Raw genomic sequence first — 56622 nt, forward strand, 5'->3', positions numbered from 1 at the left:
GATTCATTGGATGAGAGTCTTTCCTGCAGAAATGCGAGTTGTGCCCTCGCTTGCACTAGTTCACTATCTTTGTCGTGAAGTTGGCTAATAATCAATTCCTTTTCTGTTTCTTGTAAAGCGGCCTTTTCGGCGAGGTCACGAATTAATGCATCACGTTCATTTTCTTTCTTTTTGACCTCTTCTTCTTCAGCTTTAATGTCCTGAGTTGCGTGTTTTATGTCATTTTGTGAGAAACTCTCGACCCTATCTCTAAGCCCAGAATATCCTTCATCTAAATGTCGTAATCTTTCACCAAAACCCGCTTCAATACGACCAAGAATTTCTGATATTTTTGTTGTAAATTTATATGTATTGTCATAAAAAATATTACTGGTATCGGTAGCCTTGAAATAGAAGGCGACTGACAATGAAATAGCGAATATGGCTAATATAAGTGATAAAAGATCGGTCATTTTAAAATCTGGCAGATTGATGTTGAAGGATGCTCTTAAAATTCGCCAAGCTATCACTATTGACAGAAGAGAAATAATTCCAATTTTAAACCAACTTTCTCGGTTCCGAATCCGATCCTCAATACACTCTTGATCCATGTGTGCTCCTTAATGGTCTAAGACCAGACGCCTAACGAATGAAGGTAACCGGCCCCGCCTGCACCGAGGCGCTGAACGGAGCCGAGAAAGCGGGACGTTGAGAGAGAGCGGAAGACAATGCAGGCGGGGTCCGAGTTGAGCGGAGGGTTAGGCTCACCGAGTGTGGCCCTTTGGTGCTGACTTTGAGTGCTGATATGCCTCTAGGATACGGAGAAACCCTGCTTCGCCGACCATGTACGAAAAGATTGGTCGCATGGTAAGGACCTCAGCCCTAGAAAACCATCGAGGCATGTCCTGTAGCGCCTCGGGTGATTCGGGGATGTGTTCGTAGAAACAAGAACAAACGATTGTCCCAAGGTCATCATTCGCCGACTTACCTTCAGGCTGACAGCAGCACCAGTCGGCAAAGGCGTAGATTCGTTGAATCAAGTCTTCGTTTCGTGGGGTTTTGTAGGCTTTGCTGAAAGCCTCGGTGAGGACAAACCAAAGTGAATAAGGGCTGTCGACTTGATCAAACCGGTCAACCAGGTCAGGGAACCTGGTGAATGCCTCTATTCCCCAGTGGAATTCAAGCATTGTGGGCGAGCCTAACTTTAAATTGGACGACGGGGGGTGAGTGGTTGGGAGTTCGCCTAGTCCTGGGGGTGGGCTGGGCGGGAGGGGGCGTGCTTGGGGGAATGGGCGAACTGGGTGGAGGGGGTTGTTTGGCGAAAAAAAAGCGATAGATTTGGATGACACTTGGGGTTCTGGGGGAGAGACTGGGCAAGGGTAGCGCAATCGTTAGCGCAATAGGCGGACTGGAACGATCGGGTGGGGATCATGCTTGAGGGAAATAGGCAGACGGGTGCGGGGCGGATCGAGGGGGTGGCGGGGCAGCCGCCGCGGCTCCTGGACCAGCTGCGGGAGCGCCTGAGGATTCGGCACTACAGCCTCCGGACAGAGGATGCCTATGTGGACTGGGCGCGGCGCTTCATCCTCTTCCATGGCAAGCGACACCCGAGGGAGATGGGGGCAGGGGAGGTCCAGGCCTTCCTGAGCCATCTGGCGGTGGATCGGCGGGTGTCCCCCTCGACGCAGAACCAGGCCAAGGCGGCCCTGCTCTTCCTCTATCGGGATCTGCTGGCGGTGGATCTTCCCTGGCTGTCCGAGGTGGTGCAGGCCAAACGCCAGCCGCGGCTCCCCGTGGTGCTCACGCCCGGGGAGGTGCGTGCCCTGTTCGACCAGATGGAGGGCGGGATGGCCCTGGTGGCGCAGGTGCTGTACGGCACGGGCATGCGGCTGATGGAGGGACTGCGCCTCCGGGTGAAGGATGTGGAGTTCGAACGGCGGGAGATCGTGGTGCGGGACGGGAAGGGGGGCAAGGATCGGGTGACCGTGCTGCCGGACCGCTTGGCCGAGCCTCTCCAGGCGCACCTGGAGCGTGCGCGGGCGCTGCACGTCCGGGACCTGGAAGAGGGCTTCGGGGAGGCCCCCCTGCCGGACGCCCTGGGGGTCAAGGGCCCGCATGCGGCGCGGGCCTGGGGCTGGCAGTGGGTCTTCCCGTCGGTCCAGCGCTCGGCGGATCCTCGCTCGGGCGTCATCCGGCGCCACCACCTCCACCCTGAGAGCGTCCAGAAGGCCGTGCGGCTGGCGGCCCGGGCCGCGGAGCTGGTGAAGCCCGTCACGCCGCACGTACTGCGCCACAGCTTCGCGACCCACCTGCTGGCCGCGGGCCACGACATCCGGACGGTGCAGGAGCTGCTGGGGCACAAGGACGTGGCCACGACGATGATCTACACCCACGTGCTCAACCGCGGCGGCCGCGGCGTGGCGAGCCCGCTGGACGGGTTGTGATTTTTTGCCACAGATGAACACGGATGGGCCCAGGCCCCTCACCCGTGTTCATCTGTGTTCATCCGTGGCTGACCTCTCTTTTCCGGAAGGAGTAGCCTCGTCCCATGCACATGTCCGACCGGGCGTTCCGCAGGCTGGTGGACGAGGCGATGACCCTCGTCCCGGAGGAGTTCCGGCCCTACCTGGAGGGCGTGGCGGTGGTCCTTGAGGACTGGGCGCCGGATGCGCTGCTGGATGACCTGGGTGTGCCGGAGGACGAGACGCTCTACGGGCTCTACTCGGGCCGGGCCCTGACGGAGGGACCGGCGCAGTCCGGCGACCTGCCGCCGCGCATCACCATCTACCGGGGACCCCTCCTGGAGGACTGCCGGGACGAGGACGACCTGCGGCGGGAGATCGTCACCACCGTCATCCACGAGATCGCGCACCACTTCGGCATCGGCGAGGACCGGCTGGAGGAGCTGGGCTGGGGCTGAGGGGCATCTCTGCGCGCTCTGCGTTCCTCTTTTCTCGCTTTCAATGACCTAAATCACTGAAAACGGTGGCGAAAAAAAGCCTGGGTCCCGCCCTTGGGCTGACGCCTCGCCGGGCTTCCTGGAATCGTGGGGAGGTCCGGTAAACTGGAAGGTCGGAGTTCGGAATGCTCAAGCGTCTGTGGTCCACCTTCAAGGGCAGCGTGGCCGGCTCCATGCTGGTGGCCAATGTCCTGGCCATCTTCTCTGGCATGATCCCCGTGGCCCTGGTGAAGCTGGCCCTGCCTTTCGGGGCGGTCCGCCGGGGCACGGACCGGCTGCTGAACGGCATGGCCGAGGGCTGGATCGCCGTGAACGGGTGGTGGATGGCCCTGGTGCACCGCATTCGCTGGGATGTGAAGGGCCACGAGGGCCTGCGGCGCAAGGGCTGGTACCTGGTGAGCAGCAACCACCAGAGCTGGGTGGACATCCTGGTGCTGCAGAAGGTCTTCCACCGCAAGGTGCCCTTCCTGAAGTTCTTCCTCAAGCGCCAGCTGCTCTACGTGCCGGTCATGGGCCTGGCCTGGTGGGCCCTGGACTTCCCCTTCATGCGCCGCCGCAGCGGCAGCCGCTCGAAGGACCTGGCCACGGCACGGAAGGCCTGTGAGAAGTTCCGCCAGATCCCCACCTCGGTGATGAACTTCCTGGAGGGCACGCGGTTCAACCGGGCCAAGCACGCGGCCCAGGGCTCGCCCTACCGGCACCTGCTCAAGCCCAAGACCGGCGGCCTGGCCACGGCCCTCAGCGCCATGGGCGAGCGCTTCGACGCCCTGCTGGACGTCACCATCGTCTACCCCGAGGGCGTGCCCAGCTTCTGGGACTTCCTCTCGGGCAAGGTGAGGCAGGTGGTGGTGCGGGTGCGGGAGCTGGAGATTCCGAAGGATCTGCTGGGCGGCGACTACGAAGGCGATCCCGCTTTCCGCGCCCGCATGCAGGCCTGGCTGCACGAGATCTGGGAGGAGAAGGACCGGAAGATCGAGGAGATCGTGCTGGGCCTACGATTAGGCGCGCCGGAAAGCCCGAGGCCCTGACCACGCTTTCTCCTAGGCATGAAAAGGGGCGCCGGAAACGGCGCCCCTTTTCATGCCATGAGAACGGCTGACTACCCGTTCACCTTCACGAACTGCTCCATGAAGTCCACGAGGGTCTTCACGTTGTCGACGGTGACGGCGTTGTAGGTGCTGACGCGGATGCCGCCGATGTCGCGGTAGCCCTTGAGGCCCACCATGCCGGCCTTCTTGGCCTCCTTCACGAACTGGTCGTCCAGCTCGGGCGTGGGCAGGAAGAAGTCCACGTTCATGACGCTGCGATGGGCCTTCTCGGTGACGAAGCCCTTGTAGAAGCCGCTGTGCTTGTCGATGCAGCCGTAGAGCAGCTCGGCCTTCTTCTTGTTGCTGGCCTCGATGGCCTTCAGGCCGCCGATGCTCTTGTTGTAGGCCAGCACGTTGCGCAGGATGTAGATGCCGAAGGTGGGCGGGGTGTTGTAGAGCGAGTTCTTCTCGGCGTGGATCTTGTAGCGCAGGTAGCTGGGCAGGTCCTGGGCCTCGCACATCTCGAGGAAATCCTCGCGGATGATGGTGAGGGTCACGCCGCTGGGGCCGAGGTTCTTCTGGGCGCCGCCGTAGATGAGGCCGAAGGGGCTCACGTCGAACGGGCGCCACATGATGTCGCTGCTCATGTCGCAGATGTAGGGCACGTTCCCGACCTTGGGGAACTCGTGCCACTGGGTGCCCTCCACGGTGTTGTTGGAGGTGAAGTGAACGAAGGCGCTGTCGGGGCCGACCTTGATCTCGTCGGCGAAGGGCAGGCGGCTGTACTTCAGCTCCTTGGTGCTGGCGGCCACGCGGACGTTGTCGCCGCCCACGAGCTTGGCCTCCTTGGTGGCCTTCTCCGCCCAATTGCCGGTGTTGATGTAGTCGGCCTTGCGGCCGCCGCGCAGCAGGTTCAGGGGGATCATGCCGAAGCTGAGGTGGGCGCCGCCCTGGAGCAGCAGCACCTTGTAGTTGCTGGGCAGGCCCATCAGCTCCTTCGTGAGGGCAATGGCCTCCTCGTGCACCGCGTCGTACTCCTTCGACCGGTGGCTGACCTCCATGACGGACATGCCGGTGCCGGCGAAGTCCAGCAGCTCTTCCTGCGCGCGTTCCAGCGCGGGCAGGGGGAGCCCCGCGGGGCCGGCGTAGAAGTTGATCACGCGATGGGTCATCGAAACCTCCGAATGAATGAAACCGCGAAAAACGCCAAATGACGCGAAATGAAAAGGTCAAAAACAGGTGAAGCGAACAGCCGGAAGATCTCTTTTTAGCGCCTTTTCGCGTGTTTCGCGGTTTCAGGCTTTGAAGTCAGTCAGGATGGCCACGACTTCGTCGCCGATGCGGCCGAGGTTCTCCTTGGAGCTGGCGCCGAGGTGGGGGGCCATGAAGACATTGGGGGCGTGGAGCAGGGGGCAGTCCGCCGGCGGCGGATCGCTGGGCCACACGTCCGTTCCGTAGGCGCGGACCTTGCCGCTGTGCAGGGCGGCGGCCAGATCGGCATCCACGATGCACTTGCCGCGGCCGGTGTTGATGAGGATGACGCCATCCTTCACCTTGGCCAGGAAGGCAGCGTTCACCATCCCCCGGGTCTCGTCGGTGAGGGGCAGGTGCAGGCTGATGACATCGGCCTTGGCGGCCAGCTCGTCCAGGCTCACCAGCTTCGCGATGGGGTGCTCCTTGAGGTAGGGATCGTAGGCGATCACCTCCATGCCGAAGGCCTGGGCGCGCTTGGCCACCTCGGTGGCGATGTTGCCGGCGCCGACGAGGCCCAGGGTCTTCCTGAAGAGCTCGGTGCGCTTCAGCTCGCTCTTGAGGAACTTGCCATCCTTCATGGAGGTGTGGGCCTCGATGAGGCGCGCGGGGATGGCCACCATGAAGGCCATGGCCATCTCCGCCACGGCCACGCTGCTGGCCCTGGGCGTGTTCATGGCCTTGACGCCCTTCTCGGCGCAGAGCTTCTTGTCCACGTTGTCCATGCCCACGCCGCCGCGGATGACGAGCTTGAGCGCGGGGGCCTTGGCCAGGAGGTCGGCGTCCACCTTGGTCTTGGAACGGACGAGCAGGACGTTGGCCTGCCCGAGGGTGGCCATGTCGGAACTGACGGTGCCGAAGGCGGCGAGGCGCTCCGGCAGCTTGGCGTCAAAGGCGTCGGCGATGAGGGTGTGCATGCGAATCTCCGTTCAGCCTTCGTACATCCGGACCAGCAGCCCGGAGCGCAGCTTGGGTTCGAACCAGGTGGACTTGGGCGGCATGACCTCGCCAGCGTCGGCCACGGACATGAGCTGGTCGAGGGAGGTGGGGTAGAGGGAGAAGGCCACGGCGTAGCCTTCCTTCACGCGGCGTTCCAGCTCGTCCATGCCGCGGATGCCGCCCACGAAGTCGATGCGGGTGTTGGTGCGGGGATCGTCGATGGCAAGGATGGGGCCCAGCAGGTTCTCCTGGAGGATGCTGACATCCAGGCCGCGGACGGGATCGCTGGCGGGGTAGGTGCCGGGCTTGGCCTTCAGCTCGTACCAGGCGCCGCCCAGATACATGCCGAAGGTGGTGGGGGCCTTGGGGCTGCGGTGAGCGGCGGGGGCCACGTCGAACGTCTCGCGCACCTTGGCCAGGAAGGCCTCCTGGCTGAGGCCGTTGAGGTCCTTCACCACGCGGTTGTAGTCCATGATCTTGAGCTGGTCGTGGGGGAAGACCACGGCCATGAAGCTCTCGAAGGGCTCGTCGCCCGTGGCGGCGGATCCGGCGGCGGCGCGGCGGGCCTGGCCGTAGCGGATGGCGGCGGCGGTGCGGTGGTGGCCATCGGCGATGTAGAGGGCGGGCACGCCGTTGAAGAGGTTCACCAGCTCGCAGATCACAGGCTCGCCGGTGACGACCCACACGGTGTGGCCGATGCCGTCGGGCGTGACCACGTCGTAGACCGGCGGCAGCTTCCGGATGTCATTGACGATGTGATCGATGTAGGGGACGGCCTTGTAGGTGAGGAAGACGGGCTCGGCGTTGGCGTTCTGCTCGGTGACGTGCCGGGTGCGGTCGTCCTCCTTGTCCTTGCGGGTGAACTCGTGGCGCTTGATGGTGCCGTTCTCGTACTCCTGCACGGAGCAGAGGCCCACCAGGCCGGCCTGCACATGGTCGCCCATGCGCTGCTGGTAGACGTAGAGGCTGGGCAGGCCCTCGTGCATGAGGGTGCCCTTCTCGATCATGGCCATGAGGTTGGCCACGCCCTTGGCGTAGACCTCGTCCGAGTGGACGTCCGTGCCCGCGGGCAGGTCGATCTCGGGGCGGCCCACGTGGAGGAAGGAGTGCGGGTTCCCCTTCGCCAGCTCAACGGCCTCCTGGGTGTTCACCACGTCGTAGGGCACGGCGGCCACCTGGGCGGCGAGCTCGGGCCGGGGGCGGTAGGCGCGGAAGGGCTTCAGCTGGGACATGGACACCTGCCTGGGAAGGGGGCCCCTCGGGGCCGCACACGCGCCATTATTCCCCGGCGGGTGCCCTTTGGAGACCCCCCATCGCGGGTTTTGACGAAAGTCCCATACCTGCGCCCCGGGAGGCGCGAACTGTCAAATTCCGGGGCGGCCCGCAGACGGGTCCGGATCGCCCTCGGGTCCCAGGGAATCGCTGATCAGGGCCACGTTCAGGAGAAGCTCGGTGAGGGGGGTGTCGATGGTCCGCTCCACCCGGCAGGTCTCCACGAACTCGATGTCCGGGCGGTCCCAGGTGAGGATCTCGTAGACCGCGGGGAAGCCGCTCTGGTCGCGGTAGGCGGCGTGGATCACCTCGCCGCGCTTCAGGTAGAGGAGCCCCATGCCGGCCTGGGACCTGACTGTGAGGGTGCAGGACTTCTGCTCCCAGGCCAGGAGCTGGAGGATGCTGCTGAGGGTGAGGCCCCGGATCACGCCCACGGGCTCGGCCTGGACCGCGGTGCGGATCACCTCCATGAGGTGCCCCAGGCGGAGCGGCTTGGAGAGGATGCGGACGGCCCCCAGGTCCAGGGGGGTGTTCAGGTGCTGGCCCTCGTCCAGGCCGGTCATGACGATGACGGGGATCTGGGGGTAGAGGCGGCCCACCTTGGTGATGAGGTTGAAGCCGTCCATGACGGGCATGTCGAGGTCGGTGACCAGCACGTGGACCGCCTCCTGGCGGAGCACTTCCAGGGCCTCCTGGCCGTTCGAGGCCGCGAGGATCCGGAAGCCCTGGAGGCCCTTCAGCCCCGCCCGGTAGAGGCTGAGGGTGGCCCGGTCGTCCTCCACGACGAGCAGGGTGCGCCCGGGGGCGTCGAGGTCGGGACGGTGGCGGGATTGGGCGGCTGGGTTCATGGCACCTGCCTCCAGGATACCGTCACCGGGCCTCTCCCTTGGGAATTTTACGCGCCGGCGTGGGCTCCTTGGCGAGGATGGCCAGGGCCTCGGCGGCGTCCACGGGGTGCCGGGCCTCCCAGTCCAGGACCCAGGGGGGCAGCTCGGCGTCCTCGTAGTCCCGCACCTTGCGGTGCCAGCTCACGAGGGACTGCACCATGGCCTCGTGGAGGTTCTCGGCCTTGGGCGGGATGTGGCCCTCCCAGATGGGCTCCTTGAAGTACTTCCGCAGGGTGGCCTCGACGGGCTTGCCCCACACGGCATAGGTGCGGTCCAGGGGGCCGCCGATGGGCTTCTGGGCGAGGTTCTCCCCGTAGAGGTAGTAGAACACCGCGTCGCCGTCGCTCCAGTGCCGGAGCACGCCAAAGGCGCCCTTGAGCAGCTCGTTCTGGAGGGCCAGGTCCACGGGCTTGTCCGTGCGGAAGTCCCAGGGGCCCACGTGGGCATGGGCCACGCTGGGGTAGCCCACCTCGGTGATCATCACCGGCTTGGGGCCCTTCGCGTCGGCGAAGCGGGCCGAGAGCGTGCGGGCCTTGTAGACGATCCACCACCAGGCGTCGCGGATCTGCTCCGGCGTGGGGTACTCGTCGTACTTGGCGATGGGGTCGTAGGTGTTGATGCCGATGACATCCAGGCAGTCGCCGAAGGTGAAGCTGTCATGGCTGTCGAAGTTCACGCTGTAGACCAGCTTGCCCTTGAAGACCTTGCGCACCTCGGCGGCCAGGGCCCGCCAGCGTTCGGGAAAGGCGTGGGTGGAGGCCATCTCGGTGCCGAGGCTGTACCACTCCACGCCGCCCTCCTGGGCGAGGGCCGCCAGGCGCACGTTGAAGTCCGTGTAGTTCCTCCACCACAGGTCCCAGTCGGAGGGCTCGATGTTGCCGCGCCACCAGTCGGCGTTGTCCGCCTCGTCCCGCAGGTTGATGGTGGGGAAGAACATCATGCGCAGGCCCCGGACCTTCGCCTCGTGGAAGGTGCGGCGCAGGCTCTCTTCCGTGGGGCTGGAGGTGGGATGGCGCCGGATCTCGTTGCTGTGGCCCGTGTCCATGCGGTAGATGGCCTGGAGGCTCACGCAGGTGGCGCCCGTGGCCGCGATGCGGTCCAGCTCCTCGTGGTAGTCGTAGTCCGGCACGCCGGCGTAGAGCCCCAGCACCATGCCCCGGGGCTGGGGCACCAGGGCCCGCCGCTGCATGCGGCGAACGAGCAGCAGGGTGACCGGCAGGCCGAGGATGGCCAGGAGGATGAGGATGCGACGGATCATGCAGACAGGCTCCAGGATTCAGCCTAACGGCTGAATCCTGGAGTAAGGAACTGCTTCGCAGTTCCTAGGCTTTTTTCCTATTCTCGCGGAGCGAAGCTCCGCGAGCCTGCCACGACGCGACCTAAGTCCGTTCCACCCGCACCTGCACGATCCGCGTCCCGTCCATCTTCAGCACCGTGAGGCGGGCGCCTTCGACATCCACGGCTTCCTGGGGGCGGGGTACGCGGCCCAGGCGGGCCAGGACGAGGCCGGCCAGGGTATCGAAGCCGTCCCGCTCCCAGGTGAGGCCCAGCCGCTGGGCTACGTCATCCACATGGGCCTGGCCCGAGACGACGTAGACGCCGGGGGCCTGCACCATCAGGCCGGCTGGGGCCTCGTGCTCGTCCTGGATCTCGCCGAAGACTTCCTCCAGCAGGTCCTCCATGGTGGCCAGGCCCGAGAGGCCGCCGAACTCGTCCACCACGATGGCCAGCTGGGTGCGGGTGCGCTGCATCTCGCGCAGGAGGTCCATCACAGGCTTGCTTTCGGGCACGAAGCGGGGGGGCTTGATGAGTGTGGCCAGGGGGGGCTGGTCGCCATCCGGAAGCTGGATGAGGTCCTTGAGCAGGAGCACGCCACGGATGTGGTCGATGCTGCCTTCATAGACGGGCAGCCGCGAGTGGCGGGTCCGCGTGAAGGTCTGCCAGGCCTCCTGGATGCTGGCCTCCAGGGGGACGGCGGCGATGCGCGTGCGCGGCGTCATCACCTCCCGCACGAGGGTGTCGCCGAAGGTCACGACGTTGCGGATGAGCTCCCGGTCGCCGGCTTCCAGGATGCCTTCGGCCTCGCCTTCCTCGAGGAGCGCGGTGACGGCCTCCTCCGTGGCGTCCTCGGGATCGGCGTCCTTCGCGCGCTCCTGGGAGCGCCGCTCGATGAACCGGGCCACGGGATCCACCAGGGGGGCCAGGAGGGGCTGGATGGGCGCGTAGAAGGGGAAGAGGCGGATCAGCCAGCGGCCCGGATCAGCGGAGGTGAGGAGGGCGGGCAGAGCCAGATCCATGCCCCAGAGGCCGGCCAGCACCAGGAGGCCCAGGGTCCAGCCGCCGCCGGGGAGGATGAACCGGAAGGGCCAGAGAAGGCCCAGCAGGATCAGGAAGAGGGCCTTGTTCCAGAACTCCAGACCCAGGCCCAGGGTCCGAGGCCGCTCCAGGAGCGCCGCCAGGTGCGGGTCGCGGATGGTGTCCTCCTCCAGGAGCCGGCGGCGCTGGAGGGAGGGCAGGGCGTGGAAGGCCGATTGCAGCGCCATGGTGGTTCCCCGGTAGAGGAGCACCGCCAGGGCGGCCAGAAGGAGCCAGGATGTGGGGGCGCTGCCGCCGGATTCAGCCATGATTGGATTGATTCTAACGGGTTTCCGTGGCCGCTATCGGCTTGCGCTGCGGGCCAGGATCTGCCGGGCCAGGTCGGCCTTGGCTTCGTCGCTGAGGTGGAGCCTCCGGCGCTCGGCCTCGCGGAAGTATTCCTCGGGATCCCGGCAAAGGCCGTCCGATGTGGGCGGCAGGCCCTTCCGGGCCCGGGCGGCGTTCAGGAAGCCGTAGGGCTCCTTGGCCAACTCGGGGCTCTGGAGGAAGTGGCGGAAGGTCCACCAGCCGCCCAGCACGAACCAGACACCCAGTACGGCCACGGCGCGGTGCTGGAGGCGGCGCATGAGGTCCGGCGCCTTCCGCACCTTCTGCCACCAGACACCCACGGCCAGGTTCAGGGCGATGATGAGGGCCGTCATGGACAGGGTGCCCGCCCAGCCCAGATCCCCCCAGCCCCAGCCCGTGAGTGCCACCACCGCGGGGGCCAGCAGGACGCTGAAGATCAGGTTGAGGTGCAGCATGTAGAGGAGCAGCGATTCGCGGCTGGCGGCGTCGATGGGGTTGGGGCCCTTCCAGCGGGGGCGGACGAGGTCCACGGCGCCCATCAGCGTCCCGCCCACCAGGATCCAGCCCAGGCGGGCGGCCACGCTGGGCAGGGTGGCGTTGGAGATGGTCCCCAGTTCCGCATAGGTGAAGGCCCCCGACTTGCTGTGGAGCATCCAGACACCGTTGTGCTGGAGCCAGGTGCCGCCCCAGAGCCAGGCGTGCTGGGCCGAGGCGCCCCAGGCCAGGAGGAGGGCGCCGAGAATGGCCAGCGCGGTGAGGAAGCGGGCCTCGCTCCAGCGGGCCTTCCCGTCCGTCTGCACCACCCGGAAGTGCCGGTAGAGTCCTCCCAGGAAGGCCCCGAAGGCCGGGAAGGCGAACCAGGGGAAGAGCGGGAACAGGGCCTGCACGCCCCGGTCGGGGTTGCCGTTGAAGAGTCCGCGGATGGGCAGCCACAGGCCGTCGGCCACGCCGGTGGCCCAGAGGGAAGGCGAGACCAGGGGCACGAAGATGGCGAGGGCCAGGGCCAGGGCCGTGAAGACCCGCGGGTTCCGCACCAGCCGCGCGAGGCCCTGGAGGATGAGCAGCGAGAACACGATGCACTGGAGCACGTCGACCTTGAAGAGTTCGCGGGCCTTCTGGGCGGTGTTGAGCACGGTCCAGTCGGCGGCCGTGATGCCCGGCGCGTGCAGGGCATAGGCGCAGAGGAGGATGAAGCCCAGGCGCCGGGCCGTGTCCGGCCAGAAGGGGCGCAGCGTTCCGTCCGTGCGGAAGGTGGAGATCACCAGGCTGTAGCCGGCGGCCAGGGTGAAGCTGGGCGCCACCAGGCCGTTCAGGTAGTTCAGCCAGTCCGGCCGCAGGCCGGCGTGCAGCCAGACGTTGACCGCATGGACCTCGATCATCACGATCACCGCCCAGCCCCGCAGCTGGTCGATCCAGTCGCAGCGCTTGGATGGGGTCAGGTCAGCCCAGATCGACATGGAATGCCTCGTGTGGAATCAAGAAAATCACACGCAGAGGTCGGGGAGGAAGCGGAGGTTCGCCGAGAAAGAAGCCAGACCTGGCCGGTTTTCCTCTGCGTTCCTCTGCCATCTCCGCGGTCTCTGCGTGTGTGGTGCTTTCCTGGTATGCGGCTCAGGCCTTCTGGTTCCGCATGACGCTGTGCTTCTTCCCGTAGAGGAAGTAGATGACGAAGCCGAGGGCCAGCCAGGTGATGAGGCGCCACCAGTTGGCCGTGGGCAGGGAGAACATCAGCAGGAGGCAGGTGAGCACGCCCATGACGGGCACGAAGGGCACCCAGGGGCAGCGGAAAGGCCGCTCGGCCTCGGGGTGCTTCTTGCGCATGATGAGCACGGCGGCGCAGACGATGACGAAGGCCAGCAGCGTGCCGATGTTCGCCAGGTGCAGCAGGGCGTCGATGGGCAGAAAGCCCGCCAGGGTGCCCACGAAGATGCCGATGAGGATGGTGGACTTCCAGGGCGTGCGGAACTTGGGATGCACGTCGCCGAAGGTGGCCTTGGGCAGCAGGCCGTCCCGGGCCATGGCGAGGAACACGCGGGGGCCGCTGAGCATCATCACCAGCAGCACGGAGGTGATGCCCGCCACGCCGGCGGTGGCGATGATGCCCTCCGCCCAACCCAGCCCCTTCTGGCTGAAGGCGATGGAGACCGGCGCGTTGATGTCGAGCTGGTTGTACTTCACCATGCCCGTGAGCACGGCCACCACGGCGATGTAGAGCACCGTGCAGAGGATCAGGGACACCACGATGCCGATGGGCACGTCCCGCTGGGGGTTCTTGGCCTCCTCCGTGTGGGTGGAGACGGAGTCGAAGCCGATGTAGGCGAAGAAGATGATGGCCGCGCCGGCCAGGGTTCCGATGGGCGCGCCCGCCGGATCCGTCTGGCCCGCCACATGGTGGCCGAAGATGTTCAGGCCGGTCCAGCCGTAGGGGGCGAAGGGGTGCCAGTTGGCGGCGTTGATGAAGAAGGCGCCCACGCCGATGACGAAGAGCACGGCAGCCACCTTGATGGCCACCATGGCCGCGTTGAAGTTGGCACTCTCGTGGATGCCCTTCACCAGCACGGCCGTCACGACGGCCACGATGATCAGGGCCGGCAGGTTCATGGCGGCGCCGGTGCTGGCGAAGTGGCCCGTGGCCGGGTCGTATTTCCAGGGGCTCTCGCTCAGGAGCTTGGGGATGTGGATGCCGATCTTGCTGATGGCGCTCTGGAAGTAGGCCGACCAGCCCGTGGCCACGGCGGCGCTGGAGACGCCGTACTCGAGGATGAGGTCCCAGCCGATGATCCAGGCGAACAGCTCGCCCAGGGTGGCGTAGGCGTAGGTGTAGGCTGATCCGGCCACCGGCACCATGGAGGCGAACTCGGCATAGCACAGGGCCGCGAAGATGCAGGTGATGCCGGCGATGACGTAGGAGAGCATCAGCGACGGACCGGCGATGTTGTGGGCCGCCGCGCCCGTGGCCACGAAGATGCCGGCGCCGATGATGGCGCCGACGCCCAGGGACGTGAGCTGCACCGGGCCGAGGATCCGGCGCAGGCGGTTCTCGCCCTTGGCTTCTTCGAGGAGCAGGGCCAGGGGCTTCCGTGCGAAGACCTGGGAGGTGGGGCGGGATTCGGTCGACATGAACAAAACTCCATGCGATCCGGGACGGGGGGCCCGGAAGGGAATTCCAGGAAAATGGGCCAGGGGGCTTCCGGCGATGCTAGCACCGAATGGATCTCGGTAAGATGCCCCCCATGCTTCCGACGACCTTCCTGGACGGCCTCGCACGGGCGCGGGGTTCCCTGCTCCTGTGTCGGGGTTGCCTGGGATCCGTGGACGCGGAGGCCGAGGCGGGCCTCTGCGCCCGCTGCTGGCAGGGCCTGCAGCCGCTCCCCGAGGGCCGCTGCCGGCAATGCGCCCTGCCGCACGCCGAAGGCCCCTGTCCGGAGGCGGTGGCCTGGGAGCTGGGCGAGGCCCTGTGGGACTATCACGGCGGGCGTCCGCCCTTCGGGGCGCTCGTGCTGCCGGGCATCAAGCGGGGCGAGACGGGGTGGCGGAAGGCCCTCCTCCGGCGCCTCGCCCTGGCGGCCCTGCCGGATTGGGTGCAGGAGGTGGACCGGGTGACCTCGGCCCCCAGCGCCCTGCCGCGCCGCCTGTGGCGGGGGTTCGACCTGGCCGCCGAGGCCGGGCGGGTGGTGGCGGATCGCGCCGGTCGCCCCTACGAACCCCTGCTGGCCAAGGGGTGGTTCCGCGGCCGCCAGGCCACGCGCACCGAGAACGCCCGCCGCCGCCTGCCCCGGAAGGCCGTCGCGTTGCGGCGGGGCGCGATGCCGGGCGGGATCGTGCTGCTGGTGGATGACGTGTGGACCACCGGCACCACGCTCCTCCGCTGCGCCCAGGCCCTGAAGGAGGGCGGTGCGGACGAGGTGCGGGTGCTGACGCTGTTCCGGGCGATGTAGGTTTCAGCTATCAGCTATCAGCTATCAGCTATCAGCTGTCAGCTGTCAGTGGCTGGCCAGCGGCTGCCGCATCGGCACAGAGCTTCCCGCGGCCCGCAGGTAGGAGGCGGGCCAGGCGACTTCGGCGCCCAGGGCCTTGGCGGCGTGCAGGGGCCACCGGGGGTCGCGCAGGAGCTCGCGGCCCAGGAGGACGAGGTCGGCGGATTCCTGGGCCAGGATCTGCTCCGCCTGCTCGGCGTCGGTGATGAGGCCCACGGCGCCGGTGGGGAGGCCGGTCTCGGCGCGGATGCGGGCGGCGAAGGGCACCTGGTAGCCGGGGCCCAGGGGGATCTCGGCCCGGGGCACCAGGCCGCCGGAGGAGCAGTCCACCAGGTCCACACCGAGGTCCTTCAGGTCCTTGGCCAGGGCCACGGACTGGTCGAGGGTCCAGCCGCCCTCCACCCAATCGGTGGCCGATATCCGCGCGAAGAGGGGGAACTCCTCGGGCAGGATGTTGCGCAGGGCGCCCACCACCTCGCGGACCAGCCGCGTGCGGTTCTCGAAGGAGCCGCCGTAGGCGTCGGTGCGATGGTTCGACAGGGGGGACAGGAACTGGTGCAGCAGGTACCCATGGGCGGCGTGGACCTCGATGACCCGGAAGCCCGCGGCCACGGCGCGGCGGGCCGCATCCATGAAGGCTTCGATGAGGGCCAGGATCCCAGGCTCATCCAGGGCTGCAGGCACGGTCCAGCCCGCATCGAAGGGCAGGGGGCTGGGGGCCACGGGGGTCCAGCCACCCGCCGAGGCGGGCAGGCTGCCGCTGCCCTTCCAGGGGGCCGGGTTCGAGGCCTTGCGCCCCGCGTGGGCCAGCTGGATGCCCGGCACCGCGCCCTGCGAGGCGATGAAGTGCGCAATGCGGGCGAGGGCCTTGGCCTGGGTGTCATTCCAGAGGCCCAGATCGTCCGGGCTGATGCGGCCCTCCGGCACCACCGCCGTGGCCTCTGTGATCACCAGCCCCGCGCCCCCCTGGGCCAGGCCGCCCAGGTGGACCAGGTGCCAGTCGTTGGCCAGCCCGTCCGTGGCCTGGTACTGGCACATGGGCGAGACCGCGATCCGGTTCGGCAGCGTGAGGCCGCGGAGGGTGAGGGGTTGGAAGAGGCGGGTCATGGGACCTCCCGGACTTTCGAGCCTACCTGAGGCGGGAGAGGTTCGATGACCCCTCCCGCCGTGCGGAACCTACATGCCGAGTGCCTTGCGCACCTCCCCCTCCAGCACCCCCTCGCGGATCTCCGCCAGGTCGTAGCGGACACGGGTCATGGGCTTGGTCACCTTGAGGACGCGGGTGAGGTCGATGGGGGTGCCGCTGAGGACCACGTCGCAGGGGGTGGCCTCGATGGTGGCTTCCAGATCCTTCACCTGCTGGTCGCCGTAGCCCATGGCGGGCAGGATGCCCTGGGCGTTGGGGTACTTTCGGTAGGTGGCGGCGATGGAGGCCACGGCGTAGGGGGTGGGGTCCACGATCTCGTGGGCGCCCACGGCCTTGGCCGCCACCACGCCGGCGCCATAGGACATGGAGCCGTGGGTCAGCGTCGGCCCATCCTCGATGACGAGGGCGCGCTTGCCCTTCACGAGCTCCGGGCGGTCGCAGGTGACGGGGCTGTGGGCGCGGATGACGCGGGCCTTGGGATTCACCCGGGCGGCGTTGTCCTCGATGGCCTTGATGTCGGCCTCCTTGGCGCTGTCGCACTTGTTGATGAGGATGATGTCGGCCATGCGGAAGTTGGCCTCGCCGGGGTGGTAGGCCATCTCGTGGCCGGAGCGCAGGGGATCGGCCACGCAGAGGTGCAGGTCGCTCTTATAGAAGGGCAAATCGTTATTGCCGCCGTCCCAGAGGATGACGTCGGCCTCCTTCTCCGCGCTGCGGATGATCTGCTCGTAGTCCACGCCGGCGTAGACGATGAAGCCATTGTCGATGTGGGGCTCGTACTCCTCGCGCTCCTCGATGGTGCACTCGTGCTTGTCCAGGTCGCCGTAGTCCGCGAAGCGCTGGCAGGCCTGCTTGGCCAGGTCGCCGTAGGGCATGGGATGGCGGATCGCCACGACCTTCTTGCCGAGCTTCTTCAGGATGTTGCTGATGTAGCGGGTGGTCTGGCTCTTGCCGGCGCCCGTGCGCACAGCCGTGATGCCGATGACAGGCTTGGTGGAGCGGATCATGGTCTTGTCCGCGCCCAGCAGCTCGAAGTCGCAGCCGTGGGCGATGCAGAGGCTGGCCAGGTGCATCACGGTGGCGTGGGTGACGTCCGAATAGGAGAAGACGGCCACATCCACCTTCTCGCGGTGGATGAGGTCCACCAGCTCGGATTCGTCGAGGATGGGGATGCCGTCCGGGTAGAGCTTCCCGGCGAGGACGGCCGGATAGCGGCGGCCCTCGATGCCCGGGATCTGGGTGGCGGTGAAGGCCACCACCTGGTACGCGGGGTTGTCCCGGTACACGGTGTTGAAGTTGTGGAAGTCGCGTCCGGCGGCTCCCAGGATCACCACGCGTCGTGTCGCCATGACACAAGCCTCTCGGTCCAGCGATGCGCCGACACGCTCGGGGGTGGCAGTCCTGGCGGCACCGCGACGGAAGGAGGATAGCCGTCCCGGCCGTATCTTGAGAACGGGGTTGTGGCATGAATCACACCGGGCGGAAAGGTCTATGCTTCTTCCATGCCCATCCCAGCCTCCCTCCAGGCCTTCTTCCGCCGGTGGCGCCGGCTGATCTTCGTGCTGGCGGGGCTCTACGCGCTGTGGGTCCTGGCGGGCTTCTTCCTGATTCCGGCCCTGGCGAAGCCCCGCATCGAGCGGGCGGCCACCCAGGCCCTCAAGCGCCCCACCACGGTGGCCAAGCTCCGCTTCAACCCCTTCACCTTTGGCGTGACGGTAGAGGGCCTGCGGGTGGCCGAGCGGGGCGGCGGGGACTGGATCACCCTCCGGCGGGCCTATGTGAACCCGTATGTCTGGCGGCTCCTGCGGCGCACCGTGGGCTTCGCGATCATCGAGGTGGACGGCCTGACGGTCCGGACGGTGCTGGATTCCGAGGGACACCTCAACTTCCAGGACCTGCTCGAGGAGGAGGCGCCGGCGCAACCCGCCCAGGAGGCTCCGCCCTCCCGGTGGATCCTGGACGTGCGCCGCTTCCAGATGCAGGAGGGGCGCCTGGAGTTCACGGACCGGTCCGCCTCGTCGCCCTTCCACACGGTGCTGGGCCCCGTCGCCTTCCGGCTGGACAACCTGCGCACCGAGGTCGGCCACCGCAGCGGCGTGGCCCTGGAGGCCTGGACCGAGGCCAAGGAACACCTGAGCTGGAAGGGTGACCTCAGCCTCCAGCCCTTCGCCTCCAAGGGCGCGGTGCTGCTGGAGAACCTGTCGCTGCCCAAGTACCGCCCCTACGAGCAGGAGCAGGTCTCCAGCGAGATCCGCAGCGGCATCGGCGCGGCGAAAGCCCAGTACCGCTTCGAGTGGTCCAAGGGTCGCCATGTGGTGGAGCTGTCCGGGATCGAACTGGACGTGAAGGACTTGAAGATCGCCGAGCGCGGCGTGGCTGATCCCGCCATCGAGCTGCCGTCGGTGGCCATCCGGGATGGCCGGGCGGACCTGCTGGCGCCCTCCGTGGAGCTGGGCTCCGTGGCGGCGGAGCAGGGCGTGCTGCGTGTCCAGGCCGCCAAGGACGGCAGCCTGAATGTGGTGCGCCTCCTGGCCCCACCCAAGCCCAAGGAGAAGAAGAAGGACGAGAAGCCGCTCCAGCTCCTGATCCGCGACCTGGCCCTGAAGGGCTTCCGGGTGGGTTGGGAGGACCTGGGGCCGGCGCGGTCCGTGAAGGTGGAGGCCACGGACGTGGTTCTGGGCTGGAAGGACCTGCGCCTGGATCCCAAGGCCGACAGCCCCATGTCCCTGGACCTGAGGCTCGGCGCAGGGACCCTCCATGTGGACGGCCGGGTGGCCCCGCTCAAGCCCTCGGGTGACCTGAAGGTGAAGGCCGAGGGCCTGGAGCTGGCGCCCTGGGACCCCTACCTGGACACGGCCCTGGACCTGCGCCTTGCCTCGGGGAAGCTCGGCGCCGATGGGCGGGTGCGCTTCGCCTTCGAGGGGCGCAAGACCGATGGCGTGTGGTACCAGGGCGCGGCCTCGGTGCAGGCCCTGGAGGCGCGGGACGCGGCCCTGAATGAGCCCTTCGTGCGCTGGAAGGCGCTGCGCCTGACGGGCGCGGATATCCGCACCGCGCCCCTGTCCGTGGCCATCCAGGCCGTGGACTGGACCGAGCCCGAGGGTCGGCTCGTGATGCAGCCCGACAGCAGCACCAACGTGGCCCGGGCCTTGCGGCTGGCCCCGGAGGGCAAGCCCCCGGCGGTCACCGCCGCCGTGGTGCCCGCCACGCCCGCCGCGGCGCCGGACCTGGCCATCGCCAAGCTGGCCATCACCGGCGGGCGCCTCAGCTTCATCGACCGCTCCGTGCAGCCCAACGCGGCGCTGGTGCTCAGCGACCTGGAGGGTAGCTACCTGGGCCTCTCCGGCCGCCCGGACGCCGTGTCCAAGGTGGACTTCAAGGGCCGCGCCGGGGGCCTAGCGCCCATCACCATCACGGGCCATGCCATGCCCCTGCGCCACGACCTGGACACGGACGTGGCCCTGAAGATCCAGGGGGCGGACCTCACGGACTTCACGCCCTACACGGGCAAATACCTGGGCTACACCGTGCAGAAGGGCAAGCTGGACGTGGACGCCCGCCTGCGCATCGACCGTCGGAACCTGAAGTCCGAGAACGCCGTGAAGCTCGACCAGTTCTACCTGGGCGAGAAGGTGCCGAGCCCCGATGCCACGGGCCTGCCCGTGAAGCTGGGCCTGGCCATCCTCCGCGACCGGCGGGGCGTCATCGCCTTCGACCTGCCCATCGAGGGCAACCTCGACGATCCCGATGTGAAGTACGGCAAGCTCGTGTGGAAGGCCATCTTCAACCTGCTGGGGAAGATCGCCACCTCGCCCTTCACCCTGATCGGCAAGCTCTTCGGCGGCGACGCCGGCGACCTCAGCAGCGTGGCCTTCGCCCCGGGATCGAGTGCCCTGGACGCCGCGGCCACGGCCAAGCTCCAGGGGCTGGCCAAGGCTCTGCAGGAGCGGCCGGAGCTTAGGCTGGAGGCTGAGGGGGCCGCGGACGACGGGGCCGACGGCGGGGCCCTCCGCAAGACCTCCCTGGAAGCCCTCCTTCGCCGCACCCGGGCCCAGGGACTCAAGGCGGAGGAGGCTCCCGTGCCGTCCACTGAGCGGGAGCGCTGGCTCAAGGCCGCCTACGACGCCGCCTTCCCCTCGCCCAAGCCCGCCAAGGGCGAGAAGCCCGCGCCGCCCCCGCCTCCGGCGGAGATGGAGCAGCGCCTGCTGGCCGCCCAGAAGGTGGATCCCGCGGAGCTGGCCCTGCTGGCGGACCTCCGCGCCAAGGCGGTGCTCGGTTGGCTGCTGGACACGGCCAAGGCCGATCCCACCCGGGTCTTCCAGGTCCGGACCGGTCAACCCAAGGGCGCGTCCGTGGCGTTCACCCTCAAATAGAAGCCTCGCTGGGCCGCTCCCGCAGGCCATGCACCTGGCTGAACCGGGCCTGGATGAGGGGAAGGTCCTCATCCAGGTTCCCGCTGGGGTGGAACACGGGCATCAGCCGGATCACGTGGTCCCGGAAGTCGAAGCCCACGGGCCAGATGGGCACGCCGGATGCCGTCGCGATCCAGTAGAAGCCGGATCGCCACTGGCTCACGCCCTTGCGGGTGCCCTCGGGCGCCAGGGCCAGCAGGCGGGCGGGGACGCCTTCGAAGGCCTTCACGCAGGCGTCCACCACGCCATGGCTCACCTGGCGGTTCACGGGGATGCCGCCCAGCCACAGGAAGAAGCGCCTGAGGGGCGTCTGGAAGAGGGAGTGCTTGCCCAGCCAGGACACGCGCAGCTCCAGGGCGAAGACCACGGCGACACCCACCACGAAATCCCAGTTCGAGGTGTGGGGGGCCACGATGGTGACGAACTTGGGCTCCTCCGGGAAGGCTCCTTCGATGCGCCAGCCGCCCAGGCGCAGATAGGCCCGCCCCAGAATCCGGCACAGCCAGCCCCGGGGCTGGTGGAGGGCCGGGGGAAGAGGCGGGTAGGTCCTGGACTGGGGCAAAGGTGTCCTCGCGAAGCGGAACGCGGCGTGGAAAGGATGGGCCCCACAGATTAACCGGGCCCGTCCATTCCGGAAGGCGCCCCCGGAACGAAGGAGGGGCGCCTCGCGGCGCCCCTCTTTTCTGACAGCTGATGGCTGACAGCTGATAGCTACTTGGCGGAAGCGTAGGCCTTGAGCCCGTCGAAGGTCGGCCTGGCTCGGGCCTCCGGCCCTCGGGGCTGCGCCCCCGCCATCGGCTGCGCCGATGCGGCCCTATCCTCCCTCCGCTGCGCTTAGGTCGGATGGTGACTCGGGGCTCCGCCCCTCGCCCTCCGGGCGGCAATCGCCTGCGGCGATTCCGTCCTATCCTCCCTCCGCTTTGCTTCGGTCGGATGGTCATGACCTTCGGCCATTCCGCCTCTGTGTACGCGCCGCGGGCGCCTTTCGGCGCCCGCTTCGTGCGTTCCCTGCCGGTCTACTTGGCGGAGGCGTAGGCCTTCAGCCCGTCGAAGGTCGGCTTCATGGCCTTCTCGCCCTTGTGCCAGTTGGCGGGGCAGACTTCGCCGTGCTCTTCGGTGAAGTCGATGGCGTCGAGGAGACGCAGGACCTCCTCCACGCTGCGGCCCAGGTCGTTGTGGTTCACGGTGATGTGCTTGAGGATGCCCTCCTTGTTCACGATGAACAGGCCGCGCAGGGCGATGCCGGCAGGCAGCAGCACGTTGTAGTCCTGGGCGATGGTCTTGTTCAGGTCGGACACCAGGGGGAAGGTCACGCCCTGGATGCCGCCCTCCTTGCGGGGGGTGTTGACCCAGGCGTGGTGGCTGAACTTGGAGTCCACGCTGACGCCGATGACCTGGGTGTTGCGGGCCTCGAACTCCTTGAGGGCGTCGGCGAAGGCCAGGATCTCGGTGGGGCAGACGAAGGTGAAGTCGAGGGGGTAGAAGAAGAGGACGACCTTCTTGCCCTTGTAGTCGGACAGCGAGATCTGCTTGAACTCGCCGTTGACCAGGGCGTCGGCCTTGAAATCGGGTGCGGGCTGGGTGACGAACGCGGCCATGAAGCCTCCAGAAGGGGTCTTGCCCCGGGTTTCGTTGGGAATAATCAGGCTAGGGCCAGCATCCCCGGGGTTCAAGAAAAAATCCGACTAAATCGGTAAAGTATATCGAACCCATGGGTCAACTGAGGCACGCAGATGCAGAAGTCACAAGGCTTCCATGCTACCCTGCGGGGTTCCGGCCCCCCCAAGGACCCCCATGCAGCCCATTCAGCCGATCCAGCTTTCCGTGTTCTCCGAGACCGCCCGCCTCCGGCAGGTGGTGGTCCACAACCCCGGCCCCGAGGTGGACCTGATGGTGCCCGGGATGATGGAGAAGCTCCTCTTCGACGACATCCTCTACGGCGATCTCGCCCGGCAGGAGCATGCCCAGTTCCGCCAGGTGCTGGCCCGGGTGGCGGACGAGGTGCTGGACATCCAGGACCTCTTCATCGAGGCCCTCCAGGACGAGGGCGTGAAGCTGGCCTTCGTCGAGGATCTGCGGCGCCTGGTGGGGCTGCCGGACGACACCTGCAACCTCCTGCGGGACATGACCCCGGCGGACGTGGCCCGCAGCGTCATCGGCGGCCTGCCCTGGGACGACATGCCCGCCCACACCCACTGGGAGGAGGAGTTCGACTACCGGGTTCGGCCCATCCCGAACCTGCTGTTCATGCGCGACCCGGCCTCGGTCATCGGCGACGGCTACAGCGTGAACTCCATGGCCACCTGGGCCCGGGAGCGGGAGCCGCTGATCCTGAGCTACGTCTTCCGGCACCACCCGCGCCTCCGGCACCACACGGAGCACGACAAGTGGTTCGACCAGGTGACGCCCCTCATCCGGGGTGAGATCAAGGCCCCTGTGAGCCTGGAGGGCGGCGACATCCTCGTGCTCAGCCGCAAGGTGCTGGTGGTGGGCTGCTCCGAACGCACCCAGGCGGATGCCATCCAGCTCCTGGCCGAGAGCCTCCGCGACCATCGCGCCGAGGACGACAGCAGCTTCGACCACCTGCTCATGGTGCTCATGCCCAAGAAGCGCAGCGCCATGCACCTGGACACCATCTTCACCCGCACCAGCGAGGGCGAGTGCCTGCTCTACCCGCCCTATTTCGTGGAGGGCAGCCGGGAGCTGCTGAACGTCACCAGCATCGACCTGCGACACCCCGAGCTGCGCATGAGCACCCACCCGAGCCTGCTGAAGGCGCTGAGGGGCGTGGGCATCGACCTGAGGCCCATCTTCTGCGGCGGGAACGACTTCATCCTCCAGCAGCGGGAGCAGTGGACCGACGGGGCCAATGCCTTCTGCCTGGCGCCGGGCGTCATCACCAGCTACGGCCGCAACCTGGCCACCGCCGAGGCCCTCGACCGGGCCGGCTACAAGGTGCTGAACGCCAAGGAGGTCCTGGCGGATCCCGCCCTGGACCTGCTGGACGGAGGGAAGTACCTGGTGCAGATCGAGGCCAGCGAGCTGAGCCGCGCCCGGGGCGGGCCGCGCTGCATGACCATGCCCCTCTCTAGGGAGGGCGCGTGAGCACCGGCCGCGGAGGCGACCTGAATGTCGGCCGCCACCCGGCCCTGGCCCACTTCGACCGGGCCCTGGCCGGAGGCGCGGCCCCGGAGGTGTGGATCCGCTTCCCGCGCCAGCTGGGCGACGTGGTGATGACGCTGCCCTTCCTGCGCACCCTCCAGCACCACTGGAACGCCGTGGCGGCGGAGCGGGGCGTGCAGCTCCGCTGGATCGCGGTGGGTCACCACATCGGAGCCGCCCTGCTCTCCGAGGCCGATCCCGCCTTCATCGCCGAGGCCCACATCGAAGGCGGCGGGGCGGCCAAGCCCGATCCCTGGGCTCTGGTGCGGGGCTGGCGCAAGCGTCCGCCCGCGGCCTTCCTGAACCTCTCCCAGAGCGCCCGCCTGCCCTTCGCCGCCTGGCTGAGCCGGGTGCCCCTCCGAGCCGGCATCGCCGACAACCACCTGCGCCTGCTGTACCACCACAGCATCCGCTACCGGAACCTGCCCCTCCACATCGCCACCCGCATCCAGCCTCTGCTCGAAGCCCTCACGGGCGACGATCGGGCCCTCTGGCTGCCCCTGACCCCGGCCCTGCTGGGCGGGCACAAGGGGCCGGACAAGCTGCGGGCCGAGGGCTGGGGCGGGGAGCCCTACGTCACCCTGGCCTTCGGCACCCGCGGCTTCGGCAAGCGCTGGTTCCCCGAGGATCACACCTGGCCCGAGCTGATGCGCCTGCTCCAGGGGCAGGGCTTCCGTCCGGTGCTGCTGGGCGGGCCCGACGAGGTGCCTCTGGGCGAGGCCCTGGCGGGTGCCGTCCCCGGGGCCCTGAACCTGGCCGGGAAGACCACCCTGCCCGAAGCCTGCGCCATCCAGGCCGCGGCCCAGGGCAACGTGGCCATCGACACGGGCCTGGCCCACACGGCCGCCGCCACGGGAAGGCCCACGGTCACCCTCTTCGGGCCCAGCCCCGAGGTCTGGGTGAACCCCATCGGGCCCAGGGCCCTGCCCCTGCGGGGGCCGGATGTGGACTGCGACCCGGCGGCTCCGGGCGGCTTCCCCACCCACGGCTCCAGCGCCCACCGGATCTCTCCGGCGAGGGTGATGGAAGTGTTGGAAATGTTGATGAAGGAATCCTGAGCGAGGTTCCTGCTAGACTGAATTTCCGCGCCTCGTCACCCGAGGCGCCCCTTTTTTTAGGCCCGACTTGACCGCCACCCCCCCGCAGACCTCCCGACCCAAGCTCCGGCATCGTCTGGAGTACGGGCTGTTCCGCCTGCTGGACGGGATCCTCGGTCGCCTGCCCATGACCACCGTCCAGACCCTGGGCGAGGGGGCGGGCGCGCTGTTCTACCTGGTGGACCCCCGGCACCGCCGCATCGTCCGGGAGAACCTGCGCTTCGCGGACCTGGATCTCTCCGAGGCCGAGACCCGGGCCCTCTCCCTGGCCTGCTTCCGCCACTTCGGGGGCCTCTTCGTGAGCCTCCTCCGCCTGCGCCACGCCACGCCCGAGGAATTGGACCGCTGGATCAAGGTCGAGGGATTGGAACATTTCGATGCCGTCCAGGCCGCGGGCAGGGGCTTCATCCAGCTCACGGGCCACTACGGCAACTGGGAGGCCGTCGCCCTGGCCCAGAGCCGCCTGGGCCGTACCATTGACGCCATCGGGCGGGAGCTGGACAACCCCCTGCTGGAACCCATCTCCCTGGCCTTCCGCACCCGGTTTGGCAACCGGGTGATCCTCAAGGACGGCGCCATGCGCGACACGCTGAAGGCCCTCAGGTCGGGGCGGGGCGTGGGCTTCCTCCTGGACCAGGACGCCCTCACCAGCGGCGTGTTCGTCCGCTTCCTGGGCCAGTGGGCCTCCACCTTCTCCACCGCCGGCAGCCTGGCCGCCCGCTACGACCTGCCGGTCCTGCCGGTCTTCAGCTGGCCCAACCCCGACGGCACCACCACGGTGCGCTTCGAGCCCGCCTTCCACGTACCCGTCACCGGGGACGCGGCCCGGGATGCCTGGGTGGCCACCCAGCTCATGACCGCCCGCATCGAGACCCAGATCCGCAAGGATCCCCGCTGGTGGTTCTGGATGCATCGCCGCTTCAAGACCCGGCCGGGGGAGGGCCACCCCCTCCCGGCTCCGCTTCCGCCCCGGGAGTGGGTAGAATCGATCCAACCACCCCCTGCGTGACCGGGCCCCTTCGGCCCGCCATTTTTTTGACCCCCTTTACCAGGACACCCCCCATGCCCAAGCACGTGCTTGCGAAGCTCGAACAGGAACTCAAGACCGTCAAGCAGGCCCTCCTGGTGGACATCCCCCAGGAGATCGCCCGGGCCGCCGGCCAGGGCGACCTGTCCGAGAACGCCGAATACGAACAGGCCCTCGCCAAGCGGGACATGTTCCAGAACAAGCTGGTGACGCTGGAGAAGCGCATCTCCGAGGTGGCCAGCCTGGACATCAGCCGTCTGCCCAAGACCCGGGCCGCCTACGGGTCCAAAGTCACGATCCTGGACCTGGATTCCGAGGAGGAGTTCACCTTCAAGCTGGTGCTTCCTGAGGAACTCGACGGCCATCCCCAGCATCTCAGCATCAGCTCCCCCATCGGCATGGCGCTGGTGGGCCAGGAGGAGGGCAACGAGGTGCGGGTCCAGATCCCGGCGGGCGTCCGGCGCTTCGAGATCCTGGAACTGAAGACCATTCACGATGTAGCCTAGGTCCGGCGAGGTCCCGCCATGAACAAGTACAAGCGCGAGCAGAAATGCTCCTTCTGCGGCAAGGAGCCCCACGAGGTGGAGCAGCTCCTCGCGGGACCGGAGGCGTTCATCTGCAACGAGTGCCTGGAGGCGGGCCAGCTCCAGCTGCGCATGAGCCGCCAGGGCAAACCCCTGGGCAAGCCCGACGCCCGGCTCAGCCGCCCCAAGGAGATCAAGGCCTTCCTGGACGACTACGTCATCGGGCAGGAGTCCGCCAAGAAGCGCCTGAGCGTGGCGGTCTACAACCACTACAAGCGCATCGTCACCCCCCGGAAGGCCCTGGGTGGCCCCGAGGTGGAGCTGTCCAAGAGCAACATCCTGCTGCTGGGGCCCACGGGCACGGGCAAGACCCTGCTGGCGCAGACCCTGGCCCGCTTCCTGGACGTGCCCCTGGCCATGGCCGACGCCACCACGCTGACGGAAGCCGGCTACGTGGGCGAGGACGTGGAGAACATCCTCACCAAGCTGCTGCAGGCCGCCAACTATGACGTGGAGCGGGCGCAGCGCGGCATCGTCTTCATCGACGAGATCGACAAGGTGGGCCGCAAGAGCGAGAACCCGAGCATCACCCGCGACGTCAGCGGCGAGGGCGTGCAGCAGGCCCTGCTGAAGCTGGTGGAGGGCACGGTCGCCAACGTCCCCCCGCAGGGCGGACGCAAGCACCCGCACCAGGAGTTCATCCAGCTGGACACCAGCAACATCCTGTTCATCTGCGGCGGCGCCTTCGTGGGCATCGAGGACATCATCAAGCAGCGCATCCGGGCCAAGGCCGTGGGCTTCGGCTCCACGCCCTCGTCGAAGGAGGACAAGGAGAACCTGCTGCGCCTGGTGGAGCCCGAGGACATCATCAAGTTCGGCCTCATCCCCGAGCTGGTGGGCCGCCTGCCCGTGGTGGCGGGCCTCTCGCCCCTGGACCGCGAGGCCCTGGTGGCCATCCTCACCCAGCCCAAGAACGCCATCACCAAGCAGTTCGTGAAGCTCTTCGACATGGATGACGTGGACCTGAGCTTCGAGGACGGCGCCATCGACGCCATCGCCGAGCAGGCCCTCACCCGCAAGCTGGGCGCCCGGGGCCTCCGCAGCCTCGTGGAGCAGATCCTGCTGGAGCCCATGTACGAGCTGCCTTCGGACAAGCGCACCTCGCGCGAGTCCCTGCGCATCACCCGGCAGAAGGTGGAAGAGGTGCTGGGCCTGCCTTCCCAGCCCATTTCCGCGGCGGGCTGAACGCTTTAATACTCACGCGGAGGGGCGCGGAGATGGCCGAGAATGCAGAGAAAGGCAGCCGAGTCTGGAAGCCTCTCTCCGCGCCCTCCGCCTCCTCCGCGACCCTCCGCGTGTGTTGTTGTCCTTCACCCCTTGTTGATGCCCGAACGAAATCCCGGATGAATTGAGGCGCTCTCTTGGCTGTTCCGAAGACCCTGACCCTGCCGGCCATCCCCATCCGGGACATGGTCCTGTTCCCCGGCGCCCGGGTGCCCTTCGTGGTGGGCCGGTCGGCTTCGGTGCGCACGCTGGAGCTGGCCATCAAGGCCGGCGACCACCTGCTCATGCTCACGCAGAAGGACGCCAAGGTGGAGGCGCCGGGCCAGGACGACCTCTACCCCATCGGCACCCTGGCCCTGGTGGAATCCGTCCTCGCCCTGCCCAAGGACTACTACAAGGTCGGCGTGAAGGGCATCGCCCGGGTGAGCCTGCGCCGCTACGACGACAGCGGCGAGATCATCCAGGCCGAGGCCTACCTGCTGGCCGAGCCCACCCAGCCCCCCACCGAATCCCTCCAGCCCTTCCACCAGGCGGTGGAGGCCTTCCTGGGCCGCAATTCCGACGCCTCGCGGCTGCTCAGCATGGACCAGATCCGCGAGCTGCCCCTGGGCAAGGCCATCGACACCGTGGCCGGCCTCCTGCCCGCCGAGGTGAAGCAGAAGCAGGAGATCCTCGATCAGCTCGAGATCGGGCCCCGGCTCGAGGCCATGATGCGCCTGCTGGAGCTGGACGCCGCCCGCTCCGAGGTGGACCGCACCCTGGACGAGAAGACCCGGCAGCGCCTGGACCAGGACCACAAGCAGTACGTCCTGAACGAGAAGATGCGCGTCATCCAGCAGGAGCTGGGCAAGAAGGAGGAGAAGGACGAGTTCGCCCGGCTGAAGGACCAGATCGAGGCCGCCGGCATGAGCGCCGAGGCCAGGGCCAAGGCCCTGGAGGAGCTGGAGCGCCTGGAGGCCATGCCGCCCCAGAGCGCCGAGGCCACCGTGAGCCGCACCTACCTGGACTGGCTGCTGGCCCTGCCCTGGACGACCATGGCCGACGAGCGCCTGGACCTCATGGAGGCCGAGCGCGTGCTGGACGAGGACCACTCCGGCCTCGACAAGATCAAGGCCCGCATCCTGGAGCACCTGGCCGTCATGGCGCGGCTGCGGAAGAATCCCTCCGCGCCCGGGGAAGACGAGAACCGCGCGCCGCTGCGAGGGCCCATCTTGTGTCTTGTCGGGCCTCCGGGCGTGGGCAAGACCTCCCTGGCCCGCAGCATCGCCCGGGCCCTGAACCGGCCCTTCGTGCGGCTGTCGCTCGGCGGCGTGCGTGACGAGGCCGAGATCCGCGGCCACCGTCGCACGTACATCGGCTCCATGCCGGGCCGCATCATCTCGCTGATGAAGAAGGCGAAGGTCCGGAACCCGCTCATGCTGCTGGACGAGATCGACAAGATGGCCTCGGACTTCCGAGGCGATCCCAGCTCCGCCCTGCTGGAGGTGCTGGACCCCGAGCAGAACGCCAACTTCCAGGACCACTACCTGGACGTGGGTTTCGACCTCAGCCAGGTGCTCTTCCTGGCCACGGCCAACATCCGCCACCAGATCCCCGAGCCCCTGGAGGACCGCCTGGAGGTGCTGGAGCTCTCGGGCTACACCACCAAGGAGAAGCTGGCCATCGCCGAGCAGCACCTGCTGCCGCGCGCCCTGGAAGGCCACGGCATGAAGGACCTGGGCGTGCATTTCGAGCCCGCCGCCCTGGAGAAGCTGGTGCAGGACTACACCCGCGAGGCGGGCGTGCGCCAGCTCGAGCGCGAGATCGCCAACATCCTCCGCAAGCTGGCCCGACATACGCTGCAACCCGAAAAGGGTGAGGCCTTCGATCCCGTCATCACCGCCGAGCGCGTGCCCAAGCTGCTGGGCCCCGAGAAGTTCCTGGAGACCCGCGCCGAGGATACGGCCCCGCCGGGGCTGGTGAACGGCCTGGCCTGGACGCCCACGGGCGGCGACCTGCTGACCATCGAGGCCGCCGTGTTGCCGGGCAAGGGCGTTCTCAAGCTCACCGGCAAGCTGGGCGAGGTCATGCAGGAGAGCGCCAACCTGGCCCTGAGCTACGTCCGCGCCCGGGCCGAACGCCTGGGCCTGAAGCGCGACTTCCTCGACACGGTAGATCTCCACGTCCACGTGCCCGAGGGCGCCATCCCCAAGGACGGCCCCAGCGCCGGCATCACCCTGGCCACGGCCCTGATCTCGGTGCTGACGGGCATCCCCGCGCGAGCGGACCTGGCCATGACCGGCGAGCTGACCCTGCGGGGCCGCGTGCTGCCCATCGGCGGCCTCAAGGAGAAGCTCCTGGCCGCCCACCGCCAGGGCCGCAAGGCCGTGCTCATCCCCAGCGAGAACGCCCGCCACCTGGAGGAGATCCCCGCCGAGGTGCGCGAGCAGCTCAGCATCCACCTCGTCAGCCACATGGACGAGGTCATCCAGCTGGCCCTCACCCGCATGCCCCAGCCCCTGGGGGCCGAATCCGCCGGTCCCGGCCGCGAGAACCCGGCGACGGCGCAATAAGTGTCTGACACTTTGGGTGGCGCTGCGGACATAAGTGCCCCACACTTATTCCGGGAGGCGACCTGGGGATGGATCCAGTTCCAACGTTGGTTTGGCCTGACTTCGTGGTGGCCAAGCTTCGCCATAAGCACGGGCTGGGCAAGGAACCCTTCGAGGCCCTGATGCGAAGCGGCGAGTTCACGGTGTTCCGAAGCCCAAGCCACCCATGGCGGCTGGTGTTCGAAGGCATTGTCGAAGGCAAGGGGTACCAACTGGTGTGTGAGGTTCTCGACCGACGGAAAGGCCTATTGGAGCCCGTCACTGGGCACAGGTACCGGAAGTTGGACAAGAAGAAAGGAGGGGCGTGATGGTTTCGAAGAAGGCGAAGACTGTCCATTGGGACGAGTTGATGGAACAGGTCCAGGACATGCCCGCAGGGGAGCGGAAGAAGCCATTGGCCGACCGGGTGGCCGAGGCGGAAGAACTGCTGACGCACCCTGAACGGTGGGGAGCGCCCATCAAGGTCCAGATGGGGCGGCCCAGGAAAGATGAGACCCGAGATGAGGTCGAGAACATGAGCTTCAGGGCCCCCCGGGCCCTCAAGCAGGCTTTCGCCGCGGCGGCGGAGACCCAGGGCATCGCCCCCTCTGAAGCCCTCCGTAGGCTGGCGGCGGCCTACGTGGAAACCATGTCCCCCAAGACGCGGCGTGCCGCTGCGGCCAAACCACCGCGGAAGCCCACCAAAGCTCGTCCAAAGCCTGCAATCCGGCGCGCTGCGAAGGCCTGATCCTCGACGGAATGGACCTCGCCGCCACAACAGGACCTCCATGGTTTTTCGAGCTGAGGGCGGTGGGCCGCCCTCAGCCAAGCCATGCCATCGTTCCTGCTACCCTTTTCCCATGCGCTTTCTCTCCAGCCACGTCATCCACTTCGTCGTCATGGGGCTCGGCATCTCCCTGGTGCTGGGGCTCCTCCATCCGACGACGCGGCCGGAGCGGACGCGGGCCTCGATCCTCAAGCATGCGGCGGGTCTCATCGGCATCGGCCTGGCGCTGGCCTGGCTGATGTACCTGCTGCCCCGGCATCCCGTCCGCTTCTAGGAGCCGCCGTGGTCGAGAAGGTCCTGGGTCATTGGGCGAACCTGGTCGCCACCCTGGAGCGGATCTGGCATGAGATCGCCCGGGCGGTGCCGCCCCTGGGCCGGGCCGGCGCCTTCACCATGGAGGTGCTGGGCAAGTACCACAAGGACGACTGCCTGAGCTACGCCGCGGGACTCAGCTTCTGGTTGATCGTCAGCCTGGTGCCCCTGTCCACCCTGCTCTTCAAGCTGCTGGGCGCCATCCTGGGAAGCCGCGCCTACGGCCCCGGCACGCTGAAAGCGCTGCAGGAGATCGTGCCCTACCTGCCCCGCGAGTTCGTGGCGGACGCCGTGGCCAACAGCCAGCGCATCGGCGGCATGGGCCTGTCCTGGGTCGTGCTGCTCTTCGGAAGCTACTGGGGCATCAGCCAGCTGGACACCAGCCTGGCGCACGTCTTCGGCTTGCGCATCAAGAAGCACCGGCAGACCCGCAAGAACCACCTGCTCCGCCAGGTGACGTTCCTGGTGGTGGGCCTGCTCACCCTGGTGATCTTCCTCGCCCTCCTGGTGGGCGGCGCCCTGCGGAAGTTCATGCCCGCGCGCCAGACGGACTTCCTGCCCTACCTGGCGCCCCTGCTGGGCCTGGTGGTGGTGACCATGGTGCTCCAGCATTTGCCGCGCCTGCACGTGAAGTTCCGCCACGCCCTCCTGGGCGCGGGCATTTCCACGGCCCTGTGGTGGCTGGCGAAGTGGGGCTTCGGCGTCTACCTGCGGCACACCATGACCTGGGGCATCATGTACGGCTCGCTGCTGGGCATCGTGGCCGGCCTGACCTTCCTCTACTACAGCTGCGCCATCCTGCTGCTGGGGGCGGAGATCACCGCCGCCTTCTACCGCCACGAGACCGGCGCCACGCCGGTGCCGTCCTGGCTCAGGGGGAAGACGGCGGACCCGACCGCCCCCCACTAGGGCGCCCTAATCCGGCGCCCCGGCGCTTCGTAAATGGTCCATCGGATCCCATGACCGGGAGGACCCCATGCGCCGATTCCGGCTGGCCCCGCTGGGCCTGGCTTTCGCTGTGCTCATTTCGACTGTTCTGCCCGCCCAGGCGCCTCCTCCGCCCCAGGAACTGCAGGCGGAGAACGCCCGCATCCAGGAGCTGTGGAAGGGGAAGAAGTTCGAGGAGGCCCTGAAGGTCCTGGCCGCCCGGACCCAGTCTCCCGGCTTCGTCCAGCTCGGCGCCGAGACCCGGGCCGGCGTGCACTACAACATGGCCTGCGCGGCCTCGCTCCTGGGCCGCCCTGGCGAAGCCCTGGCCTACCTGGGCACGGCGGTGGGCGAGGGCCTCAAGGACTGGACCACCTTCAGCGCGGACTCAGATCTGGATCCCCTGCGGAAGGAGCCGGGCTTCCTCTGGCTCGAGGGCATCGTCCGCGAGCGGGGGGACTTCGTGGGCATCCTCCGGCGCTTCCAGGACTACGGGCCCGCGGGTGTTCCGGTTCCCGCTTTCACCTACCAGGCCTCGGATGCAGCGGACTTGGCAGCCCTCCGCCAGACCTGTCGCCTGGATGAGGTGGCGGGGAAGGGCCCCGAGCTCGAACGCATCGTGAACCTCATGCGCTGGGTCCACGCCCAGGTCCGCCACGACGGCAGTTCGAAGAACCCCGAGCCGATGAACGCCCTGCACCTGCTGGAGGTCTGCCGCGCGGAGAAGCGTGGGATCAACTGCCGCATGATGGCCACCATCCTCAACGAGGCTTACCTCGCCATGGGCTTCAAGTCCCGCCAGGTCACCTGCCAGCCCCTGGACGAGAAGGACCCGGACTGCCATGTCATCACCACCGTGTGGTCCAACGACCTGGGCCAGTGGCTCTACATGGATCCCACCATGGAGGCCTACTTCACGGACGGCCAGGGCCGCCCCCTCGCCATCGCCGAGGTGCGCGAGCGCCTCATCTCCGGCGCGCCGCTGGAGCTCTCGAAGGGCGCCAACTGGAACGGGCGCCCCGAGAGCCCGGCCACCTACAAGGCCTACATGGCCAAGAACCTGGTGCGGATCACCTGCCCGGTGGAGAGCGCCTACGGCTACGAGTCCCGGCCGGTCCGCCGCTACGTGACCCTGGACGGCCTGGCCTTCCCACCGCGGCCCGCCCGCGACGGCTGGGAAGCCGTCATCACCCACGATCCCGCCGCCTTCTGGGCCCGGCCGTGAGGGGCTCAGGTCTGCTGCTGCTCCTGCCTGCGCTCCTGGCTGCGCAGGAGGCGCCGGTGCAGACTCCGGGCTTGTCGCGGGCCGAGGCCCTGGCCGTCCTGGCGCGGCCGGGGACGGCGGAGGCCCGGGTGCGGGCCCTGGTGGACCACCTCCACCAGCGCATGCCCTGGGTGGCCACGGACTACCGGACGCGGACCGTGGACGAGATCCTGGCCCGGGGCAGCGGCAACTGCGCCGACCACGCCAGGGTGCTCCAGAGCCTCCTGAAAGCCGGCGGCTTCGAGTCCCGCTGGGTGCAGGAGATCAACCTCCAGGCTCCCTCGGAGCGCCGCCAGGCCTCGGCCCGGGCCAAGGTGGCCGAGGGCGGGAAGGGGTTCAGCGTCTTCGGGTACCGCCACAATGACCACCGCTGGCTGGAGGTGCGGGATCCCGCCACCGGAACCTGGTTCCCGGCGGATTCCGCGCTGGGCGTGGTGGGCGGCGAGGCCTGGGCCGCGGCGCGTCTGGGCTTCGGGCCCCGGCCCGCCGCCGTGGCCGACATGATCGCCCCGGTCTTCGTGGAGGCGGTCCAGCCGGGCCGGCCCCCGGAGCCCCGCAGCGGGGCCTACCTCCTCCAGGCCTTCGGCGACATGGAGGGCGGGCGCATCCGCAGCCTACCGGCCTGGCCTGCCTGGGAGAAGGCCGTCCGGGCCCTGGAGCCCCACGCCTCCGCCGCCTTCCGCGGAACGGAGGACCTCCACGCCCAGGCGGACCTCCTCACGGCCCTGGCGGAGGCCTACGCGGCCCTGCGGGAAGCCATGAGGCCCTAGCGTCCGCCGGGCTTCGGGGTCCCGTGGTAGGTCATGTAGTTGCCGTCATAGAGGTAGACCACGGCAGAGCCACTGGGATTCGGGAGGCGGCCCATGACCCAGTCCTTCTTCTCCTGGCCTCCCTGGAGCAGGATGCCGTCCCGGTGCGAAATCCAGCGCCCCCGGATGAGGCGGCCGTCCCAGGCGCTGTTCCATTCGTAGGTGCCGTCCGGGTTCACGCGGAGGCTGCTCTTCGTGAGGGTGCCGGCCGCCACCATGCTGGTTCGGGTCTGGGTGGCGTGGTTGTCCCAGCTGTAGGCCACGCCGGGCACGGCGAGGCCGAAGGTGCCGAAAAAGATGGACGGGGCCGGGGCGGCGGCCGGGGATTCCCGGCGCGGAGAGGGGCCGGGCTGGACGGCGGCGGGCTCCGGGGCACGGAAGGGCTTCACCTCCTGGGCGCGGTTGGGCTTCACGTCCTGGGCATGGTAGGGCTTCACCTCCTGGGCCCTGAAGGGTGCGATGTCCTGGGCGGAGGCTGGGAGGCCGATCGAGAGGCAGAGGAATGCCAGGCTGATGCGCAGGGGCATGGGGGCTCCAGTCAGGGGCGGCCTACTCGCCTCCCCGCGTGCTCGGCGGGATGGCGAAGCCGTCGGCTTTGTATTCGTTGATCTTGTTCCGCACCGTGCGGAGGGCGATGTCCAGCTGGGCCGCGGAGTGGGTGCGGTTGCCCTTGAGGGCGCTGAGCGTCGAGAGCAGCCAGAAGCGCTCCAGTTCCGGCAGACTCAGGCCCAGGGGCAGTACCACCGGCGTGCCGAGGGCCAGGCCCACCAGGGGCTTGCGGGGATCGGCCACCACGGCGCCCGGGGGAAGCGGCCTGGCCTCACCTTGGGGGGTGTCCGGGGCGGGTGGGGCCCAGGACCCGGCGGCGTCCTGGAGGGGATCGGCGGGCAGACCCTCGAAGGCTTCGGGAGGCAGGAGCCAGCGGAGATCCTGCTGGCTGAGGCGGTGGCCCTGGTTCAGGACCACGCAGCGCTGGATGACGTTCTCCAGCTCGCGGAGGTTGCCCGTCCAGGGGTGGCGGGCCAGGGCGGCGAGGAAGCTGGGCGCCAGGCTGGGCACCGCCCGGTCGTTCTCCCGGGCGCAGCGCTCGGCGAAATGGGCGGCCAGCAGCTCCAGGTCGCCCAGCCGCTCCCGCAGGGGGGGCAGGTTCAGGGGGATGACGTTCAGCCGGTAGTAGAGATCCTCGGCGAAGCGACCCGCCTTCACTTCCGCCAGGAGGTCGCGGCTGCTGAGGGAGATGAGGCGGACATCCACGGGGATGGCGCGGCTGCCGCCCAGGCGCTCCACCGTCCGGTCCTGGAGGACCCGCAGCAGGCGATCCTGGAGGCCCAGGGGAAGGGCTTCGACGGCCTCCAGCACCAGGGTGCCGCCATCCGCCTGCTCGAAGCAGCTGGCCTTCGCGATGGAGCCGGGGTGCCCGCCCTTCTCGAGGCCGAACAGCTCCGCTTCCAGCAGGTCCTCCGGGAGGGCGGCGCAGTTGAAGGTCACGAAGGGGCCGCTGTGGCGGGGGCTGGACCCGTGGATGAGGCGGGCCAGCATCTCCTTGCCGGCCCCGCGCTCAGCCTGGATGAGGATGGTGGCGCGACTGTCCGCGGCGCGGCGGGCCAGGGCCAGGGCCTCGCCCAGGGCGCGATCCCGGGTGAGGAGGAGGGGGGCTTCGGCGGGTTCGGTGGTCCGGAGGTGTTCCTCGGAGATCAGGGTCTTCTGCATGGCGGCGGTGAGTTCCTCGGGAGTGAAGGGTTGGGGGAGGATGTCGAAGGCGCCCAGGGCCAGGGCCTCCCCGGGCTCGCCGGGGCCGGTGATGAGGAGGACGGGCAGGGCGGGATCCACGGCCTTGAGGCGGGCCAGGAACTGGGGACCGTCCACGCCGGACAGGTGGAGGCTCACCACCGCGATATCGAAGGCGCCGGGATGGGTGCGGCGCAGGGCCTCCTCGCCATGCCGGGCCAGCTCCACGGGGAAACCGGCCCGCTTCAGGCCCAGGGCGAGGCTGTCCCGCGTCGCGGGATCATCATCCACCACCAGTACCCGAAGGGGAGTCGCCATAGCTGGTCATCCATGCGCGGCCGGTCGGCCACGCCCCCGTTATCGGGCGTCGGTGTCCAGACTGGAGTTTTGTGCCGATCTGCGCCGCTTCATCCGCTGGGGCAGGTCTCCGGAGGCCGCCTCGCCCCGGACCGGATCCCCGTGGCGGCGGATGAGGAGGTAGAGCTGGCGGCGGCTCACGCCCAGGCGGAGGGCGGTCTCCACGCGGTTGCCGTAAGCCCGGCGCAGGGCCCGGTGCAGGAGGAAACGCTCCAGGTCGTGCAGGTTCGTGGCCAGGTCCTCGGCCTCGAAGCGGGGCGGGCCGGCGGGCTCGGGCTCCGGCAGCTGGCCCAGGAGCTTCCAGCGCAGCATCCGGTTGCGGAGCTCCCGGAGGTTGCCGGGGCAGGGCAGGGCTCCCAGGGTCGGAGGCCAGGGCGCGGGGACGCCCTCCTCCTCCGCCAGGGCCGCCAGCAACCCCGGAAGGCAGTCGGGATCCTCGTCCAGGGCGGGAAGGCGCAACTCCAGACAGGCCAAGCCGGCGGGCATCGGGCCCCGGGCCGCCACCACGCCGCCGGGATGGATGGCGATCCAGGCAGCGCCCTCCTCCACCGAACCGGCTTCGAACCAGGACTGGTTACGGCGAAGGGCAAATTCTGCCGCGATCGTCGAGACCCCCGATCCTGCCGGGCCGTGGATCCATAAGCCCTCCGGCCGCGCCAGAAGGGTCTCCAGATGGGCACCCCAGCGGCCGAAGCCGGGCAGCAGGAAGAGGGGGATCACGGGGACTCCGTGCCCGGGGTTCCGGGCATCAGTAGGTCCAGGTGAGGGTGCAGCCCGTATCCTTGGCGAGCCGTTCCGCCAGGTCGGGGTCGTGCTTGAGGCGCAGGTCCCGGCCGGCCCGGACGCGGGCCACCAGGCCCTCCTTCGAGCGGTACTCGAAGGTCACGGGCAGGTCGCCCCGGTGGTCCTTGAGGATCGATTCCAGGCGGGGCGGGCACTCGCCCACCGGCAGGCGCACGAGGGCCCCCGTGAAGCCCTGGCCCTGGAAGGACTCCAGCGGCTCCAGCACGGTGGCGAAGACCTTCACCACGGTCTGCTCCTCTTCCTCCTCGGCTTCCCCGTTTCCGTTGCCGTTGGCCTGCAGGGTCTCCACCCGCAGCTCGCCCGTGATGCGCAGCATGGCCTCAGGCACCGCCAGGTGCCGGTAGCGCTCGAAGGGGCGAAGCGTGGCCTTCTTGGTGAGGGGATCCCACTTGCTGGCCATGAGCAGCACTTCCATCTTCCCCGCCAGGTCCTCCACCTGGAGGATGGCCCAGGGCTCGCCCTTCTGGTTGGTCTTGAAGGCCACGGTGCTGACCATGGCGCCCAGCGTCACCTCGCCGCGGTCCCGCAGCCGCCCAGCGGCCACGTCCTCCAGGATCTTGGCGAGGGTGCCGTGGGTGTGCACCTGGATGGCGTCGGCGAACTCCTCGAGGGGATGGCCGCTGACGAAGAGGCCCAGCACCTCGCGCTCGGCGGCCAGCCGCGTGCGGCGGTCCCAGGGCTCGATGCCCTCGGGCACGCGCCAGTCCTCGCTGAGGGTGGCCATCTCGGCGTCGTCGAAGAGGCTGGTCATGCCCGTGTCGCCGGTGCCGCGGGAGGCCGCGGAGATGGCGTCCGGCAGGCCCTGGACCAGCGCCGCCCGGTTGGGCTCCAGGCTGTCGAAGGCCCCGGCCTTGATGAGGGACTCCCACACCTTGCGGTTGGCCTTCTGGAGGTCCGTGCTCTTCAGCGCGTGGAACAGGTCCTTGAAGCCGCCCTCGGTTTCGCGCGCTTCGAGGATGGCCTGCAGCGCCGCTTCCCCCAATCCTTTCACCGCGGCGAATCCGAATCGGATTTGCCGGTCACTGGTCGCCGTGAAGTCCAGCGCCGATTGGTTGATGTCGGGCCCCAGCACCTCGATGCCGCGCTCCCGGCAGTTCTGCACGTACTTGGCCACGTCGTCCGTGCGGCCGGACTTGGTGGAGAGCAGGCCCGCCATGAACTCCACGGGGTAGTTGGCCTTCAGGTAGGCGGTCTCGTAGGCCACCATGGCGTAGGCCGCGCTGTGGCTCTTGTTGAAGCCGTAGCCCGCGAAGTACTCGATGAGGTCGAACATCTCCGCGACCCTGCCCTTGTCGTAGCCGCGGGAGGCGCCCCGCTCGATGAACTTGGTCTTCTCTTTCGCCATCTTCTCCTTGTCCTTCTTGCCCATGGCGCGGCGCAGCATGTCCGCTTCGCCCAGGGAGTACCCGGCCACGAGGCTGGCGATCTGCATGACCTGCTCCTGGTAGAGGATCACGCCATAGGTGGGGGAGAGGATGGGCTCCAGGTCCGGGAACATGTAGGTCACGGGTTCCCGACCGTGGCGCCGCTCCACGTACGTGGTGCCCATGCCCGCGCCCAGCGGGCCCGGGCGGAAGAGGGCGTTGAGCGCGATGAGGTCGTCGAAGCGGTCGGGGCCGAGCTGGCGGAGCAGCTGCTTCATGCCGCCCGACTCGAACTGGAAGACGCCGTCCGTGTCCCCGGCGGCGAAGAGCTCGAAGGTCTTCTTGTCGTCGAAGGTGCGGATGCTGGTCATGTCCTTGGGCGCGCCGTGGCGGCGGGCGATGACCTCCTGGGTCTTGGCGATCTGGGTGAGCGTCTCCAGGCCCAGGAAGTCCATCTTCAGCAGGCCCGCACGCTCGGCCTCGGTCATGGTGTACTGCACCATCACCTTCTTGTCCTTGTCCATCGAGAGTGGCGCGAACTGCGTCAGCTCGTCGGGCGCGATGATGACGCCCGCCGCGTGGACCCCGGTGTTGCGGGCCAGGCCCTCCAGCCGCGCCGAGATGTCGAGGATGTTCTTCACCTCGGGATCGCTCTCGTACAGCTCCCGCAGCTTGTCGCTCTTCTCCAGCGCCTCGCCCACGGTGATGGGCTTGCCGGGCTCCTGGGGCACGAGCTTGGTGAGGTTGTTGGCGAAGGCGAAGTCCTTCTCGAAGACCCGCGCCACGTCCTTGATGACGGCCTTGGTCTTGAGCTGGTTGATGGTGACGATGTTGCTGACCTTGTCCTGGCCGTACTTCTCGGTCACATAGTCGATGACCTTCTGGCGCCCATCGCGGCAGAAGTCGATGTCCACGTCGGGCATGGAGACGCGCTCGGGGTTGAGGAACCGCTCGAACAGCAGGTCGTACTGCATGGGATCGATGTCCGTGATCTTCATGGACCAGGCCACGATGCTTCCCGCCGCGGAACCACGGCCCGGGCCCACGGGCACGCCCATCTCCCGGGCCTTGCGGATGAAGTCCCAGACCAGCAGGAAGTAGCCGGGGAAGCCCATCTTCAGGATCATGTCCAGCTCGAAGGCCAGGCGCTCGCGGTACTTCTCCTCGGGGTGCTTGAGGGTGCCGGCCTGCCAGCGCGGGCGGCACTCGGCCATGCGGGCCTCGAAGGTCTCCTTGGCGACATGGACGAAATAGCCCTCCAGGTCATAGCCGTCGGGCACGGGGAACTGGGGCGTGACGGGCTTCCGCGTGATGGGGAACAGGTCCACCTTGGCGGCGATCTCCAGGGTGCGCTCCAGGTATTCGGGATGATCGGGGAAGACGGCGCGCATCTCCTCGGGCGTCTTCACGAAGAACTGGTCGGTGGAGAAGCGCATGCGCTTCTCCTTGGCCTTGGTGGTCTTCGTGCCGATGCACAGCAGCGTGTCGTGCAGGTCGGAGTCCTCGTGGTTGAGGTAGTGGGCGTCGTTGGTGGCCACCAGCGGGATGCCCAGCCGCTCCGCGAGCTGCTGCTGGAAGGGGATGATCTCCTTCTCCTTGTCGAAGCCCTGGTCCTGGATCTCCAGGTAGAAATCCTCGCCGAAGACGTCACGGAAGTCGCGGGCCACGCGCTCCGCCTGGTCCAGGCGGTTCTGGAGGATGCGGGCCTGCACCTCGCCGCCCAGGCAGGCCGAGAGCGCAATGAGGCCCTCGCTGTGCTCGCGGAGGATGTCCTTGTCGATGCGCGGCTTGTAGTAGAAGCCTTCGGTGAAGCCCGCCGACACCAGCTTGGAGAGGTTGGCGAAGCCCTTCGGGTTCTTGGCCAGCAGCACCAGGTGGTAGCCTGCGTCGCGGCTGCCGCTGGGGTCCACGCAGTCCTCCAGGCCCTCCTCGCCCGTGAGGTTTTTCGCCTCCAGCTTCCGGTCGAAGCGGGTCTTGGGAGCCACGTAGACTTCGCAGCCCAGGATGGGCTTCACGGCCCAGGTTCCTTCGGCGTCCTTCGTCTTCTCGCAGGCGTCGAAGAGCTTCATCATGCCGAACATGTTCCCGTGGTCCGTGACGGCCACGGCGGGCATGCCCGAGGTCCGGCACTTCTTCACCAGATCAGGGATGCGGGTCAGACCGTCGAGCAGCGAGTGCTCGGTATGCAGGTGGAGATGGGCGAAGCTCATGCCCCATTCTCCGACGGAACCCGCGTTCCCGGGCAAGTGCCGCAGGTTCAGTGCCGGGAGAGCAGCTCGCGGAGGGTCTCCCGGAGGCTGGCGGCATCCAGGCCCAGGTCCAGCCGGACGTGGGGGCCCGCGGTGATGGGGCCGCCCAGCTGGATCCACCGGGGGCGCCGGCGCAGCAGGTCGTCCTCGCGCCAGACGGCCAGGATGCTGGGTTCCCGCGCCCAGATGAGGACGCTGGGGTAGGGACCCTCCCGGGGGGGCACGGTTCCCCACAGGTGCACATCGGCGCCCCAGCTGTGAAGCCATTCCTGGATCCGGGCGCTGGCTTCGGGGTCGTCCATGCCCAGGGCCACCGTCCAGCCGGCCAGGAACCCCCGGGTGCCCGGCTGGGCGTCGCCCTCGCGCTCGTACCAGCCCAGCCGCTCGGGGTGGCGGAGGAGGCGCGTCCGCAGGTGGTAGGAGGCGCCGTCCAGGGCCACCAGGGGTGCCTCGGGATTCTCGCGCACACGGTCCGCCCACCTGCTTCCGAAGAGCCCCTCCATCAGTGCGGAGGGCCGGTCGGTCCGGAAGGCATTGCCCGGCACGAGGCTCCGCCAGATCTCGACCTCGGTCTCGGCCCGCTGGACGCGGGATTCCATGTCCCGCACCACGAACCACTGCCAGGAGGTGCCGATGGCCATGGCCAGGATCACGAGGCTGAAGCCGGACAGCCGGATCTTGATCCCGAAGAGGCTCTGGGCGGTGATCTCCACCACCACCGGGACGGTGAGGGCGAAGAAGGCAAAGAACAGCCTCCGCCCCATGGGATCGCCGTCCTGCCGGGCCCGCAGGGACCAGTAGACGATGAATCCGCAGCCCAGGAGGAAGGTGAGGTCGTAGAGGCCGTGGGCCCACACCTCCGCCTGGCTCGGGTGGGTGAGGAGGAGGTTGCGGATGTAGTTGGGGATCATGCCCAGGGCGATCCATTCGGGGAATCGCCGCGGGAAGTGCCGCGGGAACAGGTTCACCAGGGCCGCGCAGAGGGTGATGAATCCGACCGCCACCAGCAGGCTCTGGATGCGGTCCACCAGGTCCGGATTCCAGGCCGGCATGGTGCCGAGGGCCAGCACCCCGTGCCGGACGCCCACCAGCAGGCAGGTGAGGGCCATCCAGCCCATCATCCGATCCCGGCGGGCCAGGGCATCCAGGCCGAAGCCCACGAAGAGGGTCGCCAGCGCCCCCGCCTGCAGGGCGTCGAGGAATGGCCAGTCCAGGAGTTGCATGCGAAAGCCCTCGGGCGGTGGGAGGATGATTCCGTCCAGCCTAAGTCGCTTTCATTGAACAATCCATTCCGCGCCCCACTCCGTGCCCGCCCGCCCTGGCCTAATCCATTCCCCTCCGCCTCCCGTAGCCGCCACATCCTGGAGCAGCCGTGACCATCCCCTGGAGGCCCCGTTGATCGCCTTCGAGAACCTGGAAGTGCGCTACGCCGCCGCGGCGGCGCCCGCCCTGAAGGGGCTGACCCTTGCCCTCGACCAGGGCATCGTGGGCCTCCTGGGCCCCAACGGCGCCGGCAAGTCCACCCTGCTGAAGGCCCTGCTGGGCCTGCTGCGGCCCTCCGCCGGCGGCGGAACGGTGCTGGGCGTGGCCCTGGGCGCCCCCGATGCCGCCAAGCTCCGGGCGCGCATTGGCTACATGCCCGAGTACGACGCCCTCATCGAGGACGCCTCGGCCTATGAGCAGGTGGCCTTCTGGGGCGAGCTGAGCGGCCTGGCGCCAGAGTCGGCCCGGGACCGCGCCCACGAGGTGCTCTACTTCGTGGGCTTGGACGAGGCCCGCTACCGGCCTGTCAGCGGCTACTCCACGGGCATGCGCCAGCGGGTGAAGCTGGCCCAGGCCCTGGTGCACAGCCCGGAGCTGGTCTTCCTGGACGAGCCCACCAACGGCCTCGATCCCGACGGCCGCCGCCGCATGCTGGACCTGGTGTTGCGCGTCCACGCGGAGCTGGGCACGGGCGTCATCCTGGCCTCCCACCTGCTGGGCGACGTGGAGCGCGTGGCGGACCAGCTGGTGATCCTCGACCAGGGCCAGATCAAGGCGGCGGGCTCCATGGCGGGCCTGCGCAAAGCCCTGGCCCGGCGCGTGGAACTGCGCTTCCTCGATCCGCTCGACGCCGCCCAGGAGGCCGCCCTGGCGGATCTTGGCGCGGTGCTGGAGGCCCGCAACGGCCTCTACGACCTGGAGCTGGCGGAGGCCGATCCCACGGCCGCCTTCCGCTGGGCCGAGGCGAAGGGCGCCACGCTGATCCAGCTCACGCCCCGCCACGACCGGCTGGACGAGGTGCTGCTCCGCGCACTTCATGGTGATGCCGTCCGGGGGACCGGCCTACGGCCTACACCCCCGGAGGATGATGCTGTCCGGGGGACCGGCCTGCGGCCTACACCCCCGGAGCCCCCGACTTCAAATCAGGCGCAGCCTGATTTGAAGTCCTCTGTCGCGGCGAAGGGAGAGCGCTGACATGCCGATCTACGCCCCCACCCTTCCGCCCGCGCCAGACCTGAGCCACGGCCAGCCGCCGGCCCTGGTGCTCGCGCGCTTCGACCTGACCCGGCTCTGGCGCCAGAAGATCGGCCGCTTCTTCGGCTTCACCTTCCTCTTCCTGCTGTTGTGGAAGGTGGCCCGCATCTACGTGGACCACCTGCTCCAGACCAACCAGACCTTCCGGCCCATGCAGGATTTCGCGAAGACCATCCTCACCCAGGGGGCGGACTTCCAGGCGGACCTGCTGAACCCCGCCAGCTACCTGCTCTGGTTCCTGGTGGCCCTGGTGGGCGGCGGTCTCGTGGCGCGGGACACGCTCTACCGCGTGCGGCCCCTGATGTATGCCCATCCCGTCGCGCCCCGGGACTACCTGCTCGCCAAGCTGGGCTTCGCCTCGGCGCTGCCCTTCGCCATCCTCCTGCCCTTCGCCCTGCTGCCCTGGCTCATGTCCCTGATCCTCGCCGGCGCCAGCGGCCCCGTGTGGGTGACGGCGCCCCTGCGGCTGCTGCCGGCCATGGCCATCAGCTCGGTCCTCATGGGCACCCTGGCCGCAGGCGCCTCCAGCATGGCCGCCACGCCCCGGGCGGGCATCGGCTGGGTGCTGGGCCTGGTGCTGGGCTCGGCCACACTGGCCTCCATGATCCAGGGACTGACAGGCTTCTCGGCCGTGCAGGCCATCAATCCGATCCTGTTGGCGGAGACTTGGCCCCAGCTCTTCGTGGGCGTGGCCCACCCCCTGATGGGCTGGGGTCCCGCACTGCTCGGCACGGCCTTCCACGTGGGCCTGTGGACCTTCGTGGCCGCCAAGCGGACCATGCCGTCGGAGGCCGTCATCTGATGATTTCCCTCGACCGCGCCTCCCTCCGCTACGGCCCCATCCTGGGCCTCAGTCCCACCACCTTCGAGCTGCCGGACGGCGGCGGCATCACGGGCCTGCTGGGCCCCAACGGTGCCGGCAAGTCCTCGCTGCTGCAGCTGCTCTCGGGCCTGCTGCCGCCCTCCGGCGGCGCGGTGCAAGTCTTCGGTGCAGCCCCCTTCCGCAACCCCGCCGTGCTGGCGCGGCTGGGCCTGGTGCCCGAGGGCGACCGCCTGCCCACGGGCCTCCGGGCGGACCGCTGGCTGCGCATGATGGGCGAGCTGTCGGGGTTGTCGGGCCCGGAGCTGAAGGCCGCCGTGGCCCGCGCGCTCGCCACGGTGGGCATGGCCGACCGTGCCCACCTCACCTTCGCCCGCATGTCCAAGGGCATGCGCCAGCGCATCCGCCTGGCCCAGGCCCTGCTGCACGAGCCGGAGCTGCTCATCCTCGACGAGCCGTTCAACGGCCTGGATCCCGAGGCCCGCCTCACGCTCATGGCCCTGCTGCGGGACCTCGCGGCGACGGGCACGCGCATCCTGGTGTCGAGCCACATCCTGGGCGAGATCGCCCAGCTCACGGACCGCATCCTGCTGCTGTTCCGGGGCCGCCTGCTGGCGGAAGGCACCGTCACGGAGATCCGCCAGCTCCTCGACCGGCATCCCGTGGAGCTGCGCCTCACGGGCGAGGCCCAGGTGCTGGCCCGCTGGGCCGTGGAGCAGCCGGAGCTGGCAGCCCTGCGCATGGAGGAGGGCGCTGTGGTGATCTCCGTACGCTCGCCCCGGGACATCCTGCCCCGCCTCCAGAAGGTCGCGGCGGAGGGCGGCATCCCGCTGCGGGCGCTGGATCCGCTGGATCTCAACCTGGATGCGGTCTTCCAATACCTCACGAGGGACCACGCATGAACGCGATCCCCACCCCTCTGACAACGATCCGGGCCACGGCCCGCGGTTATGCGCCGCGTGTCCTCCAGGGCCGGGGCTGGATCCTGGCGGTCCTGGTCATGGCGCCGGTGGGCCTCAGCCTCCTCATCTTCACCATCAGCCGCCTCCGCGGTCTGGACGCCGATCCCAGCGAGGCCCTCCGGATCTTCCACGAGGGGCTGGTGAAGATGATGCTGCCCATCATGGCCCTGGTGGCGGCCCCGGCGGGCATCCGCGAGGATCTGGAGCAGCGCACCCTGCCCCTGCTGCTGGTGCGCCCCGCTCCCGCCTGGGCCCTGCCCCTGGGCAAGGGCCTGCCCTGGTTCGCCTGGGGCGCCGCCTGGCTGATCCTCGGGACCCTGGGCCTCCAGCTGGTCGGGGGCGACCCCGCCCTGCTGCCGGGCCGCATCCTGGCCCTGGTGGGCGCCTGGTGGGGCGAGCTGGCCCTCATGACCCTGGTGGGTCTGCTCTTCAAGCGCGGCACCCTCTGGGGCGCCCTCTACTTCTTCCTCTGGGAGCCGCTGGTGCGGATCTTCCCGCCCTTCCTCCAGCGCCTCACCTTCACCCACCACATCGAGAGCCTGGCGGGCAGCCGCGCCGCCCAGGTGGGAGCGCCGCAGCTGCTGGCCCAGGAACAGGTGACGACCCATCCGGCCCTGGCCCTCCTGGCCCTCCTCGCGTTCGGCGCCCTCTGCTGGGCCCTTGCCGGCTGGAAGCTCCACCGCACGCCCGTGGGGCTGGCGGGCAGCGAAGCGGAGGGCTGACCCCCGCCTCGCCTTCCACTGTCCGTTTTAGGAGAGCCCTCAGGGAATGAGCACCAGGGCGCCCCGCGTCGCCCGGGATTCGAGCAGGGCATGGGCTTGGGCGGCCTCGCGCAGGGGGAGCGTGCCGTGGATGTGGGCCTGGATGATCCTCTGCGCCTGCGCGGCGAACACTTCGGCTGCGGCGGCGCGGAGGGCTGCGGGATCGGCGATGTGATGGAAGATGCTGGGCCGCTGGAGGGCGAGGGAGCCGCGCTTCGCCAGCTCGGCGGGATCCACCATGGGCAGGGGGCCGCTGCTCCGGCCGAAGGAGGCCAGGAGCCCGAAGGGGGCCAGGCTGTCCAGGGAGGCCTCGAAGGTGTCGCATCCGACCGAATCGAACACGGTGCCCACGCCACGGCCGCCCGTGATCCGGCGGACCTCGGCGGGCATCTGGTCATAGGCGGCGCCCCGGGGCACCACGAGGACCGCTTCGGCGCCTTCCGCCCGGACCGCCGCGGCCTTCTCCTCGCTGCCCACCACGCCGATGACCCGGGCGCCTTCGCGGGCCAGCCACCGGGTGAGGATGAGCCCCACGCCGCCCGCCGCGGCGTGGACCAGGACCCAGGGCTCGACCCCCGCGCGCCACACCCGCCGGACCAGCATGTGCGCCGTCAGACCCTTGAAGAGGAGGGCCGCCGCCACCTCGTCGGGCAGGCCCGCGGGCAGCGGCACCAGCCGGTCGGCGGGGTGGTTCCGCATTTCCGAGTAGGCGCCCGTGGGTCCGTCCACGTAGGCGACGCGCTGGCCCACCGCTAGGCCCGTCACGCCGGGCCCCAAGGCTTCCACGATCCCGGCGGCCTCGAAGCCCGGCACCGCGGGCAGGGGCACGGGGTAGGCGCCGCTGCGGTGATAGACGTCGATGTAGTTCACGCCGATGGCCGTGTGGCGCAGGCGCACCTCGCCAGGCCCCGGATCGGGGAGGTCCGCCTCCACCCACTGGAGGACCTCGGGGCTGCCGGGCGCGGAGAACTGGATGCGATGGGTCATGGGGCCTCCTGTCGTTCGATTGTTGTCAAACAATAGATAGGTATATCCGCCGGGTGGCCGCGGTCAATCAAAATAGTTTGAAAACTATCAAAATATTTGACGACTGGAGCCTGAACCCGGGCATCCTGGATCCATGCGGAGCCTCCAACATCCTGGGCGCGAACAGCTCGACCTCCCCGCGGTGCTCTACGCGCTGAGCGATCCCACGCGCCTCGAGATCGTGCGAAGGCTGGCCGCAGACGGGGAGCGGGCCTGCGGGACCTTCGGCCTGTCCGCCACGAAGGCCACGCTGAGCCACCACTTCAAGGTCCTGCGGGAGGCCGGGCTCATCCAGACGCGGGTGGAGGGTGTCCATCGCTACAACAGTCTGCGGAAGCAGGATCTGGAGGCGCGCTTCCCGGGTCTGCTGAAGGCGGTCCTCAAGGCCTCCGGCCTCTGTTGAGAGGAGGCTCCGGACTGCCGGGGCGATAGACTGGAGGGATGGCCGAACCCTTCCGCACCGTCACGCCCGCGGGCACCGAGATCCTCGTCGAACCCATCCCGCACGTGCGGAGCTGCTCGGTGGGGTTTTGGGTGCGGCGCGGCTCCCGGCACGAAGGGCCCGCGGAGGAGGGCCTGGCCCACTTCCTGGAGCACACGGTGTTCAAGGGCACGGCCTCCTACGCCACGCCCGATGAGATGGCCGCGGCCACGGACCGCCTGGGCGGGCACGTGGATGCCTTCACAGGCAAGGAGGTGGCCTGCTTCTACGGGAAGGTGCTCTCCGAGCAGCTGCCGGACCTGGTGGGCCTGCTGGGCGAGCTGGTGACCTCGCCCCGCTTCGACGCGGAGGAGCTGGCGCGGGAACGCAGTGTGATCCTGGAGGAGATCGCCCAGAGCGAGGACCAGCCGGACGATTGGGTGAGCGAGCTGTTCTACGGGGGCTTCTGGGAGGGGACGCCGCTGGCGCATCCGATCCTCGGCACGCGGAACCAGGTGTCGGGCTATGGTCCCTCGGAAGCCCGGGCCTTCTTCGACCACACCTACCGCGCGCCCAACCTCGTGGTGGCCGCGGCCGGGGCCCTCGAGCCCGGGGCCTTCCAGGCGCTGCTGGCGCCCATCCTGGACCGGCTGCCGAAGGGCACGGACCATGCTCCGAACCTGCCGGCCCGCACGCGGCCCTTCCTGCTGAACGTGCCCCGGAAGGACCTCCAGCAGGCCAACCTGGTGATGGGCTTCCCCGCGCCGGATCACCGCTCGCCGGACCGCTCCGCCGCCAACCTCCTGAGCCAGGTGCTCGGCGGCGGCATGGCCTCGCGCCTCTTCCTGGAGCTGCGCGAGCGCCGGGGCCTCTGCTACCAGGTGGGCAGCTACCTCAGCCCCTATGCCGACACGGGCGCCCTGCAGATCAGCGCCAGCTGCGCCCCGGCCCAGCTGCGCGAGCTGGTGCAGCGCACCATGGCCGAGTGTGCGCGCATCCGCGAAGCCGGCGTGGAGGCCGACGAACTGGAGCGTGCCAAGCTCCAGGCCCGCACCAGCCTCGTGTTCAGCCAGGAGAGCAGCAGCAGCCGCATGTTCAGCCTGGCCCACCAGGCCATCCACCAGGGCGAGCTGCGCAGCCTCGACCAGCAGATCGCGGAGATCGACGCCGTCACGCGGGAAGACCTGCAGCGCATGGCGCAGGCCCTGCTCGATCCCGCTCGCGTCGGCGTCAGCACCCTCGGCACGCGGCGCGGCTGCGACATCCGGCCCCAGGATCTGGTGGCCTGAGCTTCTACAAAGCCCGCGCCAGCCGGCGCACGGCCTCCTCCAGCTCCCGCTCATCCAGGGTGGAGAAGCCCAGGCGGAGGTTGGGCCGCGGCCGCCCGTGGAAGTCGAAGAGCCGGCCGGTGCTGAGGGCCACGCCCGCCTTCCGCGCGGAAACAGCCCAGGCCTCCACGTCGATCGAGGGATCCACGCGGGCCCACAGGGTCATGCCGCCGACTGGCGGCTCGAAGGCCAGGGCGCGGCCCAGGTGCCGGCGCAGGGCCGTCACCAGGACCTCCAGGCGGGCCTGGTAGATCCGTCGCATCTTGCGGGCATGGCGCTGGAGGAGGCCGTCTTCCAGAAGCTCGGCGGCCGCCCGCTGGACGACCAGGTCCCCCTGGCCGTCCGTGGCGCTCCGGTGGGAGGCCAGAGCCTCCACCAGGGCCCCCGGACCCGCCACGAAGCCCAGGCGCAGGCCAGGCGCGAGGATCTTCGACAGGGTGCCCAGGTAGACCACCACGCCGTGCGGATCCGCCCCGGCCAGGGGCAGCACCGGGCGGCCTTCGAAGTGGAACTCGTTGTCGTAGTCGTCCTCCAGGAGGGCGATGCGGTGGCGGGCTGCCAATTCGAGCAGCCTCAGCCGGCGCGCGGCGCCCATGGTCACGGTGGTGGGGAACTGGTGGTGCGGCGTGAGGTAGACGGCGCGGAGCGGCCCGTCGGCCAGACGGGCGGCCAGGTCTTCCACCCGCAGGCCCGCCTCGTCCACGGGGACGGGCACCAGCTCCGCGCCGGCGGCCCGCAGCGTGCGCCAGGCCGCGGGATAGCCGGGGTCCTCCACCGCCACCCGGTCGCCGGGCCGGATCAGGGTGCGGGCCACGAGGTCCAGGGCCCCCTGGCTGCCGCCGGCGATCATGAGCTGGTCCTCGGTGACCGCCAGGCCGCGCATCTCCGAGAGGAGCCGGGCCAGGGCGGTCCGGAGCCGCGCCTCGCCGTGGGCGTCGCCGTAGCCCAGCAGCTCGCGGCTGCCGAGGGCCCGCCGGTAGGCCCGGGCCAGGAGGTCCGTGGGCACCAGGCGGAGGTCCGGCAGACCGCCGCCGAAGGCCAGGAGGCCGAGCTCGCGGAGGCTCCTTCCAGGGCCCGGCGAGGCCAGGTCGTAGCCCGGCCGGCCCGTGGCTTCGGTCCGCCGGGTCGCAGAGGCCCGGGGAAGCGCCTGGGGCAAGTCCCGGGCCACCCGCGTGGTGCGCGCCTCCGCCACCGTCCAGCCCTCGGCCTCCAGCTCCCGGTAGGCCGCCAGCACAGTGTTCCGGTGGACGGCCAGGGTTCCGGCCAGAGTCCGGGAGCCGGGCAGGGCGTCCCCGGGCCGCAGGCGGCCGCGCCGGATGTCGCCCCGGATGGCCTGGGCGATCTGCTGGAAGACCGGCTCGCGGGAGGTTCCGGGCTGCAGTGCGATGGGGAAGGTCCAGGGGCGCATGGTCTAGTTGTAATGACAGAAATGGATCTTTTCAATGGGCCATATGATCCGATCCTGGGGATGGCCACTTGGCTCTGGAGGCTTCATGCGCACATCCAAACCTCACGCCGAATTCGCCCCCGCCGCCTACCAGGGGCTCCTGCAGATCTACCGCCACACCCGCTCCTGCGGACTTGAGCACGGCCTTCTCTACCTGGTGGAGCTCCGCGCCTCTCAGCTGAACGGCTGCGTCTTCTGCATGGACATGCACGCCACGGAGGCCCTCCAGGCCGGCGAATCGCCGCGCCGCCTGCACATGCTGGCCGGCTGGCGAGAGGCCACCGTGTTCACCCCCCGGGAACGGGCGGCCCTGGCCTGGACCGAGGCGCTCACGGAGCTCCACCGCCACCAGGTGAGCGACGTCCTCTACGCCGCGACCCTGGAGCATTTCACGGAGCAGGAACTGGCGGACCTCACCTACGCCATCACCCTCATCAACGCTTGGAACCGCCTGGGCGTGGCCTTCCTGCCCGATGTCCCTGCGGAGGTGAAGTGAACGCCCTCACCTACCACCTGGACTGCGTGCCGCTGGTGGACGCCATCCGCGCCCTCTATGCCGCCGCGCCCCTGCGCCGGCCCATCCATGATTCCGAGCGCATCCGCCGCATGTTCCAGGATGCCAACGTGGTGATCTCCGCCTACGACGGGGACCGCCTGGTCGGCCTGCTGCGAGGCTGGACGGACTTCGTCTACGACGGCTACGTGTGCGACCTGGCCGTGCACCCGGCTTTCCAAAAGGCGGGCGTGGGGCGGCAGCTGTTGGACCTGGCCCTGGGCCTGGGCGAGGGCATCCAGTGGGTGCTCCAGGCCGCGCCCCTGGCCCGGGACTACTACGCCCACGTGGGCTGGGAGAAGATCGAGAACGGCTGGAAGACGAACCGCGCAGGCTGGACGCCCGGCTCCTACGAGGCCTACCAGGCCGAGCACGCGGACCTGGCGGGGAGGGCGTGATGACCGGTTCCGCTTCGCGCACCTTCGACCGCTGGGCCCTCCGCTACGCGCGGTGGACGCTGGGCGCGGCCTTCCTCTCGGGCATCGCCTCCCGGTTCGGGTGGTGGGGCCCGGGCCGGGGCTACGGCACCTTCGCCAACTTCATGAAGTACACGGCGCAGGTGAACAGCTTCATGCCGGCCCGCAGCATCCCCTTCCTGGCCTGGGCCGCCACGGTCGCGGAGTTCACCCTGGGCCTGGCGCTGCTCCTGCCGCTGCGGGGCCGGGCCGCCCGGATCACCGGCCTGGCCAGCGCGGCCCTTCTGGCCATCTTCGGTCTCGCCATGGCGATCTCCTTCGGCCCCAAGGAACCCCTCGACTACTCTGTCTTCTCCGCCTCGGCGGCGGCGCTGCTGGTGGCGCTGTACCCCGCCTCCGATACCTGAGGTTCCGTGAGCAACCTGACCCTCTACCTCGCATCCATCCTGATCTGGGGCTCCACCTGGATCGCCATCACCTACCAGTACGGCCGCGTGGCGCCCGAAGCCTCCGTGGCCTACCGCTTCGCCCTGGCCGCGGCCCTGCTTGTCGTCTGGTGCCTCCTGCGGGGGCTGAAGCTCCGCTTCACGCGGCGGGAGCACGGCTGGCTGGCCCTCCAGGGCGCCCTGATGTTCGGGATCAACTACGTCTGTGTCTACCTGGCCGAGCAGCGCATCCCCTCGGGCCTCATGGCGGTGATCTTCTCCCTGATGGCGGTCCTGAACCTGGTCGGTGCGCGAGTCTTCTTCGGCACCCCGCTGACCCGCAGGGCCCTGGCGGGTATGGCTCTCGGCGTGGCGGGCGTGGGGATCGTGTGCCTGCCCGGCGCCGCAGGGCCGCTTCAGGGTGGCCTGAGCCGCGCCGGACTGCTGTTCGCGCTGGCCGGAACCGTGGCCGCCAGCCTCAGCAACCTGGTGTCCCAGCGCAACCAGCGCCAGGGCATCCCGGTCGTCCAAGGCAATGCGGTGGGCATGGCCTACGGTGCTGCCTTCGTGGCCCTCTTCTGCTGGGCCGCGGGCCGGCCCTTCGCCTTCGACCCCTCCCCGCGCTACCTGGGCTCGCTGGCCTTCCTCTCCCTGTTCGGATCGATCCTCGCCTTCGGCGCCTACCTCACCCTGGTGGGCCGCATCGGGGCCGGCCGGGCCGGCTACGCCATGATTGTCATCCCCGTGGTGGCCCTGGCCCTCTCCACCGCCTTCGAAGGGCTCCAGTGGCGCTGGGGGATGGCCCTGGGCGCGGCCTTCTGCCTGGCGGGCAATGCCCTGGTGCTGCCGGGGGCTGGATCCCGCCGAGTGGCCGATAGACTGGAGGCATGACGAGTCTTGCCCCCATGCCCTGGGATCGCCCCGCCCCCGAGCGGGTGGGGCTGCCTTCGGCCTGGTCGCTGTTCCCGGAGGACCTGGCGGCGCTCGGCTGCCCCGGCAGCGCCCTGGAGACCTTCAAGCGCCTGCACCGGCCCTGGACCTGGAAGGACGGCGCGCCGGAGCTGGGCTCGGGCATCCGCCGCTGGCTGGAGGGTGTGGCGGACCTGCGCCTGCCGTCGATCGTGGAACGCCAGGCCTCGGGCGACGGCTCCACGAAGCTGGCCCTGGAGCTGATCGACGGCAAGCGCATCGAGTCCGTCCACATGCCGCGCAAGGTGCGGAATCCCCGCGTGACCTACTGCATTTCCAGCCAGGTGGGCTGCGCCATGGGGTGCACCTTCTGCGCCACGGGCAGCATGGGCATCCTGCGCAACCTCCAGCCCGGCGAGATCCTGGGCCAGGTGCTGACGCTCATGGCGGAGCTGGGGCCGGAGCGCGGACATGAGCTGACGCTGGTGTTCATGGGCATGGGCGAGCCGCTGCACAACCTCGACCACCTGCACCGCGCCATCCGCCTCATGTGCCACCCGGCGGGCCTGGGCCTGGGGAAGAACCGCATCACCGTGAGCACCTCGGGCCTGGTGAGCGGTATCGAGAAGCTGGCCAAACTCGAGCCCCGCCCCCTGCTGGCGCTGAGCCTCAACGCCACCACGGACGCGGCGCGGAGCCGCACCATGCCCGTGAACCGGGTGTGGAACCTGGCGCGGCTGCGGCAGGCCCTGGACGACTGGGCGCCCAAGCGCGGCGAGAAGTTCTGCTTCGAGTACGTGCTCATCGCCGGCGAGAACGACAGCGAGGCTGATGCGGCGCGCCTGGCGGACTGGCTGGGCGACCTGCGCAGCGGCCACAACCTGAACCTCATCCCCATGAACGAGCATGCCGCCAGCGCCTTCCGCGAGCCCGGCGAAGACCGCGTCCAGCAGTTCGCCGAGTGGCTGAAGGCCCGCGGCTGCTTCGTCACCGTTCGCCGCAGCCGCGGCCGCGACGTGCAGGGCGCCTGCGGGCAGCTGGTGAAAGGCCGCTGAACCGCCGGATCAGGGCGTTTCCTCGGACCGCCTGCGCATCCGGAGCCACTGAAGGGCCCGGGGCACGCCGAGCACCAGGAGGGCCGGGATGCCGATCCACACCACTTCGGTGCCCAGGGAGAACAGCAGCCAGTCGAGCAGCTTGCCGGAGAGGGGGATCGGCGACACGAAGAGGGGCTGCCAGACGCAGACGAACCGCGTATCGGAGAAGGGCAGCAGGAAGGCCACGCCGGTCCCCCCGAAGGTGCAGGCGTCCAGCAGGCTGTGGGAGAGGGCGGCCGAGAGCATGCAGGCCCAGAGGCGGGGGCTCCGGAGCTGGGCCCGGAACCCGAGGAGCATGGCCGTCGTGGCCAGGAGCAGCAGGGCGGGGAGGGAGTGGCTCATGCCGCGGTGGGCCAGGCTGGTCCCGTCGAGGCCGAGGAAGGCGGTGAACCAGTCCAGATCCGGCGCCAGGGCGCAGGCCGTTGCGAAGGCCAGGACCCGGCGGGGGGGCCGGCCCTGGTGGAAGGCGGCGCTGATGGTGAGGCCAGCCAGGGCGTGGCCGAAGACGGAGGACATGGGGGGATCCGGAAGGTGGGGAGCGGGCTGGAGTCCGTTCGGAAGGCGCCTGGCCGGATCCGCATCGGGTGCCTGTCCGCGGCGGGAAGCGCGGATCTCCAGGGTATCCGCCTTGGACCGGCCCATCCACGGCCTCATCCACGGCCACATCCACGGCCACATCCACGGACCGGTCAGTCCTCGACGGCGAAAACCACCTTGTCGTTCTTGAAGCGGGGCAGGGCGAGGAGTTCCACGGTGGCGGCCTGCCCGTCGGCGCTGAGGGTCAGGCGGTAGTGCTCGCCCGCGGTGTAGGAACCGGGGACGACGATCACCTTGCCGATGCGCGCCAGGCCCAGTTCCTGGGCCCGGATGATGAGGGTGGTGCCGTGGCGGAGGTCCAGGTGGCGGGTGAAGACCGCGTCCCGCCAGGTCGGGCCCGAGTGGTCCAGGCCGAACAGGGGAATCTCGATGATCCCTTCCTTCTCCAGGGCCGCCCGGACGCCGACCAGGTAGTGCAGCGAGTTCAGTCGGGCCAGCTGGTCGGCGTTCTCCCACTGGAGGCGGGCCTGGCCTTCGAGGAAGCCGAGCTGCTCCGCCTGGAGGGTGGAGATCTCGCGCTCGATCTCGCGCTTCTGGCGCTCCAGGACGCCGAGCTGCTTCTGGAGCCGCCGACTGGTGGCCACCGCCGCGTCGCGCTGGCCGGGCAGGGGATCCGGCTCCCGGCGGTCCAGCTCCCGGGGCGAGACCGCGGCCGCGCCCTGGGACACCCAGGTGCCGTACTCGCCATGCACGTAGAAGTGGTAGACCTCGAAGCCCGGGGCCATGCGCTCCGACAGGGGCACGTGGCTGAGCGCCTTCCGGGCCGCCTCCTCCGAGAGGCCGCGGCCCCGGAGGAAGCGCAGGGCCAGGCCGTAGTGGCTGTCGTTCGCCTGCGCGATCTCCGGCGGAGGCAGCGCCGCCTTGAGGTCCATGACCCGATCGCTCAGCGTCCGGAGCTCCGCCTCCTTGTCCAGGACCTCCTGGAGGAGGCCTCGCCGGGAGCTGTCCTTCTCGATCCGGAGCCGCGCCTCCAGGGCCCGCTTCTGCGCCGGCGTCAGCAGCATGGGGCTGGCATCCAAGCGGAGATCCCGGACACCGACCAGGGCCAGCCTCTTGAACTGCGCGCTCCAGGCCTGCCGGAGCTGCTGGGAGGCCTCGTCCGCCTGGGCCGCCTGCTCGGTCAGGGCGCGGATCTGCGGATCCTCCCGCTGGCAGGCCACGAGGGCGGCCAGCGCGAGCCCCGCGAGGGTCGGCGCGATCCATCGGCGGCCACCGTGGGCCATGACCCTCCCGAAAAACTCGGCGCGGGATATCCGGGCCAAAGATCAAGTTTATCAAGCCGCAGGCCCGGGCCAAGGAAGGGAACTGCCGTCTGGGGCGGAACCCGGGATTGCGTCCCGGCCTTTCCCCCTGGGACTCTGGTTCCATGCACATCCCGGTTCACCAGCTCCCCCATGGCCACGGCCTCGATCTGCCCGCCGCCGCCACGGCGCACGCCGCGGGCATGGACCTGCGGGCGGCGATCCCCGAGGGCGAGACCTGGACGATCGCGCCGGGCCAGCGGCGGCTGGTGCCCACGGGCCTGGTGCTGGCCATCCCCCAGGGCTTCGAGGGCCAGGTGCGGCCCCGCTCGGGGCTGGCCCTGCGCCATGGCCTCACGGTGCTGAACGCCCCCGGCACCATCGACGCCGACTACCGCGGCGAGGTGCATGTGCTGCTCATCAACCACGGGGACGCCCCCTTCGAGCTGCGCCGCGGCGAGCGCGTCGCCCAGCTCCTGGTGGCCCCGGTGGAGAGCTGGACCTGGCTCCCCGAAGCCAGCGTCGAGGCCCTGGGCGACACAGGGCGCGGCAACGGGGGCTACGGCAGCACGGGGCGCTGAACAGCCGGATTCGACACCACCCGGTTCCGTCCGCCCTCCTTGGCGCGGTAGAGGGCTGCGTCGGCCCTGGCCAGGATGGCGTCCGGGGCGGCATCGCCTGGATCGAAGGTGGTCAGGCCGATGCTCACGGTCAGGGCGATGGAACCCGCGCCGGACGGCACCGGCGTGTGCGCCACCTGGCTCCGGAAGTGCTCGGCCAAGGCCATGGCGCCCGCCTGGTCCGTGCCCGGAAGCAGGATGCCGAACTCCTCCCCGCCCAGGCGGCCGAAGAGGTCCAGTCGCCGCAGCCGCATCCGGGCCAGTTCCGCGAGGTGCTTGAGCGCGAGGTCCCCGGCGGCGTGGCCATGGGCGTCGTTCACCTGCTTGAAGTGGTCGAGGTCCAGCAGCAGGAAGGCCGCGGGCTTGTGGAAGCGCTTGTGGCGGGCCAGCTCCAGGTCCATCTCCTGGAGGAAGCGGCGGCGGTTGGCCACGCCCGTGAGGGGATCCGTGGTGGCCAGGCGCTGCAACTCGGCCTCCATGGCCTTGCGCTGGGTGATGTCCTCCTTGACGGCGAGGTAGTGCGTCGTCCGGCCGCTGGCATCCACGACGGGGGAGATGCGGGCCAGCTCCCAGTACTCCTCGCCGTTCTTCTTCCGGTTGACCAGCTCCCCTTCCCACGGGAGGCCCTGGTTGAGGGCGGCCCACATGTCCTCGAAGGTCTTCCGGGGGGTGTGGCCGGACTTGAGGATGCGGGGGTTCTGG

The 56622-nt window shown here is 69.0% G+C and carries 51 protein-coding genes (2 of these 51 cut by a window edge); 28 read left to right on the plus strand and 23 right to left on the minus strand.

Annotated elements, in window-relative coordinates; translation table 11 throughout:
- Positions 1–590, minus strand: partial view of a hypothetical protein gene (locus MLG87_RS08765; RefSeq protein WP_243294811.1) — the 5' portion only. The gene continues 277 nt to the left of window position 1, outside the view; the window shows 590 of its 867 coding nt (coding positions 1–590); it begins with the start codon at positions 588–590; the stop codon falls past the left edge of the window.
- Between the two features lie 819 nt (positions 591–1409).
- On the opposite strand from MLG87_RS08765, the gene MLG87_RS08770 reads away from it, so the two are divergent.
- From MLG87_RS08770 to MLG87_RS08780, 3 genes are all read left to right on the plus strand, one after another.
- A complete protein-coding gene (locus MLG87_RS08770) occupies positions 1410–2423 on the plus strand; it encodes an integron integrase (protein ID WP_243294812.1) in 1014 nt (337 codons plus the stop codon).
- 104 nt (positions 2424–2527) lie between these two features.
- A complete protein-coding gene (locus MLG87_RS08775) occupies positions 2528–2899 on the plus strand; it encodes a metallopeptidase family protein (RefSeq protein WP_243294813.1) in 372 nt (123 codons plus the stop codon).
- A 164-nt stretch (positions 2900–3063) separates the two neighbouring features.
- The gene (locus tag MLG87_RS08780; RefSeq protein WP_243294814.1) at positions 3064–3966 is read left to right on the plus strand and encodes an acyltransferase; all 903 of its coding nucleotides are present in this window, start codon (positions 3064–3066) and stop codon (positions 3964–3966) included.
- Positions 3967–4037: 71 nt separating this feature from the next.
- Here the strand turns inward: MLG87_RS08780 and serC are convergent, their stop codons facing one another.
- From serC to MLG87_RS08830, 8 genes are all read right to left on the minus strand, one after another.
- Positions 4038–5138, minus strand: coding sequence for a 3-phosphoserine/phosphohydroxythreonine transaminase (gene serC, locus MLG87_RS08785; protein WP_243294815.1), 1101 nt, complete (start codon positions 5136–5138; stop codon positions 4038–4040).
- 123 nt (positions 5139–5261) lie between these two features.
- Positions 5262–6134 carry an NAD(P)-dependent oxidoreductase gene (locus tag MLG87_RS08790; protein WP_243294816.1) on the minus strand — a complete coding sequence of 291 codons (873 nt, stop codon included), beginning with the start codon at positions 6132–6134 and terminating at the stop codon, positions 5262–5264.
- A 12-nt stretch (positions 6135–6146) separates the two neighbouring features.
- The gene (locus tag MLG87_RS08795) at positions 6147–7388 is read right to left on the minus strand and encodes a DUF1015 domain-containing protein (RefSeq protein ID WP_243294817.1); all 1242 of its coding nucleotides are present in this window, start codon (positions 7386–7388) and stop codon (positions 6147–6149) included.
- Between the two features lie 132 nt (positions 7389–7520).
- Complete coding sequence (locus MLG87_RS16105; RefSeq protein ID WP_279341187.1) at positions 7521–8276, minus strand: response regulator; 756 nt, start codon at positions 8274–8276, stop codon at positions 7521–7523.
- Between the two features lie 22 nt (positions 8277–8298).
- On the minus strand, positions 8299–9573 hold the full coding sequence (locus MLG87_RS08815; RefSeq protein ID WP_243294818.1) for a glycoside hydrolase family 113: 1275 nt from the start codon (positions 9571–9573) through the stop codon (positions 8299–8301).
- A gap of 121 nt (positions 9574–9694) precedes the next feature.
- The gene (locus tag MLG87_RS08820) at positions 9695–10939 is read right to left on the minus strand and encodes a hemolysin family protein (protein ID WP_243294819.1); all 1245 of its coding nucleotides are present in this window, start codon (positions 10937–10939) and stop codon (positions 9695–9697) included.
- Between the two features lie 33 nt (positions 10940–10972).
- The gene (locus MLG87_RS08825) at positions 10973–12436 is read right to left on the minus strand and encodes a heparan-alpha-glucosaminide N-acetyltransferase domain-containing protein (protein ID WP_243294820.1); all 1464 of its coding nucleotides are present in this window, start codon (positions 12434–12436) and stop codon (positions 10973–10975) included.
- A gap of 154 nt (positions 12437–12590) precedes the next feature.
- Complete coding sequence (locus tag MLG87_RS08830; RefSeq protein WP_243294821.1) at positions 12591–14099, minus strand: amino acid permease; 1509 nt, start codon at positions 14097–14099, stop codon at positions 12591–12593.
- A gap of 113 nt (positions 14100–14212) precedes the next feature.
- Here MLG87_RS08830 and MLG87_RS08835 point away from each other — a divergent pair, with 113 nt between their 5' ends.
- Entirely contained in the window at positions 14213–14917 is a 705-nt protein-coding gene (locus MLG87_RS08835; RefSeq protein ID WP_243294822.1) for a ComF family protein, read from the plus strand.
- A 45-nt stretch (positions 14918–14962) separates the two neighbouring features.
- On the opposite strand, the gene MLG87_RS08840 is transcribed toward MLG87_RS08835, so the two are convergent.
- Both MLG87_RS08840 and MLG87_RS08845 read right to left on the minus strand, forming a co-directional pair.
- Positions 14963–16063 carry an NADH:flavin oxidoreductase/NADH oxidase gene (locus MLG87_RS08840; protein WP_243294823.1) on the minus strand — a complete coding sequence of 367 codons (1101 nt, stop codon included), beginning with the start codon at positions 16061–16063 and terminating at the stop codon, positions 14963–14965.
- A gap of 69 nt (positions 16064–16132) precedes the next feature.
- Complete coding sequence (locus MLG87_RS08845) at positions 16133–17452, minus strand: cyclic 2,3-diphosphoglycerate synthase (RefSeq protein WP_243294824.1); 1320 nt, start codon at positions 17450–17452, stop codon at positions 16133–16135.
- Between the two features lie 153 nt (positions 17453–17605).
- Here MLG87_RS08845 and MLG87_RS08850 point away from each other — a divergent pair, with 153 nt between their 5' ends.
- A complete protein-coding gene (locus MLG87_RS08850; protein WP_243294825.1) occupies positions 17606–20476 on the plus strand; it encodes a DUF748 domain-containing protein in 2871 nt (956 codons plus the stop codon).
- Here MLG87_RS08850 and MLG87_RS08855 read toward each other — a convergent pair.
- Positions 20469–21077: a 1-acyl-sn-glycerol-3-phosphate acyltransferase gene (locus tag MLG87_RS08855; protein WP_243294826.1), complete on the minus strand. Its 609-nt coding sequence runs from the start codon at positions 21075–21077 to the stop codon at positions 20469–20471. The two genes, MLG87_RS08850 and MLG87_RS08855, sit on opposite strands and share 8 nt — an antisense overlap.
- A 454-nt stretch (positions 21078–21531) precedes the next feature.
- The gene (locus MLG87_RS08860; RefSeq protein WP_026852219.1) at positions 21532–22113 is read right to left on the minus strand and encodes a peroxiredoxin; all 582 of its coding nucleotides are present in this window, start codon (positions 22111–22113) and stop codon (positions 21532–21534) included.
- A gap of 196 nt (positions 22114–22309) precedes the next feature.
- Here MLG87_RS08860 and MLG87_RS08865 point away from each other — a divergent pair, with 196 nt between their 5' ends.
- From MLG87_RS08865 to MLG87_RS08920, 11 genes are all read left to right on the plus strand, one after another.
- On the plus strand, positions 22310–23620 hold the full coding sequence (locus MLG87_RS08865) for an arginine deiminase (protein WP_243294827.1): 1311 nt from the start codon (positions 22310–22312) through the stop codon (positions 23618–23620).
- Positions 23617–24735, plus strand: coding sequence for a glycosyltransferase family 9 protein (locus MLG87_RS08870; RefSeq protein ID WP_243294828.1), 1119 nt, complete (start codon positions 23617–23619; stop codon positions 24733–24735). The genes MLG87_RS08865 and MLG87_RS08870 overlap by 4 nt, the downstream gene beginning before the upstream one ends.
- Before the next feature lie 67 nt (positions 24736–24802).
- Complete coding sequence (locus MLG87_RS08875; protein ID WP_243294829.1) at positions 24803–25783, plus strand: lysophospholipid acyltransferase family protein; 981 nt, start codon at positions 24803–24805, stop codon at positions 25781–25783.
- Between the two features lie 53 nt (positions 25784–25836).
- A complete protein-coding gene (locus tag MLG87_RS08880; RefSeq protein ID WP_243294830.1) occupies positions 25837–26307 on the plus strand; it encodes a GreA/GreB family elongation factor in 471 nt (156 codons plus the stop codon).
- Positions 26308–26325: 18 nt separating this feature from the next.
- On the plus strand, positions 26326–27570 hold the full coding sequence (clpX, locus tag MLG87_RS08885; RefSeq protein WP_243294831.1) for an ATP-dependent Clp protease ATP-binding subunit ClpX: 1245 nt from the start codon (positions 26326–26328) through the stop codon (positions 27568–27570).
- A 176-nt stretch (positions 27571–27746) separates the two neighbouring features.
- Entirely contained in the window at positions 27747–30161 is a 2415-nt protein-coding gene (lon, locus tag MLG87_RS08890; protein ID WP_243294832.1) for an endopeptidase La, read from the plus strand.
- Between the two features lie 346 nt (positions 30162–30507).
- Positions 30508–30927 carry a hypothetical protein gene (locus MLG87_RS08895; protein WP_243294833.1) on the plus strand — a complete coding sequence of 140 codons (420 nt, stop codon included), beginning with the start codon at positions 30508–30510 and terminating at the stop codon, positions 30925–30927.
- A 112-nt stretch (positions 30928–31039) separates the two neighbouring features.
- Positions 31040–31240, plus strand: coding sequence for a hypothetical protein (locus MLG87_RS08900; protein ID WP_243287799.1), 201 nt, complete (start codon positions 31040–31042; stop codon positions 31238–31240).
- Between the two features lie 8 nt (positions 31241–31248).
- A complete protein-coding gene (locus MLG87_RS08905; RefSeq protein WP_243294834.1) occupies positions 31249–32187 on the plus strand; it encodes a YihY/virulence factor BrkB family protein in 939 nt (312 codons plus the stop codon).
- A gap of 67 nt (positions 32188–32254) precedes the next feature.
- Positions 32255–33430: a transglutaminase-like domain-containing protein gene (locus tag MLG87_RS08910; RefSeq protein WP_243294835.1), complete on the plus strand. Its 1176-nt coding sequence runs from the start codon at positions 32255–32257 to the stop codon at positions 33428–33430.
- On the plus strand, positions 33427–34239 hold the full coding sequence (locus MLG87_RS08920) for a transglutaminase domain-containing protein (protein ID WP_341848584.1): 813 nt from the start codon (positions 33427–33429) through the stop codon (positions 34237–34239). The genes MLG87_RS08910 and MLG87_RS08920 overlap by 4 nt, the downstream gene beginning before the upstream one ends.
- On the opposite strand, the gene MLG87_RS08925 is transcribed toward MLG87_RS08920, so the two are convergent.
- The 5 genes from MLG87_RS08925 to MLG87_RS08945 are packed head-to-tail and all read right to left on the minus strand — an operon-like array spanning position 34236 to position 42003.
- The gene (locus MLG87_RS08925) at positions 34236–34805 is read right to left on the minus strand and encodes a hypothetical protein (protein WP_243294836.1); all 570 of its coding nucleotides are present in this window, start codon (positions 34803–34805) and stop codon (positions 34236–34238) included. The two genes, MLG87_RS08920 and MLG87_RS08925, sit on opposite strands and share 4 nt — an antisense overlap.
- A gap of 22 nt (positions 34806–34827) precedes the next feature.
- Positions 34828–36324: a sigma-54-dependent transcriptional regulator gene (locus tag MLG87_RS08930; protein ID WP_243294837.1), complete on the minus strand. Its 1497-nt coding sequence runs from the start codon at positions 36322–36324 to the stop codon at positions 34828–34830.
- 39 nt (positions 36325–36363) lie between these two features.
- Positions 36364–37083, minus strand: coding sequence for a helix-turn-helix domain-containing protein (locus MLG87_RS16295; protein WP_243294838.1), 720 nt, complete (start codon positions 37081–37083; stop codon positions 36364–36366).
- A 28-nt stretch (positions 37084–37111) separates the two neighbouring features.
- Positions 37112–40741: a DNA polymerase III subunit alpha gene (gene dnaE, locus MLG87_RS08940; RefSeq protein ID WP_243294839.1), complete on the minus strand. Its 3630-nt coding sequence runs from the start codon at positions 40739–40741 to the stop codon at positions 37112–37114.
- 47 nt (positions 40742–40788) lie between these two features.
- Positions 40789–42003, minus strand: a complete 1215-nt coding sequence (locus MLG87_RS08945) for a hypothetical protein (RefSeq protein ID WP_243294840.1) — start codon at positions 42001–42003, stop codon at positions 40789–40791.
- A gap of 172 nt (positions 42004–42175) precedes the next feature.
- Here MLG87_RS08945 and MLG87_RS16115 point away from each other — a divergent pair, with 172 nt between their 5' ends.
- From MLG87_RS16115 to MLG87_RS08965, 4 genes are read left to right on the plus strand one after another with little or no spacing between them, the layout of a single operon-like run.
- Positions 42176–43237 carry an ABC transporter ATP-binding protein gene (locus MLG87_RS16115; protein ID WP_279341188.1) on the plus strand — a complete coding sequence of 354 codons (1062 nt, stop codon included), beginning with the start codon at positions 42176–42178 and terminating at the stop codon, positions 43235–43237.
- Position 43238: 1 nt separating this feature from the next.
- Positions 43239–44099, plus strand: coding sequence for a hypothetical protein (locus MLG87_RS08955; RefSeq protein ID WP_243294841.1), 861 nt, complete (start codon positions 43239–43241; stop codon positions 44097–44099).
- Positions 44099–45019, plus strand: coding sequence for an ABC transporter ATP-binding protein (locus MLG87_RS08960; protein ID WP_243294842.1), 921 nt, complete (start codon positions 44099–44101; stop codon positions 45017–45019). Before MLG87_RS08955 ends, MLG87_RS08960 begins: the two co-directional genes overlap by 1 nt.
- Positions 45016–45801, plus strand: a complete 786-nt coding sequence (locus MLG87_RS08965; protein ID WP_243294843.1) for an ABC transporter permease — start codon at positions 45016–45018, stop codon at positions 45799–45801. The genes MLG87_RS08960 and MLG87_RS08965 overlap by 4 nt, the downstream gene beginning before the upstream one ends.
- A gap of 39 nt (positions 45802–45840) precedes the next feature.
- Here MLG87_RS08965 and MLG87_RS08970 read toward each other — a convergent pair whose 3' ends face one another.
- Positions 45841–46827: a quinone oxidoreductase family protein gene (locus MLG87_RS08970; RefSeq protein WP_243294844.1), complete on the minus strand. Its 987-nt coding sequence runs from the start codon at positions 46825–46827 to the stop codon at positions 45841–45843.
- A 133-nt stretch (positions 46828–46960) separates the two neighbouring features.
- Here MLG87_RS08970 and MLG87_RS08975 point away from each other — a divergent pair, with 133 nt between their 5' ends.
- Positions 46961–47269, plus strand: a complete 309-nt coding sequence (locus MLG87_RS08975) for an ArsR/SmtB family transcription factor (protein ID WP_243294845.1) — start codon at positions 46961–46963, stop codon at positions 47267–47269.
- Positions 47270–47307: 38 nt separating this feature from the next.
- Positions 47308–48576 (plus strand): M16 family metallopeptidase, encoded by a 1269-nt coding sequence (locus tag MLG87_RS08980; protein WP_243294846.1) that lies wholly within the window; start codon positions 47308–47310, stop codon positions 48574–48576.
- A gap of 4 nt (positions 48577–48580) precedes the next feature.
- Here MLG87_RS08980 and pdxR read toward each other — a convergent pair whose 3' ends face one another.
- The gene (pdxR, locus tag MLG87_RS08985; RefSeq protein ID WP_243294847.1) at positions 48581–50023 is read right to left on the minus strand and encodes a MocR-like pyridoxine biosynthesis transcription factor PdxR; all 1443 of its coding nucleotides are present in this window, start codon (positions 50021–50023) and stop codon (positions 48581–48583) included.
- Positions 50024–50108: 85 nt separating this feature from the next.
- On the opposite strand from pdxR, the gene MLG87_RS08990 reads away from it, so the two are divergent.
- Genes MLG87_RS08990 through rlmN form a run of 5 tightly spaced genes read left to right on the plus strand, consistent with a single transcriptional unit; the run spans position 50109 to position 53420 of the window.
- The gene (locus MLG87_RS08990) at positions 50109–50558 is read left to right on the plus strand and encodes a carboxymuconolactone decarboxylase family protein (protein ID WP_243294848.1); all 450 of its coding nucleotides are present in this window, start codon (positions 50109–50111) and stop codon (positions 50556–50558) included.
- Positions 50555–51013 (plus strand): GNAT family N-acetyltransferase, encoded by a 459-nt coding sequence (locus tag MLG87_RS08995; protein WP_243294849.1) that lies wholly within the window; start codon positions 50555–50557, stop codon positions 51011–51013. The genes MLG87_RS08990 and MLG87_RS08995 overlap by 4 nt, the downstream gene beginning before the upstream one ends.
- Positions 51013–51438, plus strand: coding sequence for a hypothetical protein (locus MLG87_RS09000; protein WP_243294850.1), 426 nt, complete (start codon positions 51013–51015; stop codon positions 51436–51438). The genes MLG87_RS08995 and MLG87_RS09000 overlap by 1 nt, the downstream gene beginning before the upstream one ends.
- Before the next feature lie 6 nt (positions 51439–51444).
- Positions 51445–52347, plus strand: coding sequence for a DMT family transporter (locus tag MLG87_RS09005; RefSeq protein ID WP_243294851.1), 903 nt, complete (start codon positions 51445–51447; stop codon positions 52345–52347).
- Entirely contained in the window at positions 52344–53420 is a 1077-nt protein-coding gene (gene rlmN / locus MLG87_RS09010; protein WP_243294852.1) for a 23S rRNA (adenine(2503)-C(2))-methyltransferase RlmN, read from the plus strand. Before MLG87_RS09005 ends, rlmN begins: the two co-directional genes overlap by 4 nt.
- 9 nt (positions 53421–53429) lie before the next feature.
- On the opposite strand, the gene MLG87_RS09015 is transcribed toward rlmN, so the two are convergent.
- Entirely contained in the window at positions 53430–53978 is a 549-nt protein-coding gene (locus tag MLG87_RS09015) for a metal-dependent hydrolase (protein WP_243294853.1), read from the minus strand.
- Positions 53979–54151: 173 nt separating this feature from the next.
- Positions 54152–55282, minus strand: coding sequence for a hypothetical protein (locus MLG87_RS09020; protein ID WP_243294854.1), 1131 nt, complete (start codon positions 55280–55282; stop codon positions 54152–54154).
- A gap of 143 nt (positions 55283–55425) precedes the next feature.
- On the opposite strand from MLG87_RS09020, the gene dut reads away from it, so the two are divergent.
- Positions 55426–55881 carry a dUTP diphosphatase gene (dut, locus tag MLG87_RS09025; RefSeq protein ID WP_243294855.1) on the plus strand — a complete coding sequence of 152 codons (456 nt, stop codon included), beginning with the start codon at positions 55426–55428 and terminating at the stop codon, positions 55879–55881.
- On the opposite strand, the gene MLG87_RS09030 is transcribed toward dut, so the two are convergent.
- Positions 55860–56622: the final stretch of a sensor domain-containing diguanylate cyclase gene (locus MLG87_RS09030; protein WP_243294856.1), read on the minus strand. The gene runs 1199 nt beyond the window's last position; the window shows 763 of its 1962 coding nt (coding positions 1200–1962); its start codon lies beyond the right edge, outside the window; its stop codon occupies positions 55860–55862. The two genes, dut and MLG87_RS09030, sit on opposite strands and share 22 nt — an antisense overlap.

The organism is Geothrix mesophila, from assembly GCF_022808835.1.
GTDB lineage: Bacteria > Acidobacteriota > Holophagae > Holophagales > Holophagaceae > Geothrix > Geothrix paludis.

Coding starts and splice junctions, on each gene's coding strand:
- MLG87_RS08770 (WP_243294812.1), top strand. CDS start 1,410: ATGCTTGAGGGAAATAGGCAGACGGGTGCGGGGCGGATCGAGGGGGTG.
- MLG87_RS08775 (WP_243294813.1), top strand. CDS start 2,528: ATGCACATGTCCGACCGGGCGTTCCGCAGGCTGGTGGACGAGGCGATG.
- MLG87_RS08780 (WP_243294814.1), top strand. CDS start 3,064: ATGCTCAAGCGTCTGTGGTCCACCTTCAAGGGCAGCGTGGCCGGCTCC.
- serC (WP_243294815.1), bottom strand. CDS start 5,138: ATGACCCATCGCGTGATCAACTTCTACGCCGGCCCCGCGGGGCTCCCC.
- MLG87_RS08790 (WP_243294816.1), bottom strand. CDS start 6,134: ATGCACACCCTCATCGCCGACGCCTTTGACGCCAAGCTGCCGGAGCGC.
- MLG87_RS08795 (WP_243294817.1), bottom strand. CDS start 7,388: ATGTCCCAGCTGAAGCCCTTCCGCGCCTACCGCCCCCGGCCCGAGCTC.
- MLG87_RS16105 (WP_279341187.1), bottom strand. CDS start 8,276: ATGAACCCAGCCGCCCAATCCCGCCACCGTCCCGACCTCGACGCCCCC.
- MLG87_RS08815 (WP_243294818.1), bottom strand. CDS start 9,573: ATGATCCGTCGCATCCTCATCCTCCTGGCCATCCTCGGCCTGCCGGTC.
- MLG87_RS08820 (WP_243294819.1), bottom strand. CDS start 10,939: ATGGCTGAATCCGGCGGCAGCGCCCCCACATCCTGGCTCCTTCTGGCC.
- MLG87_RS08825 (WP_243294820.1), bottom strand. CDS start 12,436: ATGTCGATCTGGGCTGACCTGACCCCATCCAAGCGCTGCGACTGGATC.
- MLG87_RS08830 (WP_243294821.1), bottom strand. CDS start 14,099: ATGTCGACCGAATCCCGCCCCACCTCCCAGGTCTTCGCACGGAAGCCC.
- MLG87_RS08835 (WP_243294822.1), top strand. CDS start 14,213: ATGCTTCCGACGACCTTCCTGGACGGCCTCGCACGGGCGCGGGGTTCC.
- MLG87_RS08840 (WP_243294823.1), bottom strand. CDS start 16,063: ATGACCCGCCTCTTCCAACCCCTCACCCTCCGCGGCCTCACGCTGCCG.
- MLG87_RS08845 (WP_243294824.1), bottom strand. CDS start 17,452: ATGGCGACACGACGCGTGGTGATCCTGGGAGCCGCCGGACGCGACTTC.
- MLG87_RS08850 (WP_243294825.1), top strand. CDS start 17,606: ATGCCCATCCCAGCCTCCCTCCAGGCCTTCTTCCGCCGGTGGCGCCGG.
- MLG87_RS08860 (WP_026852219.1), bottom strand. CDS start 22,113: ATGGCCGCGTTCGTCACCCAGCCCGCACCCGATTTCAAGGCCGACGCC.
- MLG87_RS08865 (WP_243294827.1), top strand. CDS start 22,310: ATGCAGCCCATTCAGCCGATCCAGCTTTCCGTGTTCTCCGAGACCGCC.
- MLG87_RS08880 (WP_243294830.1), top strand. CDS start 25,837: ATGCCCAAGCACGTGCTTGCGAAGCTCGAACAGGAACTCAAGACCGTC.
- clpX (WP_243294831.1), top strand. CDS start 26,326: ATGAACAAGTACAAGCGCGAGCAGAAATGCTCCTTCTGCGGCAAGGAG.
- MLG87_RS08895 (WP_243294833.1), top strand. CDS start 30,508: ATGGTTTCGAAGAAGGCGAAGACTGTCCATTGGGACGAGTTGATGGAA.
- MLG87_RS08900 (WP_243287799.1), top strand. CDS start 31,040: ATGCGCTTTCTCTCCAGCCACGTCATCCACTTCGTCGTCATGGGGCTC.
- MLG87_RS08910 (WP_243294835.1), top strand. CDS start 32,255: ATGCGCCGATTCCGGCTGGCCCCGCTGGGCCTGGCTTTCGCTGTGCTC.
- MLG87_RS08925 (WP_243294836.1), bottom strand. CDS start 34,805: ATGCCCCTGCGCATCAGCCTGGCATTCCTCTGCCTCTCGATCGGCCTC.
- MLG87_RS08930 (WP_243294837.1), bottom strand. CDS start 36,324: ATGGCGACTCCCCTTCGGGTACTGGTGGTGGATGATGATCCCGCGACG.
- dnaE (WP_243294839.1), bottom strand. CDS start 40,741: ATGAGCTTCGCCCATCTCCACCTGCATACCGAGCACTCGCTGCTCGAC.
- MLG87_RS08945 (WP_243294840.1), bottom strand. CDS start 42,003: ATGCAACTCCTGGACTGGCCATTCCTCGACGCCCTGCAGGCGGGGGCG.
- MLG87_RS08955 (WP_243294841.1), top strand. CDS start 43,239: ATGCCGATCTACGCCCCCACCCTTCCGCCCGCGCCAGACCTGAGCCAC.
- MLG87_RS08960 (WP_243294842.1), top strand. CDS start 44,099: ATGATTTCCCTCGACCGCGCCTCCCTCCGCTACGGCCCCATCCTGGGC.
- MLG87_RS08965 (WP_243294843.1), top strand. CDS start 45,016: ATGAACGCGATCCCCACCCCTCTGACAACGATCCGGGCCACGGCCCGC.
- MLG87_RS08970 (WP_243294844.1), bottom strand. CDS start 46,827: ATGACCCATCGCATCCAGTTCTCCGCGCCCGGCAGCCCCGAGGTCCTC.
- MLG87_RS08975 (WP_243294845.1), top strand. CDS start 46,961: ATGCGGAGCCTCCAACATCCTGGGCGCGAACAGCTCGACCTCCCCGCG.
- MLG87_RS08980 (WP_243294846.1), top strand. CDS start 47,308: ATGGCCGAACCCTTCCGCACCGTCACGCCCGCGGGCACCGAGATCCTC.
- pdxR (WP_243294847.1), bottom strand. CDS start 50,023: ATGCGCCCCTGGACCTTCCCCATCGCACTGCAGCCCGGAACCTCCCGC.
- MLG87_RS08990 (WP_243294848.1), top strand. CDS start 50,109: ATGCGCACATCCAAACCTCACGCCGAATTCGCCCCCGCCGCCTACCAG.
- MLG87_RS09000 (WP_243294850.1), top strand. CDS start 51,013: ATGACCGGTTCCGCTTCGCGCACCTTCGACCGCTGGGCCCTCCGCTAC.
- rlmN (WP_243294852.1), top strand. CDS start 52,344: ATGACGAGTCTTGCCCCCATGCCCTGGGATCGCCCCGCCCCCGAGCGG.
- MLG87_RS09015 (WP_243294853.1), bottom strand. CDS start 53,978: ATGTCCTCCGTCTTCGGCCACGCCCTGGCTGGCCTCACCATCAGCGCC.
- MLG87_RS09020 (WP_243294854.1), bottom strand. CDS start 55,282: ATGGCCCACGGTGGCCGCCGATGGATCGCGCCGACCCTCGCGGGGCTC.
- dut (WP_243294855.1), top strand. CDS start 55,426: ATGCACATCCCGGTTCACCAGCTCCCCCATGGCCACGGCCTCGATCTG.